Raw genomic sequence first — 55,331 nt, 5'->3', positions numbered from 1 at the left:
GCCTGACCTTGCGGGAACGCCAGTTTTTGGAGGAATACTCGAAAATTGCAAGGAAACAGGGCAAGGATGCCGTGATCCGGCGGGAGAATAAGACCAAGCGCAGAAAAAAGAAAAACCGCCCCTGATAATTGGGACGATTAAGGAGAAAGGGCGTGTATGATGAAAAATTTATTTGAACAGTCCCGTTCCCATTGGGTGCGGTACGATCATTACGAGCTGAAAACAGCGGAAGATGGCAAGCGGTATATCACCCCCGGCAAGAGCGCAAAGCCGGACGTCTACAATCCGCTGAAAGAGGTCCCTGGCATTGTGCTGGATGCCCTGAATGTGGGGATGCTGATGATGGGACGCAAGCCGGAAGCAGAAGTGGAAAAGGCGGTAATGGAGTTTATCACCCGGTACGGCCTGCTGGGGCTGATGACCGCCCTGCCCACCACGCCGTCCTTTATGGACTATGAGGCGGTATACCTGCCCAAAAACCACTTCATTAAGGAAGAATCCATGGCGACAGACAAATACCTGTCCCTGTTTTATCCTTTTGACCAGCTGGACTTGGTGAAGAAAGGCATAGAATCCACATGGAATGTGTCCGGTGACCGGACGATGATTGCCCTGACCATGACCTTCATGGACGAGCCGATGGCGAAGAACATGAGCTTTCAGCGGGAATATGCGGAACCCTATGGCTGGGTTGCCCAGCAGCTTAAGGACTGGGCTTTTACGCTGACCACGGCCATTTTGTACTACAATGACTATGATTCCATCGACGAGGACGCACGGGGGCTGTATCGCAAGGCCATGGCTGCGTTCGGCGGGATCGCCCCCAGCTACCACATTGAGCTGCTGGATAAGCCCACCATCTATTGGGATTTCCATTCGCTGCTGCTGGGTATTCAGATGATGTTCAGCTTCATGCTGGTGGACGGCAACCAGCCCCTGCGCCTGTGTAAGCACTGCCAGAAGGTGTTCCTGGGCAGCCGATCCAACGCTGCTTTTTGCAGCCCACGGTGCAAGAACCAGTACAACGTCTACAAGAGCCGTTCTAAAAAGGATGGAAACGAGGAGGAATGATACGCTATGGAAATTCTGAAACTCAGGGAACACAGCGAACTGGCATCGGAGGCCGCAGAGTGGTTTCATTCCAAGTGGGATATTCCAGTTGAAGAATATGCGGGAAGCATACAGGAGTGCTTGACGGGCAAAAGCATTGTTCCGCAGTGGTATGTTGCAGTCGAGAATCAGCAGATTATTGGTGGTATTGGGGTCATCGAAAACGATTTTCATAACCGCAAGGATTTGACGCCAAATGTCTGCGCGGTATATGTTGAGGAAAACTACCGTTGTCAGGGAATTGCAGGAAAGCTGCTGGAATATGTTTGTGAGGATATGCGTTCATTTGGCCTGGAAACCTTATATCTCATTACAGACCACACAGGCTTCTATGAGCGCTACGGATGGAAGTTCCTGTGTATGGCGCAGGGCGATGGTGAGGTAGATTTGTCGAGGATGTATGTTTATGATTTGAAATAGAAACGGTTATCGTTAAAAATTAGACATTTGGAGAGACCCGATAAATCATTTTGCGTTCGATTGGAGCGGCATTTATTGGAATCCAGAATTTGAAAATAAAGTAAACACCAAAGGGAGCTGCATGGATAATAGAAATGGAGATTATATATAAAAACTTACAAGAGAATGAGATAAGCCGAGAGCTATTTAGACATTTTGTACGGCATCAAACTGTTGTTAAATGTAGGCGAAAAGAAAACGGAAAATGGATTATCAAAGATGATCCGTTTATTGACGATTGGAGCGAAGCGGATTATAAATTCCTGGTTTCCTGCCTGAGAAACACAGCAGCAACAGGTGGATTGGTATATGCTGCTTTCTGCGAAGGGGTGTTGAAAGGTTTCGTGTCAGTTGAACCGAAACTTTTTGGGGGAAATCACAGATACCTTGACCTCTCAAGTATCCATGTGTCAGAGGATATGCGAGGAAAAGGGGTTGGCACTGCACTGTTTCGAGCAGCGAAAGAATGGGCAAAGGCACATGGAGCAAAAAAGTTGTACATCTCAGCCCATTCAGCCGTTGAAAGCCAGGCATTCTATCACAAAATGGGCTGTGCAGAGGCGGCTGTCTACAATCAGTCTCATGTAGAAACCGAGCCGTATGACTGCCAGTTGGAATGTAAAGTATGTGAGGATGACAGTTGATGAAAATAAGCAAAATTGAGGATAATAAAAAGAGATACATGAGCCTGCTTTTTCTTGCGGACGAGCAGGAAGATATGATCGACCGGTATCTTGAAAAAGGTACGATGTATGTTTTGGAGGAAAATGGCGTAAAAGCGGAATGTGTTGTTACTGACGAAGGCAGCAAAGTTCTTGAAATCAAGAATATTGCTGTTCTGCCGGAATGCCAGCGCATGGGCTACGGAAAACGGATGATTGAGTTTATTGAGCAGACATACCGTGATAATTTTCGTATTCTTCGTGTGGGGACGGGTGACAGTCAGCTGACGCTCCCTTTTTATAAGAAATGCGGTTTTATAGAAAGCCATCGTATCAAAAACTTTTTCACGGACAATTATGATCATCCTATCTTTGAATGCGGCGTTCAGCTTATTGATATGGTATATTTGGAAAAGAACTTACTATGGGAATCCAATACGATTCATCGAAAGAAGTAAATGGAATACCTGGCATTTTGTAAATGAATTACAAAATACAATCCAAACTTACCAAAACGATATGGAGGTGACGAGGAATGAGCGAGGAACAGGGGCTGACCCCGTATGAAACCAGAGAAATTCTCTTTTACAAGACCGAAAACGGAGAGGTGCGGGTGGAAATCCTGCTCTTTCAGGAAAATCTCTGGCTGACGCAGGCAAAAATGGCAGAGCTGTTCGAGGTGCAGAAAGCGGCCATTTCCAAGCATCTGAAAAAAATCTTTGAATCCGGCGAACTGAGCGAGGATTCAGTTGTTTCCAAAATGGAAACAACTGCGGCGGACGGGAAACGGTATCAGACCAATTATTATAATCTGGACGCCATCATCGCTGTGGGGTATCGAGTGAACTCCAAAAAGGCGACCATGTTCCGCATTTGGGCGAACCGGGTGTTGAAAGAGTTCATCATCAAGGGTTATGTGATGGATGACGCACGGCTGCGGGAGCCGGAAAACTTTTTCGGCAAGGATTATTTCGAGGAACAGCTGGAGCGTATCCGGGACATCCGGGCCAGCGAGAGAAGGTTCTACCAGAAAATCACGGACATCTATTCCCAGTGCAGCGCCGACTACGATGTGGAAAGCCCCATCACAAAGGAGTTTTTCGCAACGATGCAGAATAAGCTCCACTATGCGGTCACCCATCATACCGCCGCTGAGATCGTATACGGCCGTGCCGACAGCACCAAGCCCAACATGGGGCTGACCACATGGAAAAACGCCCCCAAAGGCCGCATCCGCAAATCGGATGTCACCGTTGCTAAAAACTATCTGAACGAAACGGAAATGCGTAACCTGAACGAGATTGTCACCATGTACCTGGACTATGCGGAACGGCAGGCTCGCCGTGGAAATGTCATGTATATGGCCGATTGGGTCAAGCGGCTTGACGCATTTTTACAGTTCAACGAGGAAGATATTCTGCATGATAAGGGCAAGGTGACCGCCGCCATTGCCAAAGCCTTTGCCGAGAAAGAGTTTGAAAAGTTCCGGGTTTTGCAGGATCGGACCTATCAGAGCGACTTTGACCGGCTGGTTGCGGAAACTTCGGATGCCCTGACAGAATAACCATATACACAGAAAGCCCACGCCTCCGGTTCTCTTTCCGGCTGCGTGGGCTTTTTCGGCCATCGCCTATTTCTTGTTTTGCAGCTGTTCATGGGCTTCCTGCTGGACGATCAGCCCCGCTGAAAAGCCATACTTAAAATGGCTCTCACTTTCCTCACACTGGGCGATAGCGTTCTGCGCCCGAAGCTCCTCCACCAGAGCATAGTCCTCTTTACTGAGCCGATGGGATAGCTGCTCCATCAACGCCGCACAGGTTTGGATCGCCTTGCGGTATTCCGGGGACGTGGGCACTACCGTTTCACAGGGATAAAACTCCCCGTTATACATGGCTTCCAAAATTATTGCGTTCCCTCCCTCAGCAGTAGACCAGCTCAGCCAGGACAATTTCCTCGGCTCTGTTGTGGATAGAGTTCATGGAGCGCACCCATGCCATCTGGTCGGCATCTTTCAGGGCTTCTGTGACGCCCTCTTGCTGCATCATGGCTTTTTCGATAATTTCCAGCCGCTTCCGACAGGCGGTGTCGATTTCCTCCAAATGGGGAAACAATTTTTCAGTGACAATGAGATCGGTATACAGAATGGGCCGGTGTTCTTTTAAGTAGGCACGGCGCAACCGGCCATATTTCCCGATATGGTACTCTTTGGTGTCCGATAACACAAGGTCAGGAATGAGATAATCGCCGCATTTGGTGTAAGTCAGTTCCATACAAGACTCCTTTCGTGGGAATGGGGTTGACAGTTACGGTAGGTTTGAGGGCATCCCTCCTTTATCATAACTGTCTTTTCATTCGCCACAAATGAGCCGCCAGTCATGATGTAATGTTTTTTGGTGTAATCCACCCTCTATACATTACATCATGGTTCTGGATGCTGTTGGATTCGCCCACCTGCTCGTCATCCCGGGATAGTCTTTCATACAGAGCCGTAATCTTGATATCTTCAGTTCTGACCACGGTTTTCACCTCCTTTCCTTGTTGGCTTTTCTTTGTGTGACGCTCCTTTTCTCTATCCCACCCAAGTATAGCCCTTGGGATCGGTGACCACATAGGAACTGTGCATCTGCATCAGAGAGGGTTTGACGAAGAACCGGGTCTTACCGCTGCCGCTGCCGCCGATGACCAGGATGTTTTTGTTCCGGGCGTACTTGGGATTTTTCGGGCGGCTGGACATGGTGAGCTTTTCCGTCTGGGTCAGCGGGATGTTCCAGTCAGGGACCGGATCGACATAGGGGGCAATATCTGCCGCCGTGCCCCATGAAGCGTTTTGTCAAGTGCTTTTTTGAGTTATTGACGCAAATCATCGTGAAAGTGCGAAAGTGCAAAGTGCAAAGGGTCTGCGTTTTGCACTTTCAGCTTGCGGGTTCGGGTGGCTGCTTCTTCTTGATGAAGTTATACCATTGACCGCCGACACGCCTTGCGCCCAAAATGCCGCCCATGTTGCGCTTGGCGTTCTGTACCGTCCTTTCGGATATTCCGGCTTCGGCTGCGGCTTTTACAATGTCCTCGCTGGCAAGCTCTTTCCCGTCTGCAAGCAGGTCAAGTATCAGTCTTTCGGCTTGCTCGGTCTTGGTGGCGGTGTTGCCGCCCACGCCGGACAGCAGCTCGTCGGCGGTGATGTCGTATTCGCCTATCCACGAAAAGCCCGTTTCTGGGTCAAGGCAAAAGGCAACGGGCTTGCCCTCCGGCGCAAGGGAAGATTTGTCATGGACGATAACGCGCACATTCGGTTCTCGCTTCACGCGCCCGATCAGCAGGACGCTCCTTGCTGCGGCGCGGAAGTCGATAGAACCTAAGCCCCGGTATGCGCTCTGCCCTCCGGCAGCTTTGTTGAGATGTCCGATAAGGATAACGGCGCACCCGGTACGCTCGGCAACATCGGCAAGGCGGCGGAACATGGGGCGCACTTCGTTTGCCCGGTTCATGTCGGTCTTTTCGCCCATGTACGCCTGTATGGGGTCAAGGATAATCAACCGCGCCCCGTTCTGCTTGATTGCCTTTTCTATGCGCTCGTCGGAGAGGGTAAGCTCCCGCTTGGCTTCATCAATCACAAGCACGCGGTCAAGGTCGGCTTCGGCTTCTATCAAGCGGGGCTTGACGGTATCGCCCAGCCCGTCCTCGGCGGTCTGGTAAATCACTTGGAATGGCGGCAAGGGCTTCATTCCCGGCAGCGTTCTCCCGGTGGTGCAGGCAGCGGCAAGGCGTAGGGCAAAGGTGGTCTTTCCCTCGCCGGGGTTGCCTTGCACAATGGTTACTTTCCCAAAAGGGATATACGGCTCCCATAGCCATTCAACGGTCTGCGTGTCAACCTCACTCATGCGGATAATCTCGACGGTTTCTTCCTGCGGCGGCTCTTTCAAGCCGTAAACCGCTTCCCGGATATACTTCCCGTCTGTGATTTCTGCCCGGTGCTGCAATACCTCGTTCCAGTCCTTAAACAGCGGCACAAGGCGGTGGACGGTCAAGCCCTCCGGCACAAGCTCCGCAAGGCGGCTGCAAGCGTCGTTTCCCGCTTGGTCGCTGTCAAGGCAGAAGTAAACGGTCTTGATGTTCGGACGGTCAGAAAGGAAACGCAACAGGGCTTTTTCTCCCACGCCGCCCAATGACAAATAGCTCTGCTTCTGCCAAGCCTTTTTGAACAGGCAGAGGAAAGAGAGCAGGTCAACGGGGGCTTCAAAGACAAAAAGCCTGTCTCCCTCGCCCCGGTAGCAGAAATTAAAGGCTTTGTCGCTGCCTTTCACATCAAGCCGGAAGTTTCCCGCCGTTCCCTTGCTGTGGGCGTAGCGCGGTATTCCGTCCTCGTCCCGCCCAACAAATACGGCGTTGTGGTGGGCTGTGTCCTCGTAAATATCGCCGCGGGCAAAGAAAAAGCCCGTCACATCTTCATCAATGCGGCGGGCTGCTGTGAGATAGTTCCTTGCTATTCTATTGTCGCTGTTTGGGGGTGGTAGCCGGAAGTCGGATAGGGACGCGGGGCAAGGTCTGTCCGGCGTCGGTGCGGCTCCCTTTTCTCCTGTGAGAAGTTCCACGGCTTCGGTGAAGCTCTTTCCGAAAAACTCCATGACAAAATCGACGGGGCCGCCGCCCTTGCTCTGGCTGTGCCTGTACCATTTGTTTCCCCGGACGGTCAAGCTGTCGTGCCGTTTCCAGCGGTATTCATTCCCGGCGCGGGTAAGCGGTTCCCCCTGTGATTGCAGGAAAGAAACAAGGTCGGCTTGGTTGGCGCGGTCTATTTGTTCTTGGGTGTAATACATGGTTGATACCTCGCTTTCTGTGGTTGAATTGTTCATAGGTTTTGAGTATAATGAAATCGACAAATCGGTATTTGTGGAGGAGAAACTTGTGAATGAATTAAGAAAAGAAATTGCAATTCAGCAGAAAAAAGGATTACCGTTTATCATGACATCAGTGATTATATGGCTGCTGATATTGCTTGTATCAATTTTGGATATCAATATGAATATGAAAAATTTATTGGTATTTTGCTGTTCATGCCCATTATTACCGCTGTCCTGGATAATTGGTAAACTAATAAAGGTGGATATCTTTTCAAAAGAAAACCCGTTAGGACAGTTAGGCTTCATTTTTACCTTAAATCAAATGATTTATTTATTAATCGTTATGTGGGTGTTTAGTGCGGTTCCGGAAAAGATGATTATGGTATACGCCATGGTGTTTGGAGCACATTTGTTTCCATATTCATGGTTGTATAAATCAAAGGGATATACAGTTGTTGCAATTTCAATTCCGGTTATTTCCTTGATTTTAGGATGCACATTAAATGGCACGACGGTTGCTGCTGCTGCATGTATTATTGAAGTAGTATTTGCTTGTGTATTACATATGGAATTAAAGAAAATGGCAGATAACTAAAAGGCAAATTCCAGTTTATCAGAAAGCATTTAGGGCGGACAAGCAAAATGGCTTGCCCGTCCTTTTTTCCTTATCGCTCCTGTTCGTGTCGCTTGGCGCGGCTCTGCTCCGGCTGGTCGGCGCGGAGTGTAATATCCACGCATTTGCGGATTTTTTGAAGTTCGGAAACATCGGCGCGGGTATCTTTCAGTTTGGCATAATCGCTGTCCCTCTGTGTTTTGAGGTCGGCATATTCCTGTTCCCATTCCGCAATAGGCAAGCTCTTTGTTCCTTTCGGCAGATTTGCATGGAGATAGCGGCTTGCTGCGTTCCATAGGGTCAACTCGGCGCGGTGGGCTTCCTCGTACTTGTCACGCTTGTTCGTCCAGCCGTTTTGCAGCTTTTTCAGCTCGTCGTGAATGGGCTTGTACTCGGTGTAGTTCTTCCCGTATTCAATCAGCTTTTGCAATTCTTTCATGCGCTTCTCGGCGGTTTTCATGCCCGCCCGGATAGCGTCGGCCTGTTCACTGACAGAGGAAAGGGCAGCGTCCAGCTCCGCAAGGGTGGAAATACCATGCTCGGAAAGATAGCCTACTGCCTTTGCAACGGTTTTCAGTTCATCGGCTGCGTGCTGTTGTTGCCAACGCTGCGAATACTTCCGGCTCTTTTCTCTCTGAACGCTTAAATACTTCATCAGCAGGTTTGCAAGGCCGGGGGATTGCGGGGGCTGCTCCGGGGCGGTTTCCCGCGCCTTGAACAGGTCGCCAATCCATTCTTTGAGCTTTCCAATCTGCGCCCGGATTTCCCGGATAAGGCGGTTTGCCTTTTGGATATTCCGGTTCAGCTCGCCTTTCTCGGTGGCTATGCCTTTCTTCTCCATTTGACAGGCCGCTACGCCCATGTGGACGGTAGGCAGCTCGTCAATGCCGCGCTCGGCGTTGCTGCGGTGGTCGATGCGCGACCGGCTTCCGGCGCGTTCAAGGTAGGCGTTTGAAATATCCGCCCATGCCTTGCGCCATAAAAGCGCGTTGCCCTTGTCGTTCCAGCCTGTGAGGTCAACTTTGTGTGTCTTGTATCTGCCGCTTGGTAAGCGTATGCGCTCGCCGTTTTCGTCAAGGTCATATTCCTTTTTGGACTTCGCCGCCCATGCGCCGCGCTCGTCAAGGGGGCGCATGGTAAGCATGATATGACAATGGGGGTTGCCGCTGTCAGTGTCGTGAATGGCAAAATCAACGCACATTCCTCTTGAAACAAATTGAGAGGAACAGTATTCACGGACAAGCCGGATCTGTTCCTCTCTGGATAATTCTATGGGGAGTGCTGCGTCAATCTCTCTGGCAAGCTGGGCGTTCCCGGCTTTCTCGTAAAGCTCCACGCTGTTCCACAAGGTTGAACGGTCAGAGAAAGAGGGCGGGGCATGGGGCGGCAGTAGGATTTCCGTATGGACAACGCCGCGCTTGCGGGTGTAGTCATGGGTCATTCCGTCCCACTCGTTTGTGATTTTCTCGCCGCTTCGATAGGCGGCTGCGGCAACGGCTGACTTGCCTTTTCCTCGGCTCACAATGCCGATGTTACAATGGTAAATGGCTATGGGTATCACCTCCCGGATAGGATAACCAAACCCGCAAAAATGGTACAGACGCCAACGGCGGGTGTACTGTTTTTGTGGGTGTGCAGGGATAGCCGCGTAAGCGGCGCAAGGGGTGCAGCCCCTTGTTGCGGCAAAGCCGCCATATCGGAGCGCGGGGAAAGTTCCCTGTGCGGAGATACGCCCTCGGCAGAGCGCACACGCCCGCAAGGGTGTATAAGTGCGCCCTTTGTTCCAAAGGGATTATTCGCTTTTCCCGCCCTCGGTGCGTTTTTTCAGATAAGCCCGCGCTTCCTCGCTCGTCAGGGCAAGCCGGAGAAAGGCGGCGGCTTCCTCATCGGTCATGGTCTTGGCTTCCGGCACAATGCTCTCAAAGACTGCGCCTCGGACGACCAGCCGGTGGCTGCGCGTCCGGCGTTCCTCTTGGGATAACTTTTGCCGCAACACCTTTTCCCGATTTTCAAGCTGCCGGATTTTCTTCTTCCCGTCCTCAATCTCGGCTTGCAATTCCTCGCGTTTTTTTTCTCTCGGTTTCGTCATGGGTGGTCACTCCTTTCTACCTGTCGGCATAGAAAAAGGACAGTCGATTTCCTCGGCTGTCCTTTTGATTAGGGTGTTTGGTTTACTCCGTTCTGCTCAATAAATGGGAATATTAAATATCAATACGCCCTTTAATACATTCCTATTAAAACATCAGCTTCGATTGTCAAATGTGTGAGAGTACGCCAATCAACGCAATCTTTTTCAACGCAAAAGAGAAGCGGCGTCATTTCAATAAACGACATTCTTTGTTCTGATGACAACTGTACGGTGGCTGAAACCGTTTCTCTTGAAATGGTTTTAAGATATTTCTCAAAATATTCAACGACAGACTCATTTGAATAATCTGGATTTTTCAAGTGTGCTTGCACTTTAGTCCTGATTTCCCTCAAATGATTTTTCGTAGGAATTACTTTCACAACATATCCGTTAGGAGATAGCAATCGCTGAAATTCTTTGTAGTGTGCAGGCGAAAATATGTCTAAAATACAATCCATACTTCCGTCTTTCAAAGGGATTTTTGATAAGTCAGTAACAAACCACTTCACTGCTTTGCGCTTGTCTTTTTTTGATGCAATCTGTATTGCCTCCCTTGACAAGTCAAAGGCAAAGATGTTTCGTTCTGTTCTTTGCTGTATCTGCCTTGCATAGAAACCCTCGCCGCAACCAACATCTAAAATGTTTCTTATAGATGGCGTATCAGAAATAAACTGTATGATTTTCTCCAACACAACATCATACATGCCATACTCCAAAATTTGGTGCCGGTTGTCAAAAGACCGCTTGCTGTAGTTGGTTTTGGGCGATGATTTTAACAACAAATTTACATACCCATATCTTGAAATATCAAAGCAATGTCCATGTCTACAAATTAGGCTATTGCCTTGTATATCCATTGATTTTGTGCAAATTGGGCATTGAAAATAAACCTTGCTGTCTGCAAAGCGTGATAAATTATTATTCATTTGTTTTTCCTCCGTAATTACATCTCTGCTTCAATAAGCGAGTTATGCAATACGGATAACCGCAACATAACTCGCGGTTTTATCTTAATCTCATAAATGTAACCATTGTGTTGTCCTCCAATCAATTCCGCAGTATTACTCTGCTTTTAGAAAAAGTATAGCACAAAACTATGAACATTTCAACTCTATTTCAGCCTGTCGGCGACGTTGCTCTCTCTGGCATACCGCCGCGCCGCTTCCCGCCGTTCCTCGCTGTATGGGGCGGTCAGACGGAAAGAGAAGCGGCCTTTCTCAATGTCAAACTCCATGCAGCCCGTTTCCGGGTCTGCGTCAGTCTGCTGGCAGATCGCCGGATAACGGCGGCTGTATGCAAGCAGACGCTTTTTCAAGGCGGTGTTGTGGGTGCGGATATGGATAAGGGGGTCTTTCTCGTCAAACCAAATATCGGTGGTCTTTTCCTGCTTGGTAAGCCCTGTTCTCATGCAAACTCCTTTCTGTGCCCCTGTTACGCAATAGGGGCATTTTTCGGGTGTTTTCTCCGGCTCTTGACTTGGAGAAAACGGCGTTTTTGACGATAAAAACCGCCCGGACGTGGAATGTATCGTCGGGGCGGCTGTTATCGCAAGATTTCCGATTTTTCCGGCTCTTGACCGTCAGACGCAGATAAACACGAACTGTCGGCAAGTATCGTCTTGAGCAGCTTGTCGCGGAATGTTTCTGTGCTGCTGTGATTGAAAAATAACTCCGCAACAATAGTCTGCCCGTTTCTCTGCGTCGTGATGATACTGTCGGGGGTCTGTTCTGCCATAGGCAGCTCCTTTCTCCGGGCACAAAAGAGGGACTTCCCGTAGCCGGAAAATCCCTCTTGGTTGTCGGTTATTCTGTTTTACTGTGCGGGCTGTGCGGCGGCGGTCTGCGCCTTTCTCCTTGCCCGGTATTCCCGCGCCTTGATACGCTCATACTCCCGCTGCTTTTCAAGGTTTCGCGCCCGGTACTCCCTTGAATACTTCCGGTGGTAGGCGCGGCTCTTTTCCTTTTTGGCTTCTTCGATTTCTTCCCGCATTTGCCGGATTTCCTGCTCTGTCGGCTCTGCAAGCTGCGTTACTTCGTTCTCAAATCTGCCGATATAGTTGAAATATATGCTGATGTGCTGGATTGCGTATCTCGCCCTTTTCTGGTCGCGCTCATGCACTTCAATCCTGCTGATAAACTCGTTGAGAATGGCGGGGGTGAGGTCAGTAAAGGCGGCATGGCGTTCCGTCAGCTTCAAAAACTTCTGCGCCCGTCCTCCCGCGTTCTCATAAGCGGATAGCTGCTCTTGGAGTATGGAAAGCTCCGTTTTCAATGCGTAGTATTCTTCTGAATACTTCTGCGACATTTGCTCGTAGCGGTCTTGCGGGATAGTGCCGAGGGCGTTGTCCTCATAGAGCTTGTTCAGCACCTTGTCGATCTGTTCAAGGCGCGTCGTGATTTGTGGGATACGCTTCTGCTGCTTTTTGGTCTGGTCGGTCTGCTGCATGGCAAGGTTCTTTTTCACTAAGGCTTCAAACTCCGCCCGGTTGCTGATAGAATAGTCCTCGATTTTCTTCAGCACTTCCGCGACGGTCTGCATGAGCAAGTCCGCGTCAATGATGTGCGGGGAATGGCATTTGGGGTTTTTGGCTTTTCCCTTGTGGTACTCGCTGCAATAGGCAACGTGCCGCTTGCCGCCGTTTCTGTAATCTATGCGGATGTGCATTTTTGCGCCGCAATCCTTACAGAAAAGCAAGCCCGACAAAGGGTGGATTTCCCCGTCCCCGTTGGGGCGTCTGACGGGCGCGTTTTCCAAAATCCGCTGTGCGGTTTCAAAGTCGGCGCGGTCAATAATCGGCTCATGCACATTTTCGGTTATCTGCCATTGGCTCCGGTCTACATAGTGGTTCCGCTTGTCCCGGAAATGCTTTGTAGTCTTGAAGTTGACTACATCGCCGCAATACTCCTGCCGTGTAAGGATATGGGTCAAAGTGGCTTTGTTCCACTTGTAACGGTTATCCTCATTGAGCGCCCTGTTTTTGCACGTTCCCCGCCCGCGCTCTTTCATGTAGAATGTGGGCGTTGGGATTTGCGCCTGCGTCAGATATACGGCGATTTGGTTGCGGTTTTTCCCGTCCAGAAACAGGCGAAAAATCAAACGGACAACTCCGGCGGCTTCCTCGTCGATTATCCAAAAATCCTTGTTGTCCGGGGATTTGACATAGCCATAGAGAGCTTCGGTGGCAATCGGCTTTCCACTCATGCCCTTCGTCTTAATGCCGGTCTTTACTTTCTTGCTGATGTCCTTTGCGTACCACTCCGACATGATGTTGATAAAGGGCGCAAACTCCAATGTGTCGGGCTTCTCGCTGTCTATCCCGTTGTTGACCGCGATAAAGCGCACATTGTTCCGTCTGAATATCTCCATAGCGTTGCCGACTTGGAGATAGTCGCGCCCCCAGCGGGTCATGTCTTTCATAATACACACGCCGATTTTACCGTTTTCTACGTCCTCTATCATGCGGGAGTAGGCGGAGCGGTCGAAAAATCTGCCGCTTTCATCGTCGTCAATGTAGTGCCGGATATTCGTCAATTTTAGCTGTCTGGCGTAGCTTTCCAAAAACTTCTTCTGGTTCTGTATGGAGTTGCTTTCGCCGCCGTCCCTGTCCTCGTCGCCTACGGAAAGGCGGGAGTAAAGGGCTGTGATTTTGTTGTAATCATTCATGTGCATATCCTCCTGTGCGTCCATGTAGAGTTCTTTACACTTAAGATTATGCACTCCATCGGGCGCTGCCGTACTCAATGCCCTTGCGGTATTTGCGGGCGTTTTTCCCTTTGGCGTACACCGCCAGCCGGACGATGACCGCCCCAGTGATACCTGCCAGCAGGTCCAGCGGATGCAGGCTGGGCAGCCCAGAAGAAAACGCCTCCGTAAAGCCCTGACTTAAATGCAGGAACTTTTCAGAGGCGTCAAGGCCGGGCGCGAGGCGCACCGCCTGGCAGAGCTTATCAAAGAGATACACAAACAGCAGATATGGGAGGTTGAGTATGAGAATCTTCTTCAGATCAACCGTCATAATTCCACACCCCGGTCTTTGGCTTTGACCTTCTCCCGCTGGCAGTGCTGGGCTTTGGCCTGCTGCTTTGCCTGGTCCAGCTCCTTGCGGATGGAGGGCTTTTTCTCTTTCTCCAGGTTCTTTGCGGAGAACTCCCGAAAGGCCGCCGTAATGACATCGGCATCCCGGCCTTTGAAGAACACCAGATAGCGAGGTATCTCTCCGCTGGTGTCCTTTTTCAGCGCGAAGTCAATGCCGTACTTCTTGGCGGTGGCAGAAAAGGCTCGGATGTTCTGGTCGGTGATCTCGATGTTGGATACACCGGTGTTATGCTTCATAAGCTGCCGAAGGGTCTGCTTTCCGTGGTGCAGCTTGGTCTTGTGGCCGGTCACGCCCTTCTGCATCTCGTCCAGCACCTTTTTCATGGCCTGTTGCAGCATCCCGGCGGAGAGCCTGGTGGCCTCCACGCAGAGGGCAACGGTGCGCTGGGTGACTTCTTCCTGCATGGTCTGTCATCTCCTTTCTCCGCTGCCGTACAGATCGTGGTTCACCAGGGACGCATAGTAGCTGTCGATGGTGGCCGGGGCGTTATACAGGGCAGCCAGCAGATATTTCTTGATATTGCGGACATAGGTAGTGTTCTCCCGTATACGGTCCAGCACATACTCGATGTGAGAACTGTTCAGCTTCAGGAACCGGGATTTGACCACCTCCGCCGGATAGTCGTCCCCGGCAATGCGGATCGTCTCCCTGCGGGAGCAGACGGTGTCCACCATGAGCTCCACCAGCTCGTCCAGACGGTCACGGTCCATGCGCTCGTTCTGTACGAGGATGTTATACTCGATGTTCTCCAAAATCAGTTCCCGATAGCTTTCTCGCTCCCGCATCCAGTCCCGTCCGGTCCGGCTACACTCTGCGGGGGTTTGGGGGCTTGATTGGACAGGGTTTGATCCTTCCGTACTTGATGAATCAGTATTTTGTTTTTCAGGATTTCTTTTCTCTTTATTTAATTGCGGCCGGTTTTCCAGACATGGGTTATCCATATCCGGGTTTTCCGTATCTGGACAAGCCGTATCCGGTTCGTCCTCACACGGCTGACCCGTGTCCGGGGGATGGGGCGTCTCGTAGATGACATACTCCACATCCACGATCTTGCCCTTGCTGTCCCGCAGCCGATTGCGGACTATGTACCCGGCCCGCTCCAGCTCCTTCAGGGCGGAACCGATGCTGTCCGTGCCCTCCTTGCAGATTTTCGCAAGCCCCCTGGTGGTATAGTTCCAGTCCTCCGGCAGGGACAGCATCATGGAGAGCAGCCCTTTGGATTTCAGGGACAGGCCAGCGTTGCGCAGGTGGTGGTTGGACATCACCGTGTAGTCACGGGTTTTCTCAATGCGAAATACCGCCATGGTATCACCTCCCTTCGGCGGTTTGAAAAAGTGTTCGTTTTCGGGAAAAAGACAGCCTCTATGCCGACCAGATACCCCGGAGAGGAAAAACTATGGACGGTGGCCTTCCGGCTGATTGTGGAGGGAAAAACATTGGATTTTCGACTCATTTAGGGGCATTTCCAGGCATGAAAAAACGCCATAGGCATTGGCTTATGGCGTCACAATAGGGTGTAATTGAATAGAAAGTAAAATCATGATATGCTTGATATATTATCTGATAATCGGAGGTATGGTTGTGCTAACGGAAATGTTGCTTGTACTTCTTGGTGGTGTGTTGGCTATTGCTGGTGGAGCAATTCAAACTTTCATCACGGCTAAAAGCGCCGCAGCTCAAAAGCATAAAGAAGCTCGTGAAAATGCCTATCTGGGCTATATTGATGCTCTACTCAAAATAAGAGTAGACGATCAATATGGTACGGTAAAAACGCAAGAGTTTTGGAATTCATTTCATAGCATACAGGCCAAACTTAGATTATATGGCAGTGCAGATATAATACATAAAGCCGAAGATTTTGATGGACACCTCTATGAGTGTTGGGAATGTAACGACACTGATGTTGGAAATACGGAAACACTGAAAATGGATTTAATAGCTGCTATGAGGAAAGAACTGAACATTGACTAGTTGAACGCCGTATGGCCCTCTAGACACTGATTGTTAGTACCTCATTTAACAACAATAAAAGCACCATAGGGTTTACAACCTATGGTGCTCCTATCGGTTATTCAGTTTCTTCCTCTGGTTCCTCCATCGCCAGCCAGTCCTCAAACGACTTCCGAGAAATGCGAATCGCATAACCGATACGAATTGTTTTGAACTCTCCGGAGTTTACCAGCCGGTATGCAGTGGATTTTGCAATGCCAAGGATTGCGGCAATATCATCCACGGTATAGGTTCTGTTGCTCGGCAGCTTCTTTTCCTGCGATGTACTCATAATTTTGCCTCCCATTTTTCGTAGGCATTTTGACTATGCCCATCTGATTTTCCTTGTGGCGAAGGGGCTTTCTGCCATCATCCGTGCTAAGAATTTGCTAATTTGACATTCTGAACAGGCCGTAACGAGGCGGCATTTGACGGATTTTTGTGCAGATTGACCAGTAACCACACAATGTCATAGCGAATCAAAAATAATGGGAAGTTATGATGGGTATATCGTACCAAAAGAAACGCCAAACTCCTAAGCGGAAGGCCGCGCGTTCGAATCGCGCCGAGGACGCCAGCGAATCGGCAAGTCTCCTTAAGAGGCTTGCCGATTTTTGTTGATGCGAACAAATGCTCTCCAGCGATCTGTTCTCACTGGGCCCAAAAACAGAGCCGATAACATCTGAGGTTTTCCCTCTGTGTTATCGGCTCTGCGTCTTGACGTCTGGCTCTTGGATAATGGATAGATTTAGCCGCTGTACTGCGATCAAAGTTTCCTGTTTGCACTTGGGGCAATACAGCGGAAAGTTTTCCAGGATTGTATCCTCACGAATCTTCAAGCGTGTTTTGCCGCCGCAAAGGGGGCACAAAACCCATTCTGTCTGCATGTTATCTTCCTCTATGCTTCGCTTTCTTCTTTTCCTGCCGTATGGCAAACTGGCGGTCTTTCTCCGCCTCTTTCTGCTCACGGCTCCTTGTTCTTCGCTCTAGCTTGCTTTGCTCATGCTGGAGTTTTAGCGCCTGCCGCGCCTTTGTACCAATGCCTTTGTCTTGCAGTTGACTTTGAATTTCCCGCTGCACCCGCTTGGGATTCGTTTTTCGTTCCATGGCTGCTTCGGCCTGGATCGGGGGGCTGAATTTCAGCTTGTGCCAATTCCTCAAAAGAAACTCATAGACCTCATAATCTTTGGGCTCAGCGCCAAATGTGATTTTGCATACTTCGTACCTGCCATGTTCGATTCTTTCGTATAGGCCAATCCAAAATGGAGCTTCAAACAGGATGGTCAAGCGGCTCTGCGGAACGGCACTCATTCCTCCGAGAACTTCCTTTCAAAGCTGTCCAGCCACTCCAAAAGAGCACGATAGAGAAGCTGCTGCTGCTCGAAAATCGTTCTCCCCACCAAAGGGATATCTGCAAATTCCCGCGCATACCCCTCGTTCAAAGCAGCCGAGGACTGGATGCTACGGCGCAAGGCCGAAACCAGCTCCAATGCTTCGGCCCTGTCTATCTTGTTCAGGTTGGCAATGACTACATTGAAATCAAAGAGCAGCGGCACCGGGCCGGCCGCACAGGAAGCCATCAACTCCCTAAAATACACCCGGCCCTGGTCGGTAATGGAATAGATTGTCTTATCGGCAAACTTTTCCCCTTTGACAAGATTGCTTTGGAGATAACCTTTTTCGCTCAGCTGGAGAACCTTTCGATAAACAGAGGGCACGCTTATTTTTGTCCAGCGGGAAAGATGGTGGTATTCCACATCCTTTTGAATATCGTAAGCGCTCCGGGGTTTCTCCAACACAATCCCCAATATAACCAAATCGATGGATGACATCCTGATACCTCCGATCTTTACTGTTATCAATAGTACTATTGTCAATAGTAAAAGTCAAGACCTTCTGCCGAAAGGTTGCGGTTTTCTCCGGGTATTGTTCTTTGCATTTTGAGCACCCTCCCCCTCAATTGGAATGTAGCGCATGCAGCGCAGCCTGGCGGGTTCCAATCTCCTGTTCGCATTCAAAGACGCATTCCAAGCGGCGCCAGCTGTACAGAATTCGCGCCCGATCGCCAAAAACAAAACTCCTATGGTTAAACCAAAGCGCGGGCCGCTGGAATCTTTTCCGGCGGCCCGCGCTTTGTTCTTTTGTCTGATTAAAAATTTTGTCAGCCTTCCACTTCTTCCAGCGAGGGCATGGCGGGGATGGCGCCGTGGCGGCTGGTGGTGATGCTGGCGGCCTTGTTGGCGAAGGCCAGAATCTTTTCCAGGCGTTCCACCGTCAGGGCGGCGAGATCCTCCCTGCACAGCTGGGACAGGGCCGCCCCAAAGAAGGTATCGCCGGCGCCGTTGGTGTCTCCCACCTTGCAGGGAACGCCCGCCACATGGCCGGTTTTCTCTCCCATCCGGTAGAAAACGCCGTCCGGGCCCAGGGTGACGAAGATCAGCCCGATTCCCTGTTTGGTCAGCTGGGCGGTGCCCGCTTCGCAGTCGGTGGTGCCGGTCAGGAGGGGCAGCTCCTCATCGGAGACTTTCAGGATATCCACCAGTTCCAGAGGGGCCTTCATCTGGGCGGCAGCGGTGTCGGGGTCGGGCCAGAGATTGGCCCGGTAGTTGGGGTCGTAGGTAATGGTGGCTCCCAGAGCCTTGGCCCGGCGTACCGCATCCAGAGTCGCGCTGCGGGAGGGGTCTGCCGTCAGGCTCACCGAGCCAAAATGGACCATCTTTGCCCCCTGCAATGCCGCGTCGGGGATCTCCTCCGCTGCCAGCATCACGTCGGCGTTGGCCTTGCGGTAGAAACTGAAATCCCGCTCCCCCGCCGCGTCCACCGAGACCACCGCCATGGTGGTGGGGTGGGACGGGTCGGTCACCACGCTGGAAATGTCCACCTTGTTTTCTGCCAGAACCTCGGTCAGATAGCGGCCAAACGCGTCCGCTCCCACCTTGCCGATAAAGGCAGTTTTTGCCCCCAGCTTTGCCGCAGCCACCGCCAGGTTGGCCGGAGCCCCGCCGGGATTGGCTGCAAACTGGGGAATCCCCTGCCCGTCTTTGCCGGTCTGGGTCAGGTCGATCAAGATTTCACCGATTGCCAAAATGTCCATTGTGCTCTCCCTTTCTATTCTGTCTGTTCAGGACTGAATCAAATATTCTATGTATTCCTTCGCCCGTTCCGGGTGGGGTGCGTTGCCCAGCACCCCCAGGTATACGGCCTGTGAAAAGCCGGCCTCCTGGATCAGGCGTGCGTCCGAAAGTTCCACCCACTGCCCCGAATAAGCCGGGTCCAGCTGGGAAAGATCCATCAAATGCCCCTGGGCGGCAAAGGCGTCCCGCGCCTCGGCGTCCATCAGAACTACATCCAGCTGCTGGGCGGCAATGGCCGCCATAATCCGCATTTCAGAGGCATAGACGTATTCCTGGTCCGCCCCTTCGCTCTCCGAGAGGAGCAGCCCGGAATAGAGATAGACCTGTTGTTTTTCGGTCAAGCCCTGCTGCTCTGCAAAGCCCTCGATGAGCTGATATGTCAAATCGCTGCCCGTTGCCAGATTGACCAGGGCCAGATAGAGCACATCCTCTTTTTTGGTGGCCTGACGATAAGCCACATACCCCACGATATAGGCCAGCACCAGTACCAGAACAATGGGCAGCTTATAGTAGGTCCAGATGTGTTCCAGCCGTTTTTTCCCGTGGAGCCGGCGCAGGGTCTCCCAGTTTTTCCTCGCCTGGTCATTCATGCTGGGTTTCCTCCTCCGGGGGCTGGCCGTCGGGGTCGCCGCCGCAGGCGTGGACCACATTCACCAGCAAAAACGAGCAGAGCATGGCGCAGCAGCCAAACCCCAAAAGGAACGCCGGGGTAAACAGATAGACCACGATCCAGCCCATCAGGAAGTAGATGCCCGCCATCACCAGGGTACAGACCAGGTACCGCAGCCCCACCAGCAGGGAGGCTTTGAGGATGCCGAAGGTGGTATTCTCGAACCGGGCCAGCAGCGGGAAGGCGTACAGCAGCACGATGGCGTAGACAATCGCCGCCGCGATCAGCAAAGCCGCAATCAGAGTCCAGAAAACATTCTGGCTCCACAGGTGCAGAAGGATGTAGCCATCCACCCCCAGAAACACCCCCACCCCCAGCAGGATCAGCCAGAGTTTGGTGGCGGGCTTGAAATTCTGGCGGAAGGCCCGGAAGAACATCCGGGTCAGGCCATCGTCCCGATCCTCGGCCATCTTGAGGGTGACATAAAACAGGGCCGTGGTGGAGGCCCCCACCGTGACAATGGGCAGGCTGCACACTAGCCAGAGAATGTTCAGGTAGGCGCTGTAGGTCATCTTGGTGATAAAGGCCAGCAGCGGCCGGTCAGGGTTGAACCAGTTGTTCATACTTTCGCCTCGTGATCTCCCGTAGATTCCCTCAGAATCAGATTGGTCTCGGTGTACACCGTCCGGTAATTCAGGGAGGGCTCCTTGATCCGGGTCATCAGCAGATCGGCGGCGGTAAAGCCCATGATCTGCCCGTGGATGTGAATCGAGGTCAGCTTGGGGGTCATGAAAGAAGCCTCCTGGCTGTCGTCAAAACCGCAGAGCCAGACATCCTCCGGCACCGAGTGTCCCATCGACCGCAGGGCCCGGGTCACATCCATGGCCGAAAAGTCGTTGGAACAGACGATGACCTCGGGGAGTTTGTCAAAGGAATGGAGCTTCCGTTTCACCATTCGATCGTATTCGCCCTCTTTGGCGCTCTCCAGGATGGAGTATTTCAGGTTATCCCCCAGGCCCAGCCACTCCATGGCTTCCTTATAAGCGATATACCGCTCATAAAAAGACTGGCAGTGCCAGATATCCCCCACATAGGCGATCCGCTTTTTGCCCCGCTGGACCATCATCTGGACAAAGTTCTGGATCTCCACCCGGTTATCCATGTACAGCCGGTCGGCTTTCAGCTGGGGCTTGAGGGTGGTCACCGGGGTGTCCACAAACAGCAGCGGGATCCCCTGGCCGCAGAGCATCTGGGCGTAGTCGTAGTCGAACACCTCAAAGCAGATGATTCCCGCCGTCCGCTCCTTATCAAAGGAAGCTGGAAGGCTGCGGGCCGTGAGCTCCGCCGGGGAAATTCGATGGATGGTCAGGCAGTAGTGCAGGTGATGGATCTCGGACTGGAACCGGTCCAGCATCATGGACGAGAAATGAGAGTTGCTGAGAAAGCAGGTGGTCAGCATTGCAATCTCCCGTTTGCCGTCCGGGTGGGGCGGCTCTTTGGGTTCTTCCTGGAACAGGGGCAGATAGGCAAACTGCTTATACCCCATCTCCGCCGCTTTGCGCAGAATCTTTTCCCGGGTGGCGTCCGCCAGGGTGCCGGTGTTGTTGATCGCTTTGGCCACCGTGTTGCGCGACAGCTGCAGCTCGTTGGCAATATCCTGTATGGTGACCTTGCCAGCCATGGGTTCCTCCTTTGCGTTCTATCTATTATAAGAAAGGTATTTCTGATTGTTAGTATAATGCAAACCCTCGGATTAGTCAAATGTAAAATCGCAAAATACGCATTTGCACAAATGCACACTTTTTTATTTGTGCATCCAGACAGTTTCACAGAAAATTCCTTGGATGCATGAAAAATATCATTGACATTCACTAGGGAACATGGTATAAAGGTGCTGTCAGAGGTTTACATTTGCACACTACACTTGAGAGATTACACACTTGTTTGTGCAAACGCAAACCAAAAATGTAACAAATAAAACTGAAAGGGAGGAACCGAACACATGAAAGCGAAAGCGTCCGGGTCAGTTGCGGTATCTGCCAGCCGGCGAATGCACAACACATGCGTTTATATGGCGCGTCACTGGCAGCTGTATCTGATCTTTATCCTGCCGGCCGTGGTGTTGACCCTGATCTTCAAGTACATCCCCATGGGCGGCGTCCTGATCGCCTTCCAGAACTACAACCCCTTCCGGGGGGTTCTGGGCAGCGAGTGGGTCGGGTTTGAGCATTTCCAGCGCTTTATGTCCTCGCCGGACTTCCAGCGCTACCTGATGAACACCCTGAAGCTGAGCGTCTACGGCCTGCTGTGGGGTTTCCCCATCCCCATCATCCTGGCGTTCCTGCTCAACCGCATCGAGAGCAAGAAGATCAAGCAGAAGATCCAGCTGGTGCTGTATATGCCCAACTTCATCTCGGTGATCGTCCTCTGCGGTATGGTCCGGGTGCTGCTGTCGGTCACCGGCCCGGTGAACGGCCTGTTTGACACCAGCATCAACTTCATGACCATGCCGGAAGCCTTCCGCCCCATTTACATCATCAGCGGCATCTGGCAGGGCGCCGGCTGGGCTTCCATCATGTACACCGCCTCCCTCTCCAACGCCAGCAAAGACCTGAAAGAAGCCGCCATGATCGACGGCGCCAACCTCTTCCAGCAGATCATGACGGTGGAGTGGCCCGCCATCAAGGACATGGTGGTGATCCAGTTCATCCTCCAGGCCGGCAACATCATGAGCATCGGCTTCGAAAAGGCCTACGCCCTCCAGACCGACCTGAACCTGCAGACCTCTGAGATCATCGCCACCTATGTGTACAAGAAGGGCCTGCTGGACGGCGATTACAGTTTCTCCACCGCCGTCGGCCTGTTCAACACCGTCATAAACGTCATCCTATTGATTGCCGTCAACAAAATCGTCGCCAAGATGAACGACGGCAAGGGATTGTAAGGAGGCAGCGCCATGGCAGCGAAAACCAAAAAGAGCGGCAGGCTCGCAATCTATACCCGCCAGGACAAAGCCATCCTCTTCGTGGGATATGTCCTGCTGGCCCTGTTCGTGGTGGCCATCATCGTCCCGGTGGTGTACATCGTCATCGCATCCTTTATGGACCCCGTCACCCTCCAGAACAAGGGCATCACCTTTGATTTCAGCAAATGGACCCTGACCGCCTACGAACGGGTGGCCACCGATGCACAAATCTGGACCGGCTTCAAAAACGCGGTTCTCTACTCGGTGCTCTTCACCATCATCTCGGTGACGGTGACCATGCTGGCCGCCTACCCCATGTCCCTGTCGGACTTCAAGGGCAAGGCCATCTTCAACACTCTGTTCGTCATCACCATGTTCTTCGGCGGCGGCCTGATCCCCACCTACCTGCTGATCAACAATATGGGCCTTTTGGACTCCATGTGGGCGGTCATCCTGCCCGGCGCGTTCAGCGTCTGGAATATGATCATCGCCCGCACCTACTACCAGGGCATCCCCCGGGAGCTGCGGGAGGCCTCGGACGTGGACGGCGCCAGCGAGATGACCTTCTTCTTCAAGATTCTGCTTCCCATCTGCATGCCGGTGGTGGCGGTGCTGGCCCTGTGGCAGTTCGTCGCCATGTGGAACAGCTACTTTGACGCCATGATCTACCTGAACGATACCGCCAAACAGCCTTTGCAGCTGGTGCTCCGCTCCATCCTGATCCAGAGCCAGCCCGAGTCCGGCATGATCGCCGACATCCAGAGCACCGCCGAGCGTGCCCAGCTGGCCGAGCTGCTCAAGTACGCCACCATCATCATCTCCAGCCTGCCCCTGATCGTCATGTATCCTTTCTTCCAGAAGTATTTCGACGCCGGCATCATGGCCGGTTCCATCAAAGGCTAATCCACACACCTGCCACAACCAGAAAAAGAAAAGGAGAATCCCCCATGAAAAAGCTGATTTCCCGCCGCAATTTCCTCAAAGCTTGTGCCGTCACCGGTTCCGCCCTGGCCCTGACCGCCTGCGGCGGCGGCAGCAGCGCCGACGACAAGGCCGCTGCCGCCGTAGTGGTGGATGGCCCCGTGGACTTCCCCCTGGCCGAGACCGTCACCCTGACCGGCACCACCAGCTACCCCGCCGGCAGCGAGTCCGAGCCCAACAACCGCACCATCTTCAAGCGGCTGGAAGAAGCCACCAACGTCCACATCGAATGGACTGCCATCCAGTCCGACCAGTGGGGCGACAAGATCACCCTGACCATGTCCAACCCCAAGACCCTGACCGACTTCATCTTCAGCGCCGACTTCTCGGACAGCAACCTGCTCCGCTATGCCGACCAGGGGGTCATCATCGCCCTGGAGGACTACATCGACAACAACATGCCCAACCTGAAGGCTGTTTTTGACAAGTACCCCGAGTACCGCACCATGTGCACCGACATCGAGGGCCACATCTGGGGTCTGCCCTGGATCGAGCAGCTGGGCGCCAACAAAACCGCCATCCAGACGGTGGGCAACATGAGCTTCATCAACACCAAGTGGCTGAACTTCCTGGGTCTGTCCATGCCCACCACCGTGGATGAGTTCGAGCAGGTGCTGATGGCTTTCCGGGACAACGCCGCCGCCCTCCAGAGCGAGTTCGGCATTGAGGGCAGCATCATCCCCATGTCCTGCATCGTCAACGACGGCGACCAGGACCCCGGCATCCTGATCAACGGCTTCGGCGAGGGCTACGGCGACATGGACAAGGGCCGCCACATCGCCGTTACCAACGACCGCAAGGTCATCTGCGCCGCCACCCAGGAGGGCTTCAAGAAGGGTGTGGAGTGGCTGCACCAGCTGTATGCCGAGGGCCTGATCGACCCCGAGTGCTTCACCCAGGAGTGGTCCACCTACGTTTCCAAGGGCAAAGCCGGCCGTTACGGCGTCTGCTTCAGCTGGGACGTGGCCAACGTGGACAACCTGACCGACTGGGAGCCGCTGCCCGCCCTGACCGCCGACGTCACCAACATCACCCCGCAGAACGGCTCCTTCACCAGCGGTTTCAACCGCGGCCGCTGCGTCGTCACCGCCAAGGCCGCCAACCCCGCCCTGGTCTGCGCCTGGCTGGACCAGATGTACGATCCCATGCAGTCTCCCCAGAACAACTGGGGCACCTACGGCGAGGAGGACGAGTTCGATATCTTTGAGATGTCCACCAACGCCGACGGCGAGCCCATGCTCAAGCACGCACCTCTGGGCGATGCTTCCCCCGTGGAGGTCCGCGAGGCCGAGTGCGTCGGCGGCCCCCTGGCTGTGCTGGATGAGTACTACGACGTCTACGTCACCTGCCCCGACGACGCACAGTACCGTCTGGACTGGATCGAGCAGATCTACACCCCCGACATGAACAACGACTACGTCTACCCCAACGTGTTCATGAGCATCGAGGACACCACCCAGGTCTCCAACCTGGAGGCCGATATCTCCACCTACATCAACACCTGCAAGGCAGACTGGATCATGAACGGCATGGCCAGCGGCAGCTGGGAGGAGTACCTCTCCAAACTGGAGGCCTACGGCCTGTCCGATTACCTGGCGATCATGCAGAAGTATCTGGACGCCTACCACGCCTAATTCCCCCGCCAATACTTCCGGCGCGGCAAACCCCGGCCGGGAAGAATCTTCGATAGGAGACTGCTATGGACAGCACGATCTTACAAAAAGCCCGCGCCTATGAAGCGGAGCAGGGCGCGGCCATCCCTGCCGGCCAGCGCCCCGCCTACCATCTGACCCCCTATGTGGGATGGATGAACGACCCCAACGGCTTCTCTTTCTACCAGGGACAGTATCACTTGTTCTACCAATACTACCCCTACGACACCGTTTGGGGCCCGATGCACTGGGGCCACGCGGTCAGCCGGGACTTGCTCCACTGGGAGTACCTGCCGGCGGCCCTGGCGCCCGACGCTCCCTGCGACCAGAACGGCTGCTTCTCCGGTTCGGCGGCCCAGCTGCCCGACGGCCGCCAGCTGCTGATGTACACCGGCGTTGTCTGGGAAAAGCAGCCGGACGGCAAAACCCGGGACATCCAGACCCAGTGTGTGGCGGTGGGCGACGGCCTCAACTACGAGAAGCTGCCCCAGAACCCGGTCCTCACCGCCCGGGATCTGCCCGAAGGGTTCAGCCGGTTCGACTTCCGGGACCCCAAAATCTGGCAGGAGCCGGATGGGAGCTACTCGGCGGTTGCCGTAGGCCAAAGCGAAACCGAGGGCGGCGCGGCCCTGCTGTTCCATAGCCCCGACGGGTTCCGTTGGGAGTACACCTCCCTGCTGGACGCCAGCCGCGGCGAGTACGGGGTCATGTGGGAGTGCCCCGACTTCTTTGAGCTGGACGGCAAACAGATCCTGATGGCGGGCCCCATGGAAATGCAGGTCCGGGACGAATACCACAACGGCCACTGTGTCATCGCCCTGATGGGCAGCTACGACTCCGAGACCCACCGGTTCACCCGGGAGAAGGTCCAGCTGATGGACGAGGGGATCGACTTCTACGCCACCCAGACCACTCTGGCCCCCGACGGCCGCCGGATCATGACCGCCTGGATGCAGTCCTGGGCAGCCTCCGGGGCCAAGCCCCAGGGCTGCCGGTGGTTCGGCCAGACCATCTGCCCCCGGGAGCTCCACCTTAAAGACGGCCGCCTCTACCAGACCCCCGTCCGGGAGCTGGACGCCGCCCATGGCCCGAAGGTCCGGCACGAAAACGCCCTGATCGAGGGCGAAACCCAGCTGGAGGGCATCGGCGGACGGGTGATCGACCTGACCGCCGAGATCACTCCCGAGGAAAACTGCCACGCTGTCACCCTGAAACTGGCGGCAGACGAAAAACACTTCACCACCCTTACTTATGAGCCCCGCAGCGCAAAACTCACACTGGACCGCACCTACGCCGGCGGGCTGTACCAGGACATCGTCCACACCCGCAGCTGCAAAATCCGCACCCCGGGTAAGACCCTGAAGCTCCGGGTTCTGCTGGACTACAATAGCGTGGAGGTCTTTATCAACGAGGGCGAGCAGACCATGACTGCCTGCATCTACACCCCGAGGGATGCCGAGGGCATCCTCTTTGAAGCCGACGGCAAAGCCCGGGTCACTGTGGAGCAGTACACTCTCAATCTCTAAGTTTCCTGTTATCTTCTTCTCTTTCATTCCAACATGAACAAACCCCCGCTCCGGCGTTTTGGCAGAGCGGGGGTTTGTTCTGCATCCGGCCCACTGTACTGCCGGGAGCGTGCGGCGCGTAGGTTATACAAGAGATCCGCGCCCAAACTTTGCCGGCGGGAAGATTGACTTTTTTCCTGAAACATGCTATAAAGGTTTAATTTGGAATCAGCAGCCTGTCGGGCGATTTTCTTGTTTTTGCGCGTTTCGCCGCACAAGCCCGGAACGGACAGGCACCCAGACCAAGGGGAGGTGGATAGCACAGACATTTGTTGCGCCGCTGGGCGCCCAAATCCTGTCACAAACCAACAGATGCGGCTGCTCCGGCCGCCGCCAAGGAGAAAAACAATGATTTATGCACTGATCCTTTTTGCCATAACCTATGTGCTGATGTTGGCGTTCAGCAAATACCGGCCGGTGATTGCGCTGTGTTCGGCGGTGGTGTTCATGGTCAGCGGGATGCTCCCCGCCGACCAGATTTTCAGTTCCATCGACTTCAACGTCATCATGATGATCGCGGGCACCATGGGCCTGGTCCAGCTGTTCATTGACAGCCGGATGCCCGCCCGGCTGGCGGATCTGGTCATGGAGCGGGTGGGCACCGTCCAGGCCGCCGCCGTGGCTCTGGCCCTCTTTGCCGGGATTATTTCGGCTTTCGTGGACAACGTAGCCACCGTCCTGATGGTGGCCCCCGTGGCTCTGGAGATCTGCCGCAAGCTCAAGACAAACCCCGTGCCCTTCATCATCGGCATTGCGGTCTCCTCCAACCTCCAGGGCGCAGCCACCCTGGTGGGCGACACCACCGCCATCATGCTGGGTTCCTACGCCGACATGAGCTTCCTGGATTTCTTCTTCTACAAGGGCAAGCCGGGCATGTTCTTCGCGGTGGAGCTGGGCGCCCTGATCTCGGCGGCCATCCTGGCCTTTATCTTCCGCAAGGAAAAGGGCCGGATCGAGCGCAACTCCACCCCCACCCCGGTGAACGATTACGTTCCCAGTTTCCTTCTGCTGGGCACCATCGTTCTGCTGATTGCGGCTTCCTTCATCCCCGAGAAGCCCTCCATCACCAACGGTCTGATCTGCCTGACCCTGCTGGCCATCGGTCTTGTCTACAACTTCTTTAAAAAGAAGAATCTGGACGCCATCACCGGCCCCCTCAAGGCCATCGACTTTGAGACCATCGGCATCCTGGTGGGTCTGTTCCTCATCATCGGCGGCATCAGTAATATGGGCGTCATCGACGCGGCGGCAAATCTTTTGGCTCATCTGGGCGGCGGCAACGTCTTTATCCTCTACACCATCATTGTCTGGGCCTCGGTGCTGATCTCGGCCTTCATTGACAACATCCCCTACACCGCCACCATGCTGCCAGTGGTTACCGGTCTGGCGGCCAATCTGGGCATCGACCCCACCCTGTTCTACTTCGGTCTTCTGTCCGGCGCGACCCTGGGCGGCAACATCACCCCCATCGGCGCTTCCGCCAACATCACCGGCATCGGCATCCTGCGGAAAGAGGGCTACGAAGTCAAGACCAGCGATTTCCCCCGGATCGGCATCCCCTTCACCCTGGCAGCCGTCATCCCCGCCTACATCTACCTCTGGGTCTTCTTCCATTGATTCAACCGCGAGATACATTTTCAACCGCGAGATACCTTTGGCGGAAACCGGAAAGCAGAAGCCGCGAAGGGTTAGCCGTGAAACGCCTTTGGTAAAGCCGTTAGGGCGCCGAAGGCGGGATGCGGCTGTAAATCCGAACAAACAGAGTCATCTTCTTAGGGTCCTCTCCCCTGCACCGGGGAGGGGACTCTTTTTATATCTTGCGTTTTCTCGCTTTTTGTGCTATAAGAAAACCAATCCAGGCGAAGGGACGGTGAACTCCATGGACACAGATACTTTGTTATTCTTCGACCAGCAGCCGGCGGCGCTCCCCCTCTACGAGGCGCTGGAAGCCCGCATCCTGGCCGAGATCCAGCCGGTGCGGATCAAGGCCCAGAAAAGCCAGATTTCCTTTTACAACCGGCACCTGTTCGGCTGTGTATCCTTCCTGCGGGTGAAAAAGAAAAAGGAGCTGCCCGACCCTTACCTTGTCGTCACCTTTGGGCTGGAACATCCGGTGGAGTCCCCCCGGATCGCTGTGGCCACCGAACCCTACCCCAACCGCTGGACCCATCACCTAATCCTCTCCCGCCCTGAGGAAGTGGACGACGAGCTGATGGCCTGGCTGAAAGAGGCCGCCGATTTTTCCGCCCAGAAATAACCGGGCTTTGAGAACTCGTTTTGCTCTTACGCTATAAACGCGACACAAATTTTCCCTGCTTCTGCTCAAGGCAGGGACTCATTAAAGCCATGAAGAAGTCTTTTTACTTTGTGATGAATCAGAATTCCATCAAGCCGGTTCCTGCCAAGCGGTTCAATAAGTGGCAGCGAGTCAGGCTTACATTGTCGTACCCTTTTCCCTGCGGCGGCTGAACGGCGCCGTTTTGGATAAGTTTGACGCACAGTGGGGGCCATTTGATAGCAAATGGCCCCCACTGGTTTTTTTATTTTAAAGGAGGAAACATCATGAATCAGGAAATTGACATCACCGGGGTGATTCTGCACACCCCGCGGCTGACTCTCCGCCCCTGGCGGGAGGAAGATCTGGAGGATTTTTACGCCTACGCCCGGGTAGACGGCGTGGGTCAGATGGCCGGCTGGCTGCCCCACAAGGACCGGGACGAATCCCGGACCATTCTGGAACTGTTTATCCGGGAGAAAAAGACCTTCGCCCTGGAATACAGGGGCCGGGTGGTGGGCTCTTTGGGGGTGGAACGGTACGAAGAAGCCGACTTCCCCGAGCTGGCGCCCTATAAAGGGCGGGAGATTGGTTATGTGCTGGCCAAGGACTGCTGGGGCCAGGGGCTGATGCCCGAGGCGGTGGCCGCCGTGGTAGAGTATCTCTTCGGCCAGGCGGGACTGGATTTTATTCTGGTCGGGCACATGGACTTTAACACCCGGTCGGCCCGGGTGATCGAGAAATCCGGGTTCCGGTATTGCAAGACCACCCAATACGAAACCCGCTATAACACCACCGAAAACAGCCTGATGTACATCCGCTGGAACCCGGCGCGGGAAAAGATTTCTGAATAAAAAAGACGGAGGCTTTTTACAAGCCTCCGTCTTTTTTATTCGCTTTTTCGGCCGCGAGATACCTTTTGCGGAAACCGGCAGGCCCATGCCGCGCTGGTTCACAACTGCAAAACCAACCTCAGGAAAAGTCCTCTGCAATATTTGCCCCATAATCGCGACACCGACTAACCCTCTTACACCTAAGGTATCTCGCGGTTAAAAACCGCGACACGGGCTTAACCTCTTACACCCAGGGTATCTCGCGGTCGAACAAATGGCACATGGGGCCGCGGCCATGGCCCAGATCCAGCATGGCGGCCAGCGCCCCCGAGAGGTATTCTTTGGCCCGGGCCACCGATTCCTCCAGGGTATACCCTTTGGCCAGGTTGGACGCAATGGCCGAGGAGAGAGTGCAGCCGGTTCCGTGGGTGTTGGGGTTATCGATCCGCTTGCCGTAGAACCACTTGGGCCCTGCCGCCGACCAGAGCAGGTCGTTGGCGTCGTTGATGGCGTGCCCGCCCTTCAGCAGGACGGCGCAGCCCAGCGCCTGGTGGATGGTCTCGGCCGCCGCCAGCATCTCCGCTTCCGACCCAATCTTCTGCCCCGAGAGTACCTCGGCTTCCGGGATGTTGGGGGTGGCTACGGTGGCCAGGGGCAGCAGCTGTTCTTTCAGGGCGGTTACAGCGTCGGTCTCAATCAGAGCCGAGCCGCTGGTGGCCACCATTACCGGGTCCACCACGATGTTCTCCGCCTTCCAGAACCGCAGCCGCTGGGCGATCACCTCCACCAACGCCGCCGAGGACACCATCCCGATCTTGACGGCATCGGGGCGGATATCCTCGAACACCACGTCGATCTGCTGGGCCAGAAACTCGGGGGTCACCTCCTGGATGGCCGTCACTCCCAGGGTGTTCTGGGCCGTCAGGGCGGTGATGGCGCTCATCCCGAACACCCCGTTCACCGTCATGGTTTTCAGGTCCGCCTGGATGCCTGCGCCGCCGCTGGAATCGCTGCCCGCAATGGTCAGGGCTGTTTTCAACTTCATTTGTCACTCTCTCCTTTGGGTGATGGATTTATTCTGCCAGCTGGCTGGACAGGGCCGCCAGACGAGCGGCGGCTGCCCCGGGGTCCTCGGCACCGAAGATGGCCGAAACCACGGCCACCCCGTCCACGCCGCTGCCCTTCAGCTGGAGGATATTCTGTTCCGAGATTCCCCCGATGGCCACGGTGGGCACCTCCACCGCCCGGCAGATGGCCTCCAGGGTGGCCCGGGGCATGGCCTCGGCGTCCGCCTTGGTGGAAGTGGTGAACACCGCCCCCAGGCCCAGGTAATCGGCCCCGGCGCGGACGGCGGCCAGCGCCTCCTCCACCGTGTGGGCCGAGACCCCCAGGATCATCTCGGGGCCGATCTTCTGCCGGACATCGGCGGCAGCCATGTCCTCCTGGCCCACATGGACCCCGTCCGCCCCGCTGGCCAGGGCGATCTCCACCTCGTCGTTGACGATGAAGGGCACCCCATACCGGTGGCAGAGGTCTGCCATCTCTTTGGCCTCGGCCAGGAAAGCCGCCTTGTCCAGATGCTTTTCCCGCAGCTGGACGCAGGTAACGCCGTTTTGGAGGGCGGCTTCCACCTGCTGAGCCAGGGTCATCTTGCCCACCCAGGCCCGGTCGGTAACGGCATAGAGCCGCATCATCTGTTTATCGCACTTCATAGTTTGCTCCTTCCTCCAGCTGCTGGAGGGTCAGGTTATAGACCGCGTCCAGAATGTAATTGCGGTAGCTGGCGTTGCCGTCCGCCGGGGTCATCCGGGTCCAGGCGATCTCCCCGCACAGCCCCATGGCGCAGACCGCCGCGGCCGCCGCCCGCAGGGGCTGGTCGGGGTTGGCGGTGACAAAGGCCGCCGTCAGGGCCGACAGCTGGCAGCCCGTGCCGGTGATCCGGCTCATCTCAGGCCGGCCGTTCCGGATGCAGTAGGCGGTCTCGCCGTCGGTGACAACATCAATGGCCCCAGTGATGGCCGTCACCGCACCGGCGGCTTTGGCGAAGGACTTGGCAAAGGCCACTGCCTCCCCCAGGTTTTCCTCGGTGACCCGGTCGGCCAGATCGGCGTCCACCCCTTTGGTGGCGGCGCTGGCTCCGGACAGGGCCTTAATCTCCGAGATGTTGCCCCGGATTACGGTGAACTTTACTTCCTCCACCAGCCGCCGGGCCGTATCGGTGCGGAGGGCCGAGGCCCCCGCCCCCACAGGGTCCAGCACCACCGGATGGCCCAGGGCATTGGACCGCTTGCCGGCGGCGATCATGGCCGGGATGGTCCGGTGGTTCAGGGTACCGATGTTGATGTTCAGCCCGCCGCAGATCGAGGTGATCTCCTCCACCTCGGCCAGGTCGTCGGCCATGATGGGGCTGCCCCCGCAGGCCAGCAGGATATTGGCGCAGTCGTTGACGGTGACGTAGTTGGTGATGTTATGGATGAGGGGGGATTTCTCCCGCACGTTTTGCAGCATTTCCTGAAACATGGGTTTGACCTCTTTTCTCCCTTGGGGTTTTATCGGGTCCGGGCCTGCAAACGGGGCAGGGCGCCGGTTTTCTGGAGCGAGTAGAGCAGCACCCCGGAGAGCACCGCGCCGCCGGCGGTGGAAACCAGGAAGGGCACTACATAGGCATAGAAAGCGATCTGCCCGGCACTCTGGCCCATAAAGAGGATGGCCATGGGATAGGCGCAGAGCCCGCCCAGAATCGCGGTGCCGAACACCTCGGCGACGAGGGCCGAGGCCAGGGTTTTAAATTTGGCGTAGGCCAGCCCGCACAGAAGGGCCCCCACCATGCTGCCCGGGAAGGCCAGCAGGCTGCCCAGCCCCAACAGGTTGCGGATCAGGCTGGCGGCAAAGGCCACCGCCACCCCGTACCAGGGGCCAAGAAAGACCGCGCAGAGGATGTTGACCATGTGCTGCACCGGCGCGCATTTGCTGCCGAACACCGGGAACGAGAAGACGCTCCCCACCACCGCCAGGGCGCAGAGCACCCCCGCCAGAGCCAGTTTTTGGACGTTTGTCTTTTTCATAAGAATTCTCCTTTTTGAAAGCAATCTGAGAAACGGCGACAGCGCGGCGCTTCCCATCCCGAAAGAATCGGGCAGGCATACCCCTGCCCGGAAGGCCGGTCGAAGCTCACTGGCTTCCTCTCACGCCGGAACACGGCTTCCCATCGCTGTTATACAAGACAGAAGGCGCTCCCCTTTGTCCGCCACGGCCCGGCCGTGGATGCCGTCTGCTCACATCCTCCCTCCGAAAAATTCCAACAAAAAAGGCGCCCTGATCCGGGCGCCCAAAGAAAACCATCCAAATTATTTTCCTACGTTGGCATTATCCAAATCAGGTCTATGGGTCGAAGGGCATACCTTCCTCTCAGCCTGTCTGCAAGCTCCCCGTCTTATTTTGTTCTGCCGGTCTCCCGGCGTCAGAGACAGTATACACCCGTTTTCGACATCTGGCAAGCGGCCAAAAAATCAGACGCCCCCGCAAGGTGTACAAAACCTTTGCGGGGGCGCTGTTTTGCGCTTTCTTACTTTTTGCGGGTGGCAGTGTCCTGGAAGCAGAAGTAATCCGGCTGGTGGCGGGAGCGGGTATACTCAAACATCAAACCGTCGGAATTAAAGGTGTGGTTGGTGATGACGGCCACGCAGTCGTAGCCGTTCAGATCCAACCGCTGCTCATCCCGGATGGTGGCCCGCTCCACCGTCATCTTCCGCTTGCTGGTGACGATCTGCATCCCCAGCTCATTTTCAATGTACTCGTAGATGGACCGGGCCGCGATCTCCGGTGTTAACCCCGGCATAAACTCTTTGAGGAAATAGTTCACGTCCAGAATCAGGGCTTTGCCGTCCAGATAGCGCACCCGCTCCACGGCCCACAGCTCGTCCCCCGGGGCAAAACCGCTCTCCCGGGCGAACTTCTCGTCCGCCACCACCGTCTCGAACCGGGTCACCTTGGTGACGGCATGGAGGTGGTTCCGCCGGGCTGTCTCCTGAAAGGTCTCGATCCCCCCGATGATAAAGGTTGTCTTGCCCACCGGCTGGTAGATCACCCGCACCCCCTTGCCCTGAATGGGCTGGATGTACCCCTCGTCGGACAGCTCCGCCAGGGCCCGGCGGACCGTGTTGCGGGAACAGCCATACTCGGCGATCAGGGTATTCTCAGAGGGCAGCAGGGACTGATACGGGTAGTCCTGGGCCTCGATCTTCTGTTTGATGCTGCGGTAGATCCCCTCAAATTTTGCTTTTGGCATAGTGCGCCCCCAACTTGTTTAAACATTGGTTTCAGTATACCGTGAAAGCGTCCAAATTACAAGGGTCCCATTTGTGATAAGAGCCAAAAACACAGCGTTTCGTCACAATTTTCCGCCCGGGCCTTGACTTGTTTAAACAAGCAGAGTATACTCATTCTTGCAAAGAGAACTTGTTTAAACAAGTTAAATTTTAAAGGAGGATTCTATCATGGGCAAATACCAACAGGACGCCAAGCTGCTGCTGGAGTATGTGGGCGGCAAAGAGAACATCGTGGCGGTGTCGCACTGCGTCACCCGGATGCGGTTCGTCCTCAACGACCCGGCCAAGGCAGATGTGGCCAAGATCGAAACCCTGAAATCCGCCAAGGGCACTTTCACCCAGGCGGGGCAGTTCCAGGTGATCATCGGCAACACGGTGCAGGAATTCTACAACGATTTCACCGCCGTGTCCGGTCTGGAAGGCGTCTCCAAAGAGGCGGTCAAGAGCGCCGCCAAGCAGAACCAGACCACCGCCCAGCGGATCATGAGCGCCCTGGCCGAGATTTTCGCGCCCCTGATCCCCGCCATCATCACCGGCGGTCTGATCCTGGGTTTCCGCAACTGCATCGACAGCTTGTATTTGTTCGAGAACGGCACCAAGACCCTCTGCGACATCAGCCAGTTCTGGGCCGGCATCGACAGCTTTTTGTGGCTGATCGGTGAGGCGGTGTTCCACATGCTGCCGGTGGGCATCTGCTGGTCGGTCACCAAGAAGATGGGCACCACCCAGATCCTGGGCATCGTCCTGGGCCTGACTCTAGTTTCGGGTCAGCTGCTCAACGCCTACTCGGTGGCCACCACCGCCGCGGCAGACATTCCCTACTGGGATTTCGGCTTCTTTAAGGTCAACATGATCGGCTACCAGGCCCAGGTGATCCCCGCCATCCTGGCCGCTTTCACCCTAGTGTACCTGGAGAAATTCTTCCGCAAGATCTGCCCCGCCGTGGTCTCCATGATCTTTGTCCCCTTCTGCAGCCTGCTGCTCTCGGTGATCGCCGCCCACTTTGTGCTGGGCCCCATCGGCTGGAAGATCGGTTCCGTCATCTCCTCGGTGGTCTACGCGGGCATCTCGGGTTCCTTCCGTGTGGTATTCGGCGCCATCTTCGGCTTTGTCTATGCTCCTCTGGTCATCACCGGCCTGCACCATATGTCCAACGCCATTGACATGCAGTTGATCGCCGACTTCGGCGGCACCATGCTCTGGCCCATGATCGCCCTCTCCAACATTGCCCAGGGTTCCGCCGTTCTGGGCGTGATCTACCTCCAGCGCAAGAACGCCCCCGCCCAGGAGGTCAACATCCCCGCCTGCATCTCCTGCTATCTTGGCGTCACCGAGCCCGCCATCTTCGGCGTCAACCTGAAACTGAACTTCCCCTTCCTTTGCGGCATGATCGGCTCGGCTGTGGCCGGCGCCTTCTGTGTGGCTACCTCCACCACCGCCAACGCCATCGGCGTGGGCGGCCTGCCCGGCATCCTCTCCATCCAGCCCCAGTACATGCTCACCTTCGCCATCAGCATGGTGATCGCCATTGTGATCCCCTTTGTGCTGACCGTTATCATGGGCAAGAAAAAGCAGGTGTCTTAATCCCCATACCAAGAGAAAGAGGTTTTCCACATGGCAGAATTTAAAAACAAAGTCATCTATCAGATCTACCCCAAGTCCTTCTGCGACTCCAACGGCGACGGGCTGGGAGATCTGCGGGGGGTCACCTCCAAGCTGGACTATCTGGCCGAGCTGGGGGTCAGCTGCCTCTGGCTCACCCCCTTCTTCCCCTCGCCCCAGCGGGACAACGGCTACGATGTGGCCGACTACCGGGCGGTAGACCCCCGGTTCGGCACCATGGCCGACCTGGAAGAGCTGATCCGGGAGGCGGATAAACGGGGCATCGGGCTGATGCTGGACATGGTGTTCAACCACACCTCCACCGAGCATGCGTGGTTCCAGCGGGCCCTGGCCGGGGAGAAGAAATACCAGGATTACTACATCTTCAAAGAGGGCAGTCCCGACAAAGCCCCCACCAACTGGGTGTCCAAGTTCGGCGGCCCGGCCTGGGAGTATCTGCCCGCCCTGGGCAAATGGTATCTCCATCTCTTCGACGTGAGCCAGGCCGACCTGAACTGGGAGAACCCCGAGGTCCGGGCCGAGCTGGCGGACATCCTCCGGTTCTGGAAGGCAAAGGGCATCCAGGGGTTCCGGTTCGACGTGGTGAACCTGATCTCGAAACCCGCCGTCTATGAGGACGACCACCAGGGCGACGGCCGCCGGTTCTACACCGACGGGCCCAAGGTCCACCAGTATTTGCAGGAGCTGGCAGCCGCCGGGGGGATCGAAGGGATGATCACGGTGGGCGAGATGTCCTCCACCTCCCTGGAGAACTGCATCGGCTACACCGCCCCTGACCGGCACGAGCTGTCCATGTGCTTCAACTTCCATCACCTGAAGGTGGACTACAAGAACGGGGACAAATGGGCCCTGATGCCCCCCGATCGGATGGCCCTGAAAAAGCTGTTCACCCTCTGGCAGGAGGGGATGCAGGCCGGGGGCGGCTGGAACGCCCTCTTCTGGTGCAACCACGACCAGCCCCGGGCGGTGAGCCGGTTCGGCGACGACAAAACCTACTGGGCCGAGAGCGCCAAGATGCTGGGGGCCGCCATCCACCTGATGCGGGGCACCCCCTACATCTACCAGGGCGAGGAGATCGGCATGACCAACGCGGGCTTTGGCTCCATTGAGCAGTACCGGGATGTGGAGAGTTTGAACTATTACCAGATTCTCCAGCAGCAGGGCAAGACCCCCGCCGAGGCCCTGGAAATTCTGGCCGCCCGCAGCCGGGACAACGGCCGCACCCCTATGCAGTGGGATGGCAGCGAGAATGCAGGCTTCACCACCGGCACCCCCTGGATCGGCCTGCCCGAGAACTATACCCACATCAACGCCGCGGCCCAGACCGGGGACCCGGATTCCATCTTCGCCTTCTATAAACAGCTGGTGGCTCTGCGGAAAGAAAAACCGGTCATCAGCCAAGGGAACATCGAATTCCTCTATCCCGACGACCCGGACCTTTTGGCCTACCGCCGGTTCGACGGGGAGAGCGAGCTGCTGGTCCTCTGCAACCTGACCGGGAAGGCAGCCTCCCTCCCCCTGCCCGAGGGCTGGGCCGGCGCGGCCCGGCTGCTGGGCAACTACCCCGCCCTCGCTGGGGTGCCCGCCGCCCTGCGCCCCTACGAGTGCCTGGTGCTGGAGCGGTAAGCCGTTTTTCTTAGAGATTCTCTTCTCCTTCATAACCCCCAAAGGTTCCCTCAAGCCTTTGGGGGGATTTTATTTACATCTCGATATATTTTAACTAAATTATACAAACTGCAAATACGACCAGCCGCAGATGGCAGCTTGTTTTATAATATTCCGTCGAATTATTACAGAAAGTTCTTTTTCGGTATATGCTGTATCCAAATCTATTCCCTTTGATTTTAAGATAATTTCATCTTTTGAGGGCCGCCGGGGACGTTCCGTTTCTGGCGATGATGTGCTATAATACATCTTCGTTTCGGGGCGAAAAAAGATCCAGCGCCGCCCCGCTGTAAAGGGAGGAACGTATCTTTTATGCGTAAAGATCTGACAAACGGCAGCCCCATGCGCCTGATTCTGGGCTTTGCGGTGCCGATGCTGCTGGGCCTTTTGTTCCAGCAATTCTACAACCTGGTGGACACCGTCATTGTGGGCAAGCTGCTGGGGGCCTCGGCTCTGGCGGCCGTGGGCTCCACCGGCGCCATCAACTTTCTGGTGTTGGGCTTCTGCACCGGGCTGTGCAGCGGTTTCTCCATTCCGGTGGCCCAGAAGGTGGGCGCCAATGAGATGTCGGCCATGCGGCAGTTTGTAGCCAACTCCGCCTACCTGTCCGTATTCTCGGCGGCCATCATGACCACCGCCACCGCCCTGGGCTGTGCGGGGATTCTGCGGATGATGCAGACCCCGGCGGATATCTTTGACGACGCCTATATCTACATCCTGGTGATCTTCCTGGGCATCCCGGCCACCTTTTTGTATAACCTTTTGGCGGGCATCATCCGGGCCCTGGGAGACAGCAAAACCCCGGTGTATTTCCTGGCGCTCTCCTCGGGGTTAAACATCTTTTTGGATCTGGCCCTGATCCTCTGGTTTGACATGGGGGTGGCAGGGGCCGCCGTGGCCACCGTGGTCTCCCAGGCGATTTCCGGCCTGGCGTGCCTTGTCTTTATGTACAAAAAATACCCGGTGCTGCGGATCAGCCGGGAGGAACGGAAACTGGATTTCCGGCTCTGCGGGCACCTGTTCTACATCGGCCTGCCCATGGGTCTGCAATACTCGGTGACCGCCATCGGCTCCATCCTGCTGCAATCGGCGGTCAACACCCTGGGCAGCCTCAGCGTGGCGGCCATCGCCGCCGGGAGCAAGATGTTCCAGCTGCTCTGCTGCCCCTTCGACGCCATGGGCGGCACCATGGCGGTCTACTGCGGCCAGAACGTGGGCGCCAACAAGCTGGACCGTCTGAACAAGGGTCTTTGGGCCTGCTCGGCCCTGGGGGCGGGCTACTCGGTGATCGCCCTGGTGGCCATGGTCCTCTTTGCGCCCCAGTGTGCCATGCTCTTTTTGGACCCGGCGGAGCCCGCTCTGGCCCAGCTGGTCCAGTTGACCACCGAATACATCGTGATCCAGTCGGTCTTCTTCTTCCCCTTGGCCCTGGTGAACATCCTGCGGTTCTCTATTCAGGGCATGGGCTTCAGCGTCTTTGCCATCTCGGCGGGCGTTTTGGAGATGATCGGCCGCGGCTCGGTGGCCCTCTGGCTGGTGCCCATGTTCGGCTACACGGCGGCCTGCTACGCTGCCCCGGTGGCCTGGATTATGGCGGACCTCTTCCTGATCCCGGCCAGCGCCCGCTGCATCCGGGTTCTCCGCCGGACCCACGCCAGCCACACCCAGGCTCTGGCCTCCAGCCCCAACACCTGATCCCCAAAAAAGAGCTGCTGCACAACTTTCGTTTTGCAGCAATTCTTTTTCTTTTTGATTAAAGGAAAAACATAAAAGACCACAAAAACCAATCTTTTAAATGTGCAGTTGAAAAACATTTTAAATGGCGGTATGATGATTTCAGACATCGATGTACTTCTATCCGAACTGGAGATACCATTGTGCCATTTTATTTAAGTGTACAAAAAGAAACTATGAAGCCTTCCGCTTTCCTTTTCATGCGAAGGGTAGGAGCATATGGCCCTGAAAACCATCAGCTGATGGACCGCATGAAAAGATGGATCAGGAACCATGGTTTGTGGAACGAACAAACTGTAATTCTTGGAATTCCAAGGGACAATCCATCCTTGGTAAAGGCCGAGGAATGCCGCTACGATGTCTGCATGATTTGGGAGAAAGAACCGGCACCTCATGGAGACGGCGTTGCGCCGGGGCAATTCAGCGGCGGGCTGTATGCCGTATTTCTGCTGGAACACACCGCAGAGGCCGTTCAAGCCGGATGGAGTGAATATCGCTCTGCGCTGTCCGCGTTGGGGTATACCCCGGATGAGGCTAAACCCGCCATGGAACGTTACCAAAACCAATTGGTGGATCGGCACCTCTGCGAGTTGTGTGTTCCGATCTTACCGTAAACCGCCGGAAAGAAAAAGAAAGGCAGGGCGCCGGGATGAAAGAGCTTTTGATATTGCCAATTCTATTTGCTGCGGTGTTTGGCCTGGTTTATCTTCTCTATCGCAATGGCATTGGCGTGATCAACTCCAAAGCCGCTCTGATGTATCAGGGTTACCCCCGGGTTGGGAGAAACAGAAACCGCATCAAAGCCAAATTTATATCCTGCCGTGGGACCACCAAACGGGTGATTTGTCTCCGACCTGAGAGGATGTATCGCTTTGTTTTTTCATCCGCTGTCACCAAAGGAACTGTTTGGATAGAAATCAGCGACAAGGAGAGCGAACATCCGCTCGTACTGGATCAGCAGCACCCCTGCGCGAACATTTCTGTTAGACGGGGAGGCAGGCTGTTTGTTACCACCCGATTTACCAAGGCAAACGGAGAATATGAGCTTTCCTGGGATCTGCTGGAATGAGATCCAGCCCTGTGGTTCAAGCGATTTCAACCTCCCATAATTTCCGGCAGGGATCTGCCGGAAAACGGTTCGTCTCAAAAAAGATGCAAACAATCCGGGACCTTTGAAAGCACGCTGCGCTTAAAAGGTCCCGGATTGTTTTTTCATCCCGTTTTGCAGTGCAAGTTGCTGTTGCAGTTTGATTTTGCAGCAGCCTTTTCCCATCACCCGCAGACGATCTCGGCCCGGCTGCCGCCGGAACGGGTCTTGGTGACAACGATCTGTTTTTCGATCCGGTTTTTCAGCTCGGCCACATGGGAGATAATCCCCACCAGACGGTCCCCGCTGCTGAGCCGGATCAAGGACTCCATGGCCAGCCGGAGGGTCTCCTCGTCCAGGGTGCCGAAGCCCTCGTCGATGAACATGGCCTGAATCTGGACGCCCCCTGCCGCGGCCTGGACCACGTCCGCCAGCCCCAGGGCCAGGGACAGGGAGGCCAAGAAGGACTCGCCGCCCGACAGGGTTTTGATGTCCCGGCGGGTGCCGTTGTAGTGGTCCAGAACTTCCAGTTCCAGGCCGCTGGCCCGGCGCAGATCCTCGGATTTTTCCCGCCGGCAGAGCTCGTACTGGCCCCCCGACATCTCCAAAAAGCGGTGATTGGCCTGGCGGAGAATCCGGTCGAAGTAGCTGCGGAGGATATAAGTCTCAAAGTCCACCTTTTCCTTGCCCGAGACGCTGCCCGTGGCCGTATCCGCCAGCCCCTTGACCATCTGCAAGCGGTCGGCCAGGGCGGCGGCCTGGGCGCTCTGGTTCTGGATGCCCTCCAAGGCGGCCCGGTTCTGGATTAGCCGGGCGGAGATTTCCTCGCTCTGGGCGGTGAGTTCGGCCTGCCGGCTCTTGAGCTGGGCCCAGCGGGCGCGGGCCGATTCCAGATCCATCGGTTCGGCCCCGGCCAGCTGGCTTTCCAGGGAGTGGATCACCCCTTCGGCCCCGGCCAGGGCGGCGGCGATCCGCTGGGCGTTCTGGTCGGCCCGCTCCATAGCGGACTGGATGGCCTTGGCGGCGTTCTGCTTTTCGGCCAGGGCCGCCCGGGCCGCCGGGCCGTCCGGCCAGGAGAGGGTTTCTTCCAGCTGAGCCAGGGCGGCGGCCCCCGCCTTTTCCTGTTCGGCCAGCTGGATGCAGTACCGCTCCCCGTTCTCCACCCGGGTGCGGAGGGTCTCGATCTTCTCGGCCCACTGGGTGAGCTTTGCGTTTAATTCGGTCTGACGCTGGGCCCGCTGGCCTGCCTCCTGGAGGGCCTGGGCGGCGGCCTGGGTCTCCGCGGCCAGCCGGGCCAGGGCCGCCGTCAGCTGTTCGGGCAGAGCCTCGGGAACAGGGCCCTCAGCGGGGAGGTTCGCCATCTCTTCCCGAAGAGCGGCGGCCTGCTGTTCGGCCCGGCCCTTGGCGGCGCTGGCGGCCTCGGCGGCCTTCTGGGCCCGGGCAGAGGCGGCCTCCCACCCGGCCCGCAGCCCTTCCAGCTCTTCCTCCGAGACGGCCCCCGCCGGGGGCGGCGCCGGGTTGGGGTGGTGGAGGGAGCCGCAGACCGGACAGGGCGCGCCCTCTTTCAGGTCCCGGGCCAGCAGCCCCGCCTTCTCCTGGCGGTAGAGGGTGCTTTGGCGGTCGTATTCTTCCAGGGCCTGCTTTGCTTCGGCTTCCGCCTGCTGATAGGCGGCCTGGGCCTGCCGGAGCAGCCGGGCCCCGGTCTGCCAGTTCTTTCCGGCGGCGGTCAGACGCTCCTGCCGGGCCTGCCACTCTTTCAGAGCCTGCTCGGCCCGGACCCGGTCGGCCTCGGCGTTCTGGAGAGGTTCAGCCTCCGCTTGGGCCGCCGTATAGAGGGCGGCCAGTTGTTCCCGCTGGGCTTTCAGCCCGGCCAGACCCTTTTGGGCCCGGGCCAAATCCTCCGCCCGGGTGCGGGCCTGGCGGCGGTATTCCTCCCGGCGGTCGTAGTCGGGCAGCTGGTGTTCCAGGGCGGCGGCTTCTTTTTGGAGCTGCTCCATCTCCCCCTGCCGGGCCCGGGCGGCGGCCTGGGTCTGGCGGGCAGCGGCCTGCTCGGCTTCCAGGGTGATCTTCCGGCCCTGGGCCGCCGCCAGTTCCTGGCGGGATTTCTGCCGCTCCTGTTCCAGGGAGATCTGGCCTGCCAGCTCGTTCATGGCCTGGGTGAGTTCGGCCTGCTGTTCGGTGAGGGCGGTTTTCTCCCCCTCGTCGGCGGTCAGCAGCTGTTCCAAAAGCCCCGCCAGCTGGGAGGTGGGCAGGCCCCCCGCCCGGGCCAGGGCCGCCTGTTCCGCCAGAGGAGAGTCATCGGGGCACTGGACCCCGGCGGCATACCGGGCGATCCCCCCTTGCAGGCTCTTTTGCTGATCCATCAGCCGGGCGGCCTCCTCCCCCAGCAGTTTCTGGGCCCGGGCATAGATCCGGGTATCGAAAATCTTCTGGAAGATTTCCCGCCGCCGGTCGCTCTCGGCCTGCAAAAGCTCGAGGAAATCCCCCTGGGCGATCATGGCGATCTGCTTGAACTGGTCCCGGTTGATCCCCAGCAGTTCCACAATCTTTTCGGTGACCTGGGTTTTCTTGGTGATGATGGTACCGTCCGGGCAGAGGAGGGTCGCCTCGGCCCCTTTCAGGGTGTTCTTGCCGCTCCGCTTGGAAAACCGCTCGTACTCGGGCTGGCGGCGGACGGTGTACTCCCGGCCCTGGTGGAGAAAGGTCAGCTCCACAAAGGTTTCCTGGCTGTCCGACTCGGCGTACATGCTGCGGAAAGACCGCTCCCGCCGGTCCTTGCCGCTGTCCTTGCCGTAGAGGGCAAAGGTGATGGCGTCAAAAATGGTGGATTTGCCCGCGCCGGTGTCGCCGGTAATCAGGTAGAGCCCGCTGTCCCCCAGCAGGGTAAAATCCAGCGTTTCCAGACCCGCATAGGGTCCAAAGGCAGAAAGGGTCAGTTTCAGCGGTCTCATCCTTGTTCCTCCTGTGCACGCTCCAGAATCCCGGCCAGGCAGGCCCGCTCGGCTTCCTCCATGGGGCGGCCGTTCTGTTTGGTGAAGAGCTCGTCAAACAGTTCCAGGGGGGAGCGCTCCTCCACCTTGTCCGGCGTATCCAGGGTGAAGCTGGACCGAGTGCGGGTGTTGTCGTATTCCAGGGCCATCATGTAGGGGTAGTGTTTCCGCAGTTCCCCCGCCGCGTTGAACACTTCCTGCTCGTCGGTGAGGACGATCCGCAGGTAGCAATCCTTTTGGGCAACATACCGGTCGGCCGCACCGGGTCCGGTGAGGTCGGCATAGGTTCCCCGCAGCTCGGCCAGATCCCGGGCGGGGGTCAGGGGGACGGTGCGCAGTTCCACCCGGCCTTTTTCGGCCAGCTCTACCACCGTCACCGATTTTTTGTGATTCAGCTCGGAGAAGGAATATTTCAGCGGGGTGCCGCAGTAGCGGACGGTGGGCCGACCCACCTGCTGGGGGCCGTGGATGTGCCCCAGGGCCACATAGTCGAAGGGCTCGAACACCGCCGCGTCCACGTTGTCGGTGCCCCCCACCGAGAGTTCCTCCGACTGGCAGCGCTGGGCCCCGGTGACGAACTGGTGGGACACCAGAATATTCCGCCGGTCCGGGTCCAGGGGCATATGCCGGACGGCACAGGCCACCGCGTCGGTATAGGAGGCGATCTCCTCTTCGGGGAAGCTGTGGCGGACCTGGGCGGGTTTCACAAAAGGCAAAAGCCAGACATCCGCCGGGCCGTATTCGTCCTCCAGGGTGACGGGGGCGACGGCCCCCTCATACACCGGGGAGACGTGGATGCCCGGCCGCATCAGCCGCCCGCCGAAGGCCAGGCGCTCGGCGGAGTCGTGGTTGCCGCTGATGAGGAAAATCTGGGGGCAAACGTCTGATAGGCCCACCAGAAACTCGTCCAGCGCCAAGACCGCCCCCTCGGAGGGGATGGCTTTGTCGTAGACGTCCCCGGCGATGAGGACGGCGTCGGGGTGTTCGGCGGCGGTGATCTCCAGGATTTGTTTAAGGATGTATTTTTGGTCCTCCACCATGGAAAAGCCGTTGACCAGCTTGCCCAGATGGAGGTCGGAAAGATGCAGCAGTTTCACGAAAAAGTTCCTCCCGCCGGTAGATAACCGGGTTTTCTCTCCCCCATTCTCCCACAGCTCTTCTATAATTGCAAGGGTGCAAAAAGCTGCACCCCTGGCGCAGTCCAAAGACCGGAACCAGAGGTGCAGCAAAGATTCTTTCTTGATTCAGCTTAGAGGGAGGCCAGGTGCTTGCCCAGCTCGCGGCCCAGGGTCTGGGCCATGCCCACGCTGACGCCGGCGATGGGGGTGCTGTACTGGACGCCGAAGCGGCGGCCGCAGCAGTTGCCGGTGGCGTACAGGCCGGGGATCACATCCAGGTGCTCATCGTAGACGTTCTGGTCGTTGTCGGTCCAGAGGCCGCCGGTGGTGCAGAGGAACTCATACCCGGCGTAGATGTCCTTGGCGAAGCCGTAGTAGGGGGCCTTTGCCACCGGGAAGAGGACGCTGGGGTCCTTGCCGTAGTCGTCGTCGTAGCCGGCGGCGCACTTGGCGTTGTAGTTCTCCACGGAAGCAAGGAAGTTCTCCTTCTTCTCGCCGGTCAGGCCCAGCCGGTCGGCCAGCTGATCCAGGGTGTCGGCGGCGAACAGCCGGATGGTGCCGCCGGTCATGGTCAGGCACTCGTCCACGCCCTCGTCCCCGGCGGCGACTGCGTCGGCCAGGGCCTTCTCCAGGCTGGCCTTGTAGGTGGGATCGTTGACGAAAGCAGAGCCGTGGCCCGCGGGGAAGGACTGGAGCTGCTCATAGATGTCGGCGTCAAAGACGCTGTAAATGGTGCCCTTGTGGCGGGCAGCCTCGGCGCCGGCAAAGACGGGGTCACCAAAGGCCTCGTTGCAGAAGCGGTTGCAGTCGTTGTCCAGCCAGAGGTTGCCGCAGGAACCCAGCAGTCCGCTGGGGAAGAAGAAGGTGCCGCCCATGGTGGACAGGGGGCCCGGCTCCAGCTTGCCGCCGGCCCAGACACCCATCTTGATGCCCTTGCCGTCCCGGTCCATGCCGGTGATCTTCTTGCCGTCGCCGGTGTAGTTCAGAGCGTTGATGTTGGGGCAGAGCTCGTCCACCATCTCGGCGTCGGCGGAGAAGTCGCCCGCTGCCAGGACAACGCCCTTGGTGCCGTTGTAACGGACATAGCCGTTCTCGGTCTTGGCGATCACGCCGGTGACCCGGCCGGTGGAATCCTTCTCCAGGTACTGGGCGTCGTTGCTGTAAAAGACCTGGACGCCCTTCTCGATGATGTACTGGGTGATCAGCTTGCTGTGGGCGGTGACGGTGTAGTCCCCCTCAAAGAAGATGCCGGGGAACTGAGCGGTGCCGTTCCAGAACTTCTGGCCGGCCAGCTCGCCCTTGAAGTTTTTGGGGTAGGGGTTATGGAAGGCTCGCAGCTGCTTTTTGCCCTCCTCGTCGCCCAGCTCCATGAACCAGTCGAAGGTCTCGCCGCAGTTCTTCAGGTACTTCATCACCAGGGTGGGGTTGGACATATTGCAGCCCCGGAGCTGCCAGTCGTTCAGCACCTCCACGGGGTCCACCTCGGGGATGCCCTGGTCCTTCAGCCACTGGGAGTTGATGTGGCCAAAGTCGCAGCCGGTCCAGGCGTGGTTCTCCTCGCTCATCTTCTCGATGACGATGACCGAAGCGCCGCCCTCCATGGCAGCGCGGGCGCAGGCCAGACCCGCCTGGCCCAGGCCGATGACCACCACGTCGGCTTCCAGGGTGTCGGCGATGTTCTCCTCGGGGATGGCCTCGGGGGCAGTGCGCCAGCTGATGGTCTCGGTCTGGACGTTCAGGGTCTCGGGGTCAACGCCCTTGGCCTCAGCGATACATTTTGCAGCGGCCTCCTTGATGGCGTTGGAGGTGATGGTGGCGCCCGAAACGGCATCCACCTCGCTGGTCTGGGCCTCCAGGATGGTGTTGGCCAGCTCCTCGGCGGCCACGCCGCCGATGCTCTCGGTCTCACCGGAAGCGTCGATGACCACCTCGGTGATCTTCTCGGCGTCGAAGGTCATGGTCACAGAGACGTCGCCGTTGATACCGGCGGCGGTGGCGGTGTAAGTACCGGCGGTATAGCCGTTCTGAGCCGCTGCGCTGGACGCGCTGGCGGCGGTGCTGCTGGCGGACTCGCAGGCGGACAGAGCCCCTGCGGTGACGCCGCCCATGGCAGCGGCGGCAGCCAGTTTCAGGAAACCTTTACGACTGATCTTTTTCATCTTGTTCTCCTTCTGTCTGATCCAAAGCCGTTTTGACCCCGGTGTGGCGGGGCCCTTATTCGTTAGTAGTATAACAAACGAATCTCCTGAAATCATCGGATAAACGCGGCAAAAAAGGGGCATTTTCGGGCTTTTTATGCTATAATAATTGAAAAAGTACTTTTAGGAGGTTCAAATGGAGCATCTGGAATCTTTTCGGCGGATGCTGCTGGAACAGCTGGCCGCCGGGGGCGGGCTGGAAGCGCTGGTCCAGGCAGCCGGGAAATACCTGGGCCAGAGTTTTTCGGTCTGCGACGCGGCCTATACCCTGCTGGCCACCGCCGCCCCCAAAGAGGACGACGGGGTCTTTGTGCCCCAGGCATCGGGGCGGTGGATCATGCGGCCCGAGATCGTGGAGGAATTGCAGCAGAAAGGGATCACCGCCCAGCTGCAAAAAAGCCGGGAGGCTTTTTCCCTCTACAATGCTTCCAGCGGGCTCTGGGAGGTATTCTGCGCTCTCTCCACCCACAAACAGGTGACGGGGTATCTCTTTCTGCGGTCGAAAGAGCAGCCGGACCCCGCCGGCCTGGAACGCTGGTCCGCCCTGGCCCAAGCCCTTTCGGTAGAGCTGCAAAAGGGAGAGTACAACATCCCCGGCCCCCGCCAGCCCGCACAGGCGGAAATTTTCCGCCAGTTGGTGGAGGGGGAAATCTCGGATGAAGGACTGATCCTCCAGCGGCTGCAGCAGACCGGGTGGCGGCCCGGCGGGCCCTACCGGCTGGGGTGCCTGGTCTGTCTGGAAGCGCCTCTTTTCTCCGGGCTGGGGCACGAGCCGCTATTGCAGCAGGTGGGGGACCTTCTGCCCGGGAGCCTCTGCTGCTGGGGGCGGGAGAACCTGCTGCTTCTCACCCCGGCGGCTCTGCTGGGCCCGGAAGAACCGGTGAAGCTCCTCCACTGGCTGGGGTACCACCAGTTCACCCTGGCGGTGAGCATGCCCTTTGACCCTCTGCTGGAAGCCCCCCAGGCCCACGCCCAGGCGCAAACCATGGTGAAAGCCCTTTTGCGCTGCGCCCAGGCCCGGGCTCCCCGGCTGCCGGGGCCCATCTGCCGGTTTGAGGAACATTTCCCCCTGGCCTGTTTTCTCCTCTCCCACCCGGCCCGTCAGGCGGAAGCCTGCCTCCACCCCCACATCCGGCTGTTCCGGGAGCACGACCGGACCCGTGGCACCGCCTATATCCCCACCCTGCGGGCCTACTTCGCCCACAACCGGAGCACCACCGCCGCTGCTGCGGCCCTTTACATCCACAAGACCACCCTGTTTTACCGGCTGGAACAGATGGAAAAGTTGGCGGGTCCCTTTTTGAAGGACCCGAAACACCTGTTTTTATACGAATACTCTCTGGGGCTGCTGGATCTTCTGCCCGAGAAACCCGGCGAGGGCTAACGCCCCATACCCCCGTTGGCATCCGCCGAATCTTTGTGGTAAAATAAGAGCGTTTAAATCTTTTCCGGGAGGTGAAACGCCATGATAACTGTCACCCTATTGGGCACCGCCGCCACCATGCCTCTGCCCGACCGCGCCCTGACCGCCGCGGTGCTGGAATGCAGCGGCCACAGCCTGCTCTTTGACTGCGGCGAGGGCACCCAGGCCGCCGCCCGCCGGGCCGGGGTCAGCCTGATGAAGCTGGACGGAATCTGTCTGACCCACTGGCACGGGGATCATATTTTCGGGCTGCCGGGCCTGTTGCAGACCTTGGGCTGCCAGGGGCGGGAAAAGCCCCTGGCCCTCTTCGCCCCGGCCGGGGACGCCGGACTGCTGGAAGCCCTGCGGGCTCTGGCCGGGCCGCTGCCCTATCCTCTGCGGCCCGCCCTTTTGCCGCCGGAGGGGCTCGACCTGGCGGCGCTGGGCTGGCCCACCGGGGCGGCCCTCTCGGCCTTCCCCACCCGACACCGGGTAGCCAGCCAGGGGTATTGCTTCACCCTGGCCCGGGCCGGGAAGTTCGACCCCCAGCGGGCCCGGGCCCTGGGGGTTCCTATGCCCCTCTGGGGACGGCTGCAAAAGGGTGAAACGGTCTCCGCCGGGGAGAGGCTGGTCCGCCCCGAGGAAGTGCTGGGCCCGGCCCGGCGGGGGCTGCGGGTGGTTTTTTCCGGCGATACCGCCCCCTGCCCCGGCCTGGAGGAGGCCGCCCGGGGGGCAGATCTTCTGCTCTGCGACGCCACCTACCCCACCGACGACTACGCCGACCAGGCCGCCCTTTACGGCCACAGCACCTTCCCCCAATGCGGGGCGCTGGCGGCCCGGGCGGGGGGCCGGCGGCTCTGGCTGGTCCACTACTCCCCCATCATCCAGCAGCCCGAGGACTATCTCGGCGAGGCCCGAGCCGCCTTTCCGGCAGCGGAGTGCGGCGCCGACGGCAAACAGATCACCCTGCGCTTTGAGGAGGAACCATGACGCCAAATATCACCCTCGACCCCGGGGCGGCGACCCTGCTGGCTCAGCTCCACGCCGCCGGGTACAAAGCCTATGCTGTGGGGGGCTGCGTGCGGGACAGCCTTCTCGGCAAAGCCCCCGCTGACTGGGACCTCTGTACCAGCGCCCGGCCGGAACAAGTGCTCCTCCTGTTCGGAGAGGAGCAGTGCATCCCCACCGGGCTGAAACACGGGACGGTCACCGTCCGGCAGGGGGACAGCTTTTATGAGATCACCACCTTCCGGGTGGAGGGAGCCTACTCCGACGGCCGCCACCCCGACAAGGTGGATTTTGTGGCCGATGTGACCCAGGATCTGGCCCGGCGGGATTTCACCATCAACGCCATGGCCTATAATGAAAAAGAGGGTCTGGTGGACCCCTTCGGGGGGCGGGCGGACCTGGCGGCCCGGCAGGTGCGGGCCGTGGGGGACCCGGCCCGGCGGTTCGCCGAGGACAGCCTGCGGATTCTCCGGCTCTACCGCTTCGGGGCCCGGGAGGAGTTCTCCCTTGACCCGGCCACCCGGGCCGCGGCCCTGGCGCTGCGGGGCGGGCTGAAAAATATCTCCGCCGAGCGGATTTTGCAGGAAGTATCAAAACTCCTGCTGGCCCCCCGGCCCGGACGGTGGCTGGAACCGGCCTTGATGGAAGTCATCTTCCCCGCCCTGGACCCCCTGGGCCAGCCGGGGCGGTTCTCCGCCTGCTGCGCCGCCATTGATGCGGCCCCGGCGGATTTGCCCGTCCGGTTTGCGGCCCTGCTGGGTTCCTTAGGCCGGGAGGGCGCCGGGCAGGCCCTGCGGAGCCTGCGGCCCTCCAACGAGCTATTAAAACAGGTGTCGGAGCTGGCGGCGGAATGGGACTTCACCCCCGCCGGCACCCCCGCCGCCCGGCGGGTTCAGGCCCGGCATCTGCTGGCCCGGCTGAGCCCCCCGCAGACGGCGCGGCTGGTCGCCCTGGGGCGGGCCCGGACCGGCGGCCCGGAGTGGAACGCCCTGGGCGAAACCCTCGAAACCCTGACAAACGAAAACGCCTGCTGCCGGATCGGTCAGCTGGCCATCGGCGGGCAGGAACTGCAAGCCCTGGGCTTTGGGCCGGGGCGGGCTTTGGGCCAGGCTCTGGCCGCCCTGCTGGAGCAGGTTTTGGACGAAAAAATCCCCAACGAAAAAGCGGCTCTCTTAACCGCCGCCCGGGCCCTTTTGGCCCACACACAAGAGGAAAGGCAGGATCACATCCCATGAACGAACAACTCTCCCGCACCCGGCTTTTGCTGGGGCAGACCGGCATCGAGAAACTCCGGGCGGCCCGGGTGGCCGTCTTTGGCGTCGGCGGGGTGGGCGGCTACACCGTCGAGGCCCTGGCCCGCAGCGGGGTGGGCGCGCTGGATCTGATCGACGACGACCAGGTGTGTCTGTCCAACTTAAACCGGCAGATCATTGCCCTTCACAGCACCATCGGCCAATACAAGGTGGATGTGGCGGCGGCCCGGATCCACGACATCGACCCGGAAATTACCGTCCGCACCTACAAGACCTTCTACACCCCCGAGACGGCGGGGCAGTTCGATTTCACCCAATACGACTATGTGGTGGACGCCATCGACACCGTCACCGGCAAACTCTCCCTGGTGATGCAGGCCCAGGCCGCCGGGGTGCCCATCCTCTGCTGCATGGGGGCGGGCAACAAGCTGGACCCCACCCAGCTGGAGGTGGCCGACATCTACGAGACCTCGGTCTGCCCCCTGGCCCGGGTGATGCGGAACGAGTGCCGCAAACGGGGGGTCAAGCACCTGAAAGTGGTCTACTCCCGGGAGCCGGCCCTGACCCCCATCCCCGACCCGGAGGCCCCCGACGGGGGCACCCCCGCCGACGCCACCCGCCCCGGCGGGCCCCGGCGGGCCACCCCCGGCTCCACCGCCTTTGTGCCCTCGGTGGCCGGGCTGATCCTGGCCGGCGAGGTCATCAAGGATCTGGCCGGGTACAACCGCAAATAAACCGAAAAAGCCGCCGCAGGCCCAGCCCGCAGCGGCTTTTTGATTGATTTTACTCTTATTTTGCGTAGATGCCCACAATGTTCAAGAGGATCTCGGTGGCCTTGTCCATCCGCTCGGCGGTGATGCACTCGCACACCCCGTGGAAGTTGAACCCGCCGGTGCCCAGGTTCGGGCAGGGCAGGCCGTTCCAGCTCAGGGTGGCTCCATCGGTGCCGCCCCGGACCGGCACTTCCTCCGGTTCCAGACCTGCCATCCGCACGGCGGTGCGGGCAGTCTCGATCAGGTGGAAGTGGGGCAGGATCTTCTCGATCATGTTGCGGTAGCTGTCCTTGATTTCCACCGTCACGGTGCCCGGGCCGTACTTGCTGTTCAGGGCGTCGGCGATCTGGCGCAGGTTGTCCTTCTTGCACTCCAGCTTGTCGGCGTCGTGGTCCCGCAGGATATAGCCCAGCTTTGCGTCGGTGACGTCGCCGTACATCTGGCACAGGTGATAGAAGCCCTCCCGGCCCTCGGTGGTCTCGGGGCGGGCCATCACCGGCAGAGCCATATGGAACTCCATGGCCACGTTGGAGGCGTTGATCATCTTATCCTTGGCGCTGCCCGGGTGGACCGACAGGCCCCGGACGGTGACGGTGGCCGCCGCGGCGTTGAAGTTTTCGTACTCAATGTCCCCTGCGTCGCCGCCGTCCACAGTGTAGGCGAAGTCGGCCCCGAAGCCCGGGATATCAAAGAGCATGGCCCCCTCGCCGATCTCCTCGTCGGGGGTGAAGGCGATGCAGAGTTTGCCGTGGGGGCGGCCCTCGGCCTGGAGGGTCTCCACGGTGGTCATGATCTCGGCCACGCCCGCCTTGTCGTCGGCCCCCAACAGGGTAGTGCCGTCGGTGGTGATGAGGGTCTCTCCCTTCATCTTGGCCAGGAAGGGGAATTTCGCCACCTGCATCACCATGCCGGTGGCGGGCAGGGTCACATCCCGGCCGTCGTAGTTCTCGTGGAGGACGGGCTGGACGTTCTCACCGCTGGCGTCGTTGGCGGTATCCATGTGGGCGATGAGACCCAGGGCGGGTTTCCCCTCACAGCCCGGGGTGGCGGGCAGGGTGCCGTAGACGTAGCAGTGCTCGTCCACAAAAGCGTCCTCTACGCCCAGCGTTTTCAGCTCCTCCACCAGCATCCGGGCCAGGTCAAACTGGCGGGCGCTGGAGGGGTGGGTGCCCGAATTGGGGTCCGAGGTGGTATGGACCCGGACATATTGCAGCAGACGTTCGTATGCGCGCATAAGGTTTCTCTCCTTTTTATTGTATTCCGGCCGGCCTCCGGGGCCGCCGCAGATTTACTCCTGAAGATAGCATACTCTCTTTGGGGGCTTTTTACAAGCGGGGACCCAAAATGCGAACTTGTAGACAAGAAAAATATATGTTATCATTCCTTTGTCTAAGTCTATTTTTATATCAAAACAGAGGAGGGGGTTCTTTTGGATCCGCAAGCAAAAACCACCCAGCAAACCCAAACCAGCAGCCGGCTTGCCTATCTGGATATCCTGAGGGAATGGGGACGCTCCTGGTCCTTTTTGGTCACATTTACCTCAACGATGCGGCTTTCCGTTGGATCTATACCTTCCATATGCCGCTATTTTTCTTCGCGGCAGGCTGGGCCTATCGTGAAAAGCCCTTTTGGATTGACTTGAAACGCCGAGTTCAGACAATCCTCATTCCCTATTTTTGTTTTGGCACCCTTACACTGGGGTACTGGCTGCTGGTGGAGCGGCATTTTCGGGATACAGGGCTGGATCTCTCCACCGCTGTTTACGGTCTGTTTGCCGGGCAGTACGATTATCTCGGCTTTAATGTTCCGTTGTGGTTTCTGCCCTGTTTTTTTGTTCTGACTGTTTTCTTTAATTTGCTGGTCCGTCTCGGCGGGCAGAAGCTGGCCTTCGGCCTCTCTGCCCTGATGAGCCTGGTGTTTCTGCTGACTCCCCTGCCGTCCCTTCCCTGGGGAATCGACCGAACCTTCCGCTACATCGCTTTCTTTGCAATAGGGCACCTTCTCTCGGCCCACAACGCCGGGCCAATACTCCAGCAGCTCTATACCCCGGTCAAATGGGGGGGCCGCTCTGGGGTTATTGGGGTGCAGCATTTTTCTCTCCTTTTACTGCACAGAGACAGGGATTCGTTGGTTTCTCAACGGATTCGTCGGAATCTTGGCGGCTCTGCTTCTGGCTCTTCTGCTGAAGAAAAACGCGGTGCTGGAATATCTGGGCCGGATCAGCCTGATCGCCCTCTGTGTCCAGGGCCCAATCTACCGCGTGCTGGCCACCCTGGTTTCTATTCCTCTCCAAACAAGCACAGATGCCGTACGGTCAAACTTTTTGCTTGCCTCTCTCCTTGTTCTGATGACCCTGGTCCTCTGTATATTGGGATATAAATTCCTGGACCGGTTCGCCCCCTGGGCAATTGGCAAAACGGCAAAATACCGGCCCTGCCACTGACATTGCTTCTTCCTTCAACCCTCCCTGTTCGGGGAGGATTTTTCTTTTTTGTCAGAAGGCCTTTGAACCGACTCACCAGTTCTGCCGGGTGGGGCGGCTGGGGTCTCGCCCGAAGGAGATCTCCGGGTGGGCCGCCCGGAAAGCGTCCCGCAAAGCGTCCAGCTTCTTTTTCTCCTCGTAGTTGATGGCAAACTCCTGAAAGCCATCCCCGTGGGGGTACTCCACCACAAACATATAGGAGGAAAACGAGGAGACCTCCACCGTGGCTTCCAGGTGGCGGATGTACCACCGGTCAATGTCGGCATAGGCGATATAACCCCCGCCCAGCCCCAGCACCCGGTAGAGAAAAAGATGATGTTCCCCCAGGGCCACCCGCCCAAACCGCCGGGCTTCGGCGGCCTCGGCTTTCAGGGCGGCGGGGTCGGCGGGCTGGCCCGCCAGGCATCGCAACGGCAACAAAAGCATAGCTCTCTCCTGTTTCAAACAAAATCGTCTTTTTATATAAATAAATTGAAAAATTTTCAACATCTCCCCCCTCTGCTTCCAAACGTGCTATTATGGACACAATGAGAGCGCGGCCCTCTGCCGCCCCGGCAGGGCAGGCCGCTGTTTTTTGAGGGAGTGAATCAGAAATGAAGATTTTCTTTTATACCCTGCGCCCCTACGACGAGCTGGGCTTCGCCCAGAAACTGAGCCAGGAGTTCGGGGTCGAGTTCGGGGGCTGTGAGGAGTACCCCACCCTGGAAAATGCCGCTTTGGCGGCCGGCTATGACGCGGTCTCCTTTACCCCCTGCGACATGGGCACGGCCATGGTAGAACGGTTCCACGAGCTGGGGGTCAAGTACCTGTGCTGCCGGTCCATCGGCTTCGACCATGTGGACCGGGCCCGGGCCAAGGAGCTGGGGATGCCCGTCTCCAACGTGGACTACCCGCCCAACGGGGTGGCCAACTACGCCATCATGCTCATGATGATGTCCCTGCGCCGGGTGGGCCATATCCTCAAACGGGGCGAGGCCCAGGATTATTCCCTGAAAGGCAAGATCGGCCGGGATCTGTCGAGCTGCACGGTGGGCGTCATCGGCACCGGGCGGATCGGCCGGACGGTGCTCAAGCACCTGTCGGGCTTCGGCTGCAAGCTGCTGGCCTATGACCTCTACCCAAGCGCCGAGGCCGCCCAGTACGCCGAATATGTGGATCTGGACACCCTCTACGCCCAGTGCGACGTGATCACCCTCCACACCAACGCCACCGAGGAGAACCATCACCTCATTGACGCCGCCGCGCTGGAAAAGATGAAGCCGGGGGTGGTGCTGATCAACACCGCCCGGGGCAAGCTGATCGACAGCGACGCTCTGATCGCCGCCCTGGAACAGGGCAAGGTGGGGGCCGCCGCCCTGGATGTGCTGGAGAACGAGAACGGCCTGTACTATTACAACCGGGCCGGGGAGCCCATCCCCAACTCCGAGCTGGCCCTCTTCCGCAGTTTCCCCAACGTGATCCTCACCGACCACACAGCCTTCTACACCCAGCAGAACGTAGAGAGCATGGTCCGGGGGGTCTTTGAGAGCGTCGACGCCTTCTCGAAAGGCGAGGCCACCCGCCACGACGTCAGCCTGAAATAATCCGCCCCATTGTACAGCAAAAGGCGCCTCCCCCGCATGAACCGCCCCATATTGTGCGGACAGTACAAAAAAGAGGCCTGCAAGGGGTAGAAGTAAACGAATCAAAGACTGGCCTGGCGAAGCGAGAGCGGAGCCAGGCCAGTCTTTGTCTGGAGCCGCTCGTGGTTATAGAAGTGG

Annotated in this window: 55 protein-coding genes, 3 pseudogenes and 1 riboswitch (1 of these 59 running past the window's edge); of the genes and pseudogenes, 27 read left to right on the top strand and 31 right to left on the bottom strand. The window is 57.5% G+C overall.

The genetic code is table 11. From position 1 onward, the window contains the following. The 6 genes from JCM17207_RS02970 to JCM17207_RS02945 form a co-directional block, all read left to right on the top strand. Positions 1-125: the 3' portion of a sigma-70 family RNA polymerase sigma factor gene (locus JCM17207_RS02970; protein ID WP_238316177.1), read on the top strand. It extends 712 nt beyond the left edge of the window; only the last 125 of its 837 coding nucleotides appear in the window; the start codon falls outside the window, past its left edge; its stop codon occupies positions 123-125. A gap of 31 nt (positions 126-156) precedes the next feature. Next, entirely contained in the window at positions 157-1,071 is a 915-nt protein-coding gene (locus JCM17207_RS02965; protein WP_238316176.1) for a DNA gyrase inhibitor YacG, read from the top strand. 6 nt (positions 1,072-1,077) lie between these two features. Further along, a complete protein-coding gene (locus JCM17207_RS02960) occupies positions 1,078-1,530 on the top strand; it encodes a GNAT family N-acetyltransferase (RefSeq protein ID WP_087249498.1) in 453 nt (150 codons plus the stop codon). Between the two features lie 134 nt (positions 1,531-1,664). After that, positions 1,665-2,213: a GNAT family N-acetyltransferase gene (locus JCM17207_RS02955; protein ID WP_087249496.1), complete on the top strand. Its 549-nt coding sequence runs from the start codon at positions 1,665-1,667 to the stop codon at positions 2,211-2,213. After that, positions 2,213-2,689 (top strand): GNAT family N-acetyltransferase, encoded by a 477-nt coding sequence (locus JCM17207_RS02950; RefSeq protein ID WP_087171134.1) that lies wholly within the window; start codon positions 2,213-2,215, stop codon positions 2,687-2,689. The genes JCM17207_RS02955 and JCM17207_RS02950 overlap by 1 nt, the downstream gene beginning before the upstream one ends. A 77-nt stretch (positions 2,690-2,766) precedes the next feature. Next, positions 2,767-3,795 (top strand): virulence RhuM family protein, encoded by a 1,029-nt coding sequence (locus JCM17207_RS02945; RefSeq protein WP_238316175.1) that lies wholly within the window; start codon positions 2,767-2,769, stop codon positions 3,793-3,795. A 66-nt stretch (positions 3,796-3,861) separates the two neighbouring features. On the opposite strand, the gene JCM17207_RS02940 is transcribed toward JCM17207_RS02945, so the two are convergent. From JCM17207_RS02940 to JCM17207_RS02925, 4 genes and pseudogenes are all read right to left on the bottom strand, one after another. Next, complete coding sequence (locus tag JCM17207_RS02940; RefSeq protein WP_444979632.1) at positions 3,862-4,122, bottom strand: DUF6809 family protein; 261 nt, start codon at positions 4,120-4,122, stop codon at positions 3,862-3,864. 28 nt (positions 4,123-4,150) lie between these two features. Further along, positions 4,151-4,501 carry a TnpV protein gene (locus JCM17207_RS02935; RefSeq protein ID WP_238316174.1) on the bottom strand — a complete coding sequence of 117 codons (351 nt, stop codon included), beginning with the start codon at positions 4,499-4,501 and terminating at the stop codon, positions 4,151-4,153. 317 nt (positions 4,502-4,818) lie between these two features. Next, positions 4,819-5,058, bottom strand: a pseudogene (locus JCM17207_RS02930) (type IV secretory system conjugative DNA transfer family protein); the annotation flags it as partial. An 85-nt stretch (positions 5,059-5,143) separates the two neighbouring features. After that, complete coding sequence (locus JCM17207_RS02925) at positions 5,144-7,045, bottom strand: AAA family ATPase (protein WP_238316173.1); 1,902 nt, start codon at positions 7,043-7,045, stop codon at positions 5,144-5,146. On the opposite strand from JCM17207_RS02925, the gene JCM17207_RS02920 reads away from it, so the two are divergent. Continuing rightward, positions 7,044-7,664 carry a DUF7010 family protein gene (locus tag JCM17207_RS02920; RefSeq protein ID WP_238316172.1) on the top strand — a complete coding sequence of 207 codons (621 nt, stop codon included), beginning with the start codon at positions 7,044-7,046 and terminating at the stop codon, positions 7,662-7,664. The genes JCM17207_RS02925 and JCM17207_RS02920 overlap by 2 nt on opposite strands. 70 nt (positions 7,665-7,734) lie before the next feature. Here the strand turns inward: JCM17207_RS02920 and mobQ are convergent, their stop codons facing one another. The 9 genes and pseudogenes from mobQ to JCM17207_RS02875 form a co-directional block, all read right to left on the bottom strand. Beyond that, positions 7,735-9,243 (bottom strand): MobQ family relaxase, encoded by a 1,509-nt coding sequence (mobQ, locus tag JCM17207_RS02915; protein ID WP_238316171.1) that lies wholly within the window; start codon positions 9,241-9,243, stop codon positions 7,735-7,737. Positions 9,244-9,474: 231 nt separating this feature from the next. Next, positions 9,475-9,771 carry a DUF3847 domain-containing protein gene (locus tag JCM17207_RS02910; protein ID WP_002592867.1) on the bottom strand — a complete coding sequence of 99 codons (297 nt, stop codon included), beginning with the start codon at positions 9,769-9,771 and terminating at the stop codon, positions 9,475-9,477. Between the two features lie 131 nt (positions 9,772-9,902). Next, on the bottom strand, positions 9,903-10,736 hold the full coding sequence (locus JCM17207_RS02905; RefSeq protein WP_002584969.1) for a methyltransferase domain-containing protein: 834 nt from the start codon (positions 10,734-10,736) through the stop codon (positions 9,903-9,905). Positions 10,737-10,921: 185 nt separating this feature from the next. Continuing rightward, on the bottom strand, positions 10,922-11,218 hold the full coding sequence (locus JCM17207_RS02900; protein WP_002592868.1) for a hypothetical protein: 297 nt from the start codon (positions 11,216-11,218) through the stop codon (positions 10,922-10,924). Positions 11,219-11,352: 134 nt separating this feature from the next. Further along, a complete protein-coding gene (locus JCM17207_RS02895; protein WP_002592869.1) occupies positions 11,353-11,544 on the bottom strand; it encodes a transposon-encoded TnpW family protein in 192 nt (63 codons plus the stop codon). Positions 11,545-11,622: 78 nt separating this feature from the next. After that, positions 11,623-13,497, bottom strand: a complete 1,875-nt coding sequence (locus tag JCM17207_RS02890) for a recombinase family protein (protein WP_038286029.1) — start codon at positions 13,495-13,497, stop codon at positions 11,623-11,625. 31 nt (positions 13,498-13,528) lie between these two features. Then, positions 13,529-13,825 (bottom strand): annotated as a pseudogene (locus JCM17207_RS02885) (conjugal transfer protein TraG); the annotation flags it as partial. Continuing rightward, positions 13,822-14,310 carry a PcfB family protein gene (locus JCM17207_RS02880; RefSeq protein WP_238316169.1) on the bottom strand — a complete coding sequence of 163 codons (489 nt, stop codon included), beginning with the start codon at positions 14,308-14,310 and terminating at the stop codon, positions 13,822-13,824. The gene JCM17207_RS02880 and the pseudogene JCM17207_RS02885, both read right to left, overlap by 4 nt. 6 nt (positions 14,311-14,316) lie before the next feature. Further along, positions 14,317-15,210, bottom strand: coding sequence for a DUF6017 domain-containing protein (locus tag JCM17207_RS02875; protein WP_238316168.1), 894 nt, complete (start codon positions 15,208-15,210; stop codon positions 14,317-14,319). Between the two features lie 277 nt (positions 15,211-15,487). Between JCM17207_RS02875 and JCM17207_RS02870 the strand changes: the two genes are divergently transcribed. After that, complete coding sequence (locus tag JCM17207_RS02870) at positions 15,488-15,877, top strand: hypothetical protein (protein WP_238316167.1); 390 nt, start codon at positions 15,488-15,490, stop codon at positions 15,875-15,877. 97 nt (positions 15,878-15,974) lie between these two features. Here the strand turns inward: JCM17207_RS02870 and JCM17207_RS02865 are convergent, their stop codons facing one another. The 8 genes from JCM17207_RS02865 to JCM17207_RS02830 all read right to left on the bottom strand — a co-directional run bounded on the left by JCM17207_RS02865 (position 15,975) and on the right by JCM17207_RS02830 (position 21,320). Next, positions 15,975-16,187 (bottom strand): helix-turn-helix domain-containing protein, encoded by a 213-nt coding sequence (locus tag JCM17207_RS02865; RefSeq protein ID WP_238316166.1) that lies wholly within the window; start codon positions 16,185-16,187, stop codon positions 15,975-15,977. 409 nt (positions 16,188-16,596) lie between these two features. Then, positions 16,597-16,782 (bottom strand): cysteine-rich KTR domain-containing protein, encoded by a 186-nt coding sequence (locus JCM17207_RS02860; RefSeq protein ID WP_238316165.1) that lies wholly within the window; start codon positions 16,780-16,782, stop codon positions 16,597-16,599. 1 nt (position 16,783) lies between these two features. Continuing rightward, positions 16,784-17,206 (bottom strand): YjdF family protein, encoded by a 423-nt coding sequence (locus JCM17207_RS02855; protein ID WP_238316164.1) that lies wholly within the window; start codon positions 17,204-17,206, stop codon positions 16,784-16,786. Further along, complete coding sequence (locus JCM17207_RS02850) at positions 17,203-17,757, bottom strand: PadR family transcriptional regulator (RefSeq protein ID WP_238316163.1); 555 nt, start codon at positions 17,755-17,757, stop codon at positions 17,203-17,205. Before JCM17207_RS02850 ends, JCM17207_RS02855 begins: the two co-directional genes overlap by 4 nt. Positions 17,758-18,056: 299 nt before the next feature. Further along, positions 18,057-18,989: a carbohydrate kinase family protein gene (locus tag JCM17207_RS02845; RefSeq protein ID WP_238316162.1), complete on the bottom strand. Its 933-nt coding sequence runs from the start codon at positions 18,987-18,989 to the stop codon at positions 18,057-18,059. A 27-nt stretch (positions 18,990-19,016) separates the two neighbouring features. Continuing rightward, the gene (locus JCM17207_RS02840; protein WP_238316161.1) at positions 19,017-19,619 is read right to left on the bottom strand and encodes a hypothetical protein; all 603 of its coding nucleotides are present in this window, start codon (positions 19,617-19,619) and stop codon (positions 19,017-19,019) included. Next, entirely contained in the window at positions 19,612-20,262 is a 651-nt protein-coding gene (locus JCM17207_RS02835; RefSeq protein ID WP_238316160.1) for a YesL family protein, read from the bottom strand. Before JCM17207_RS02835 ends, JCM17207_RS02840 begins: the two co-directional genes overlap by 8 nt. Next, positions 20,259-21,320, bottom strand: coding sequence for a LacI family DNA-binding transcriptional regulator (locus JCM17207_RS02830; RefSeq protein ID WP_238316159.1), 1,062 nt, complete (start codon positions 21,318-21,320; stop codon positions 20,259-20,261). The genes JCM17207_RS02835 and JCM17207_RS02830 overlap by 4 nt, the downstream gene beginning before the upstream one ends. Before the next feature lie 390 nt (positions 21,321-21,710). On the opposite strand from JCM17207_RS02830, the gene JCM17207_RS02825 reads away from it, so the two are divergent. From JCM17207_RS02825 to JCM17207_RS02795, 7 genes are all read left to right on the top strand, one after another. Next, positions 21,711-22,583 carry an ABC transporter permease gene (locus JCM17207_RS02825; RefSeq protein WP_373871910.1) on the top strand — a complete coding sequence of 291 codons (873 nt, stop codon included), beginning with the start codon at positions 21,711-21,713 and terminating at the stop codon, positions 22,581-22,583. A gap of 12 nt (positions 22,584-22,595) precedes the next feature. Continuing rightward, complete coding sequence (locus JCM17207_RS02820) at positions 22,596-23,507, top strand: carbohydrate ABC transporter permease (RefSeq protein ID WP_238316157.1); 912 nt, start codon at positions 22,596-22,598, stop codon at positions 23,505-23,507. 44 nt (positions 23,508-23,551) lie between these two features. Next, positions 23,552-25,219 (top strand): substrate-binding domain-containing protein, encoded by a 1,668-nt coding sequence (locus JCM17207_RS02815; protein ID WP_238316156.1) that lies wholly within the window; start codon positions 23,552-23,554, stop codon positions 25,217-25,219. Positions 25,220-25,284: 65 nt separating this feature from the next. Beyond that, positions 25,285-26,763, top strand: coding sequence for a glycoside hydrolase family 32 protein (locus JCM17207_RS02810; RefSeq protein WP_238316155.1), 1,479 nt, complete (start codon positions 25,285-25,287; stop codon positions 26,761-26,763). Positions 26,764-27,150: 387 nt separating this feature from the next. Next, positions 27,151-28,419: an ArsB/NhaD family transporter gene (locus tag JCM17207_RS02805; protein WP_238316154.1), complete on the top strand. Its 1,269-nt coding sequence runs from the start codon at positions 27,151-27,153 to the stop codon at positions 28,417-28,419. Positions 28,420-28,681: 262 nt separating this feature from the next. Continuing rightward, positions 28,682-29,059 carry a DUF5655 domain-containing protein gene (locus tag JCM17207_RS02800; protein ID WP_238316153.1) on the top strand — a complete coding sequence of 126 codons (378 nt, stop codon included), beginning with the start codon at positions 28,682-28,684 and terminating at the stop codon, positions 29,057-29,059. Positions 29,060-29,364: 305 nt separating this feature from the next. After that, entirely contained in the window at positions 29,365-29,931 is a 567-nt protein-coding gene (locus JCM17207_RS02795; RefSeq protein WP_238316152.1) for a GNAT family N-acetyltransferase, read from the top strand. A 223-nt stretch (positions 29,932-30,154) separates the two neighbouring features. On the opposite strand, the gene thiD is transcribed toward JCM17207_RS02795, so the two are convergent. The 5 genes from thiD to treR form a co-directional block, all read right to left on the bottom strand. Then, on the bottom strand, positions 30,155-30,949 hold the full coding sequence (thiD, locus tag JCM17207_RS02790; RefSeq protein ID WP_238316182.1) for a bifunctional hydroxymethylpyrimidine kinase/phosphomethylpyrimidine kinase: 795 nt from the start codon (positions 30,947-30,949) through the stop codon (positions 30,155-30,157). Between the two features lie 34 nt (positions 30,950-30,983). Then, positions 30,984-31,622: a thiamine phosphate synthase gene (gene thiE / locus JCM17207_RS02785; protein ID WP_238316151.1), complete on the bottom strand. Its 639-nt coding sequence runs from the start codon at positions 31,620-31,622 to the stop codon at positions 30,984-30,986. After that, on the bottom strand, positions 31,609-32,430 hold the full coding sequence (thiM, locus tag JCM17207_RS02780) for a hydroxyethylthiazole kinase (RefSeq protein ID WP_238316150.1): 822 nt from the start codon (positions 32,428-32,430) through the stop codon (positions 31,609-31,611). Before thiM ends, thiE begins: the two co-directional genes overlap by 14 nt. Positions 32,431-32,459: 29 nt before the next feature. Further along, complete coding sequence (gene thiW, locus JCM17207_RS02775; RefSeq protein WP_238316149.1) at positions 32,460-32,975, bottom strand: energy coupling factor transporter S component ThiW; 516 nt, start codon at positions 32,973-32,975, stop codon at positions 32,460-32,462. A 270-nt stretch (positions 32,976-33,245) separates the two neighbouring features. After that, positions 33,246-33,351, bottom strand: a riboswitch (TPP riboswitch). 124 nt (positions 33,352-33,475) lie between these two features. Continuing rightward, entirely contained in the window at positions 33,476-34,198 is a 723-nt protein-coding gene (gene treR / locus JCM17207_RS02770; protein ID WP_238316148.1) for a trehalose operon repressor, read from the bottom strand. A 208-nt stretch (positions 34,199-34,406) separates the two neighbouring features. Between treR and treP the strand changes: the two genes are divergently transcribed. The 5 genes from treP (at position 34,407) to JCM17207_RS02745 (ending at position 40,329) form a co-directional block, all read left to right on the top strand. Next, positions 34,407-35,822: a PTS system trehalose-specific EIIBC component gene (treP, locus tag JCM17207_RS02765; RefSeq protein WP_373871909.1), complete on the top strand. Its 1,416-nt coding sequence runs from the start codon at positions 34,407-34,409 to the stop codon at positions 35,820-35,822. Positions 35,823-35,852: 30 nt separating this feature from the next. Next, on the top strand, positions 35,853-37,487 hold the full coding sequence (treC, locus tag JCM17207_RS02760; RefSeq protein ID WP_238316147.1) for an alpha,alpha-phosphotrehalase: 1,635 nt from the start codon (positions 35,853-35,855) through the stop codon (positions 37,485-37,487). Between the two features lie 351 nt (positions 37,488-37,838). Next, positions 37,839-39,221, top strand: coding sequence for an MATE family efflux transporter (locus JCM17207_RS02755; RefSeq protein ID WP_238316146.1), 1,383 nt, complete (start codon positions 37,839-37,841; stop codon positions 39,219-39,221). Positions 39,222-39,403: 182 nt separating this feature from the next. Beyond that, positions 39,404-39,874: an AraC family transcriptional regulator gene (locus tag JCM17207_RS02750; protein WP_238316145.1), complete on the top strand. Its 471-nt coding sequence runs from the start codon at positions 39,404-39,406 to the stop codon at positions 39,872-39,874. A 35-nt stretch (positions 39,875-39,909) separates the two neighbouring features. Further along, the gene (locus tag JCM17207_RS02745) at positions 39,910-40,329 is read left to right on the top strand and encodes a hypothetical protein (RefSeq protein WP_238316144.1); all 420 of its coding nucleotides are present in this window, start codon (positions 39,910-39,912) and stop codon (positions 40,327-40,329) included. A 203-nt stretch (positions 40,330-40,532) separates the two neighbouring features. Here the strand turns inward: JCM17207_RS02745 and JCM17207_RS02740 are convergent, their stop codons facing one another. From JCM17207_RS02740 to JCM17207_RS02730, 3 genes are all read right to left on the bottom strand, one after another. Next, the gene (locus tag JCM17207_RS02740; protein WP_238316143.1) at positions 40,533-43,298 is read right to left on the bottom strand and encodes an AAA family ATPase; all 2,766 of its coding nucleotides are present in this window, start codon (positions 43,296-43,298) and stop codon (positions 40,533-40,535) included. Continuing rightward, positions 43,295-44,434 carry an exonuclease SbcCD subunit D gene (locus JCM17207_RS02735; protein WP_238316142.1) on the bottom strand — a complete coding sequence of 380 codons (1,140 nt, stop codon included), beginning with the start codon at positions 44,432-44,434 and terminating at the stop codon, positions 43,295-43,297. Before JCM17207_RS02735 ends, JCM17207_RS02740 begins: the two co-directional genes overlap by 4 nt. Positions 44,435-44,586: 152 nt before the next feature. Further along, complete coding sequence (locus JCM17207_RS02730) at positions 44,587-46,614, bottom strand: FAD-dependent oxidoreductase (protein ID WP_238316141.1); 2,028 nt, start codon at positions 46,612-46,614, stop codon at positions 44,587-44,589. Positions 46,615-46,789: 175 nt separating this feature from the next. Between JCM17207_RS02730 and JCM17207_RS02725 the strand changes: the two genes are divergently transcribed. The 4 genes from JCM17207_RS02725 to JCM17207_RS02710 all read left to right on the top strand — a co-directional run bounded on the left by JCM17207_RS02725 (position 46,790) and on the right by JCM17207_RS02710 (position 51,050). Next, on the top strand, positions 46,790-48,037 hold the full coding sequence (locus JCM17207_RS02725) for a PucR family transcriptional regulator (protein ID WP_238316140.1): 1,248 nt from the start codon (positions 46,790-46,792) through the stop codon (positions 48,035-48,037). Between the two features lie 81 nt (positions 48,038-48,118). Next, entirely contained in the window at positions 48,119-49,045 is a 927-nt protein-coding gene (locus JCM17207_RS02720; RefSeq protein WP_238316139.1) for a ribonuclease Z, read from the top strand. Continuing rightward, complete coding sequence (locus JCM17207_RS02715) at positions 49,042-50,298, top strand: CCA tRNA nucleotidyltransferase (RefSeq protein WP_238316138.1); 1,257 nt, start codon at positions 49,042-49,044, stop codon at positions 50,296-50,298. Before JCM17207_RS02720 ends, JCM17207_RS02715 begins: the two co-directional genes overlap by 4 nt. Next, entirely contained in the window at positions 50,295-51,050 is a 756-nt protein-coding gene (locus JCM17207_RS02710) for a tRNA threonylcarbamoyladenosine dehydratase (RefSeq protein ID WP_238316137.1), read from the top strand. The genes JCM17207_RS02715 and JCM17207_RS02710 overlap by 4 nt, the downstream gene beginning before the upstream one ends. 55 nt (positions 51,051-51,105) lie before the next feature. Here JCM17207_RS02710 and pepT read toward each other — a convergent pair whose 3' ends face one another. After that, positions 51,106-52,323, bottom strand: coding sequence for a peptidase T (pepT, locus tag JCM17207_RS02705; RefSeq protein WP_238316136.1), 1,218 nt, complete (start codon positions 52,321-52,323; stop codon positions 51,106-51,108). Between the two features lie 110 nt (positions 52,324-52,433). Between pepT and JCM17207_RS13815 the strand changes: the two are divergent. Next, positions 52,434-53,111 (top strand): annotated as a pseudogene (locus JCM17207_RS13815) (acyltransferase family protein); the annotation flags it as partial. Positions 53,112-53,166: 55 nt separating this feature from the next. After that, on the top strand, positions 53,167-53,532 hold the full coding sequence (locus JCM17207_RS13810) for a hypothetical protein (protein WP_373871913.1): 366 nt from the start codon (positions 53,167-53,169) through the stop codon (positions 53,530-53,532). 72 nt (positions 53,533-53,604) lie between these two features. Here JCM17207_RS13810 and JCM17207_RS02695 read toward each other — a convergent pair whose 3' ends face one another. Beyond that, positions 53,605-53,991: a hypothetical protein gene (locus JCM17207_RS02695; protein WP_238316134.1), complete on the bottom strand. Its 387-nt coding sequence runs from the start codon at positions 53,989-53,991 to the stop codon at positions 53,605-53,607. A gap of 173 nt (positions 53,992-54,164) precedes the next feature. On the opposite strand from JCM17207_RS02695, the gene JCM17207_RS02690 reads away from it, so the two are divergent. Continuing rightward, positions 54,165-55,154: a D-isomer specific 2-hydroxyacid dehydrogenase family protein gene (locus JCM17207_RS02690; protein ID WP_238316133.1), complete on the top strand. Its 990-nt coding sequence runs from the start codon at positions 54,165-54,167 to the stop codon at positions 55,152-55,154. Positions 55,155-55,331: the final 177 nt, after the last annotated feature.

Source organism: Faecalibacterium gallinarum, from assembly GCF_022180365.1.
Lineage (GTDB): Bacteria > Bacillota > Clostridia > Oscillospirales > Ruminococcaceae > Faecalibacterium > Faecalibacterium gallinarum.
Note: the sequence above shows the minus strand (reverse complement) of the source record. Positions and strands in the feature narration are given on the sequence as shown.

Excerpts from the sequence above, each read along its gene's own strand:
- JCM17207_RS02965 (WP_238316176.1), top strand. The coding sequence starts at position 157 with ATGATGAAAAATTTATTTGAACAGTCCCGTTCCCATTGGGTGCGGTAC.
- JCM17207_RS02960 (WP_087249498.1), top strand. The coding sequence starts at position 1,078 with ATGGAAATTCTGAAACTCAGGGAACACAGCGAACTGGCATCGGAGGCC.
- JCM17207_RS02955 (WP_087249496.1), top strand. The coding sequence starts at position 1,665 with ATGGAGATTATATATAAAAACTTACAAGAGAATGAGATAAGCCGAGAG.
- JCM17207_RS02950 (WP_087171134.1), top strand. The coding sequence starts at position 2,213 with ATGAAAATAAGCAAAATTGAGGATAATAAAAAGAGATACATGAGCCTG.
- JCM17207_RS02945 (WP_238316175.1), top strand. The coding sequence starts at position 2,767 with ATGAGCGAGGAACAGGGGCTGACCCCGTATGAAACCAGAGAAATTCTC.
- JCM17207_RS02940 (WP_444979632.1), bottom strand. The coding sequence starts at position 4,122 with ATGTATAACGGGGAGTTTTATCCCTGTGAAACGGTAGTGCCCACGTCC.
- JCM17207_RS02935 (WP_238316174.1), bottom strand. The coding sequence starts at position 4,501 with ATGGAACTGACTTACACCAAATGCGGCGATTATCTCATTCCTGACCTT.
- JCM17207_RS02920 (WP_238316172.1), top strand. The coding sequence starts at position 7,044 with ATGGTTGATACCTCGCTTTCTGTGGTTGAATTGTTCATAGGTTTTGAG.
- JCM17207_RS02925 (WP_238316173.1), bottom strand. The coding sequence starts at position 7,045 with ATGTATTACACCCAAGAACAAATAGACCGCGCCAACCAAGCCGACCTT.
- JCM17207_RS02910 (WP_002592867.1), bottom strand. The coding sequence starts at position 9,771 with ATGACGAAACCGAGAGAAAAAAAACGCGAGGAATTGCAAGCCGAGATT.
- JCM17207_RS02905 (WP_002584969.1), bottom strand. The coding sequence starts at position 10,736 with ATGAATAATAATTTATCACGCTTTGCAGACAGCAAGGTTTATTTTCAA.
- JCM17207_RS02900 (WP_002592868.1), bottom strand. The coding sequence starts at position 11,218 with ATGAGAACAGGGCTTACCAAGCAGGAAAAGACCACCGATATTTGGTTT.
- JCM17207_RS02895 (WP_002592869.1), bottom strand. The coding sequence starts at position 11,544 with ATGGCAGAACAGACCCCCGACAGTATCATCACGACGCAGAGAAACGGG.
- JCM17207_RS02890 (WP_038286029.1), bottom strand. The coding sequence starts at position 13,497 with ATGGACGCACAGGAGGATATGCACATGAATGATTACAACAAAATCACA.
- JCM17207_RS02880 (WP_238316169.1), bottom strand. The coding sequence starts at position 14,310 with ATGCAGGAAGAAGTCACCCAGCGCACCGTTGCCCTCTGCGTGGAGGCC.
- JCM17207_RS02875 (WP_238316168.1), bottom strand. The coding sequence starts at position 15,210 with ATGGCGGTATTTCGCATTGAGAAAACCCGTGACTACACGGTGATGTCC.
- JCM17207_RS02865 (WP_238316166.1), bottom strand. The coding sequence starts at position 16,187 with ATGAGTACATCGCAGGAAAAGAAGCTGCCGAGCAACAGAACCTATACC.
- JCM17207_RS02860 (WP_238316165.1), bottom strand. The coding sequence starts at position 16,782 with ATGCAGACAGAATGGGTTTTGTGCCCCCTTTGCGGCGGCAAAACACGC.
- JCM17207_RS02855 (WP_238316164.1), bottom strand. The coding sequence starts at position 17,206 with ATGAGTGCCGTTCCGCAGAGCCGCTTGACCATCCTGTTTGAAGCTCCA.
- JCM17207_RS02845 (WP_238316162.1), bottom strand. The coding sequence starts at position 18,989 with ATGGACATTTTGGCAATCGGTGAAATCTTGATCGACCTGACCCAGACC.
- JCM17207_RS02840 (WP_238316161.1), bottom strand. The coding sequence starts at position 19,619 with ATGAATGACCAGGCGAGGAAAAACTGGGAGACCCTGCGCCGGCTCCAC.
- JCM17207_RS02835 (WP_238316160.1), bottom strand. The coding sequence starts at position 20,262 with ATGAACAACTGGTTCAACCCTGACCGGCCGCTGCTGGCCTTTATCACC.
- JCM17207_RS02830 (WP_238316159.1), bottom strand. The coding sequence starts at position 21,320 with ATGGCTGGCAAGGTCACCATACAGGATATTGCCAACGAGCTGCAGCTG.
- JCM17207_RS02825 (WP_373871910.1), top strand. The coding sequence starts at position 21,711 with ATGGCGCGTCACTGGCAGCTGTATCTGATCTTTATCCTGCCGGCCGTG.
- JCM17207_RS02820 (WP_238316157.1), top strand. The coding sequence starts at position 22,596 with ATGGCAGCGAAAACCAAAAAGAGCGGCAGGCTCGCAATCTATACCCGC.
- JCM17207_RS02815 (WP_238316156.1), top strand. The coding sequence starts at position 23,552 with ATGAAAAAGCTGATTTCCCGCCGCAATTTCCTCAAAGCTTGTGCCGTC.
- JCM17207_RS02810 (WP_238316155.1), top strand. The coding sequence starts at position 25,285 with ATGGACAGCACGATCTTACAAAAAGCCCGCGCCTATGAAGCGGAGCAG.
- JCM17207_RS02805 (WP_238316154.1), top strand. The coding sequence starts at position 27,151 with ATGATTTATGCACTGATCCTTTTTGCCATAACCTATGTGCTGATGTTG.
- JCM17207_RS02800 (WP_238316153.1), top strand. The coding sequence starts at position 28,682 with ATGGACACAGATACTTTGTTATTCTTCGACCAGCAGCCGGCGGCGCTC.
- JCM17207_RS02795 (WP_238316152.1), top strand. The coding sequence starts at position 29,365 with ATGAATCAGGAAATTGACATCACCGGGGTGATTCTGCACACCCCGCGG.
- thiE (WP_238316151.1), bottom strand. The coding sequence starts at position 31,622 with ATGAAGTGCGATAAACAGATGATGCGGCTCTATGCCGTTACCGACCGG.
- thiM (WP_238316150.1), bottom strand. The coding sequence starts at position 32,430 with ATGTTTCAGGAAATGCTGCAAAACGTGCGGGAGAAATCCCCCCTCATC.
- thiW (WP_238316149.1), bottom strand. The coding sequence starts at position 32,975 with ATGAAAAAGACAAACGTCCAAAAACTGGCTCTGGCGGGGGTGCTCTGC.
- treR (WP_238316148.1), bottom strand. The coding sequence starts at position 34,198 with ATGCCAAAAGCAAAATTTGAGGGGATCTACCGCAGCATCAAACAGAAG.
- treP (WP_373871909.1), top strand. The coding sequence starts at position 34,407 with ATGGGCAAATACCAACAGGACGCCAAGCTGCTGCTGGAGTATGTGGGC.
- treC (WP_238316147.1), top strand. The coding sequence starts at position 35,853 with ATGGCAGAATTTAAAAACAAAGTCATCTATCAGATCTACCCCAAGTCC.
- JCM17207_RS02755 (WP_238316146.1), top strand. The coding sequence starts at position 37,839 with ATGCGTAAAGATCTGACAAACGGCAGCCCCATGCGCCTGATTCTGGGC.
- JCM17207_RS02745 (WP_238316144.1), top strand. The coding sequence starts at position 39,910 with ATGAAAGAGCTTTTGATATTGCCAATTCTATTTGCTGCGGTGTTTGGC.
- JCM17207_RS02740 (WP_238316143.1), bottom strand. The coding sequence starts at position 43,298 with ATGAGACCGCTGAAACTGACCCTTTCTGCCTTTGGACCCTATGCGGGT.
- JCM17207_RS02730 (WP_238316141.1), bottom strand. The coding sequence starts at position 46,614 with ATGAAAAAGATCAGTCGTAAAGGTTTCCTGAAACTGGCTGCCGCCGCT.
- JCM17207_RS02725 (WP_238316140.1), top strand. The coding sequence starts at position 46,790 with ATGGAGCATCTGGAATCTTTTCGGCGGATGCTGCTGGAACAGCTGGCC.
- JCM17207_RS02720 (WP_238316139.1), top strand. The coding sequence starts at position 48,119 with ATGATAACTGTCACCCTATTGGGCACCGCCGCCACCATGCCTCTGCCC.
- JCM17207_RS02715 (WP_238316138.1), top strand. The coding sequence starts at position 49,042 with ATGACGCCAAATATCACCCTCGACCCCGGGGCGGCGACCCTGCTGGCT.
- JCM17207_RS02710 (WP_238316137.1), top strand. The coding sequence starts at position 50,295 with ATGAACGAACAACTCTCCCGCACCCGGCTTTTGCTGGGGCAGACCGGC.
- pepT (WP_238316136.1), bottom strand. The coding sequence starts at position 52,323 with ATGCGCGCATACGAACGTCTGCTGCAATATGTCCGGGTCCATACCACC.
- JCM17207_RS02690 (WP_238316133.1), top strand. The coding sequence starts at position 54,165 with ATGAAGATTTTCTTTTATACCCTGCGCCCCTACGACGAGCTGGGCTTC.